Origin of the sequence: uncultured Idiomarina sp. (assembly GCF_964010655.1) — a bacterium.
GTDB classification, from domain to species: Bacteria; Pseudomonadota; Gammaproteobacteria; order Enterobacterales; family Alteromonadaceae; genus Idiomarina; species Idiomarina baltica.
Window position 1 is genome coordinate 1 of record NZ_CAXGLS010000007.1, and the last position, 57,671, is coordinate 57,671.

Sequence of the window (57,671 nt, forward strand, 5' to 3'; positions counted from 1 at the left end):
ATAAATTAGGCTATCTGCAAATTGGTGACTAGGCGTGGTTTGTGCGACGCTTACATTTCACCTTTGCTCTGATAATTTCATTTGAAATTACATAAAGGAGCGACTCATGCGTCTACATAAAATTATTTATTGTTTGTTTTTACTAATCCCGACTTACGCGTTTGCGGCAGAAGAAGTAACTGTTATTTTTGAATCTGGGTTCGGTATCGACGGAGAAGTTTGGAACCCAGTCATCGAGCAGCTACCGGACAATATCAAAATCATCAATCCAACTCGCCTCAGCCTGACGTCTGCAAACACTCAGCCGACAACTATTCAGCAAGACGTTAGTTCATTAATCAAAAAGATTCACCGTGAGAGTGAACAGCGTCAAGTTATTGTGGTAGGGCACTCCTATGGAGGTTTAATTGTGACCGAAGCTATGCGCGAGGCTAGCTCGCAGGTACTTGGCGTGGTGCTTATTGAACCAACAGTTAAAGTTCAACGCGTGCGTTATCGAAAACTGGATTCTGAGCGCGTCGCGCGCGATGACAAGGTGATGGCAAAATACATGCCCTCACATCTATTGCCGCACTATAAGGTGCTCATGCAAGAACTCGATAGCACTGATGAAAACTTGATACCGTTACCTGCTGATCTGCGTGTGACACTTTATACCTCGACGCAGATTCATCCTGAGCCAATGTTTATTGAGGAGACTAAAGCTGGCAAAGAATTATGGATGCAAATGCATAACGAGCTATTTAGTTTAATTCGGGCTGGTCAGCATATTCGTTCGTATCCGAAATCTCATAACCTATTTTGTATGCTATTGGCTTTTCAGCGTGGCTAGCGACCAGAATTAAGTGCGCTTTTCCTGTTAATTTTGTACTTATTTTACTGGCTGTTGTCCTTCCATCGAACTCAGGGATTTGAACATTAACCTTTAAAACTTCCTCTATCGTTCCCGATCGGATATCTAACTTCATACATACTTACCTATTGAGGGACATAGATGATCATTACTTATGACTTGATTGTAACATTACCTTTTTTAAGAATAAGATCTATTCATTCAGATAAAGAGTAATGAAGGTCAGTTGTACGCACATTTCTGCCGCTTAGATGCTAGCGTATGGACGGCTGCTCTTGGCACAAATCAGACCAAACCACACTTATCAATAATTCGAAAAACCCAAGCACTTGCGACAACAGCGACGCCCGTGGGATATTAACCAAACGCTTAAATGTAATTCCAACGACATACAGGAATACCATGACCCAAAACACGGAGTTAGATCTCGACTTAGGAAAGCGGCATATCGTTATTCAACGCCGGTATGAAGCATTAGGCGCGCTAAACGACTTGCTCATCGCAGTCTGGTTTTTAATCGGTAGCTTCTTCTTTTTAAACGAGTCGTTAGTGGATAGTGGGACGTGGTTGTTTATCGTAGGCAGCGCTCAGTTGATCATTAAGCCGTTCATCAAACTAACCAGTTTAATTCATTCCGGCAGGGTGTTTAATAAGCAGCAACAGGGGCGTTAAGCCCCAACTTCTAATCTGCTGTTCCCCTCAGATATATGCCTTTGTGTTAGGCATAATTGACACAATAATTTCAGCATTCTGTCATTTATCCGCACCTGAATTGTCATTAAAGCCACCTATCTTTTTTGCGACTTTTCAAACGGATGATTGGATATGAAATACACTTTTACACGCAACGTGATTACGCGCGCATTGGTTTTGGCGTTACCCGTTTTGGCTTCGTTGCCGGCGCTGAGTTATGCCCAAGACGAACAACAAGACAATGCCCAAGATAAACTAGAACGGATTGAAGTGACTGCGCAAAAACGCACGCAATCGATAGTGGATGTGCCTGCGAGCATTTCAGCGTTTGATGGCAAGCGTTTAGAAGAGCTTGGATTGAGCGAGTTGGATATGATTTCGGATCTGACGCCGGGCCTGGTGATTCAGGAGCAAAGTCCTAATAATCCGGGCTTTGTGATCCGTGGGATTACGTCCGATAGCGGCTCGTCACAAATTTCTCCGCGTGTTTCGATTTACTACAACGGTGTCGATGTGTCGCGTTCACGTGGCTCTTATTTTGAGCTGTTTGATATTGAGCGTGTAGAAGTGGTTAAAGGGCCTCAGGCGACTCTATTTGGTACTGCAGCAGCAGTGGGTGCTATTAGCGTGATTACTCGCAAGCCAGATGATTTTGATAATGCCGAGTTGGCATTGGGAGCGGGCAACTTGTCGCAGCGTCGTGCGGACGGTTTTATTAACTTGGCGGGCGATGATCTGAAAGGGCGCTTAGCATTCAGTTATCGTGAGCGAGATGGCTACATTGATAACATCGCGCCTGAGCAAGATGATATGAATGGTATTGAACGTACGGGTGCGCGTCTTTCGTTGCGCTATACACCGAACGATGCGGTTACTGCCGACTTTATCTATAGCTACGAAAAGAATGATGACACGGGGACTGCGTTTAAAAACGGCATATACGCACCAACCGGTGGTGATACCAGCCCTTATAGCTTTGTTGAAATGACCGGCTCACCCTACTCGGAAGAAGTACTTGGTGCGCCTAAGTTGGGTCTTGATCGCACCATTGATGACTTCAACTTAACGGTTGACTGGCGTCTAAATGATACCACCACTTTGACATCGGTCACCGGTTATCGTGAATTTGATTCGTTAGAGATTTTTGATGCGGATGGCACCCAGGCGTGGTTCTTGGAGTTTGCTGAAGATGCGCAAGGCGAGCAGTGGAGCCAAGAATTACGCTTTAGCCATACATTGGATAACGCGTTTATTCTTTGGGGCGCTAACTATTTCAGCGAAGAAGGCTCTCAACGTGTGCCATTTAGCACCGAGGAATCAATCTACTTTAACTGTGTGGGTGCGTTAGGTACTGGATTGCCGTGTATTAACGAAGACGGCAGCGTCAATTTGCTTACGCCTGTATTAACGGGTGGAGCACTCAATGAAATTGCGTACCAAGGCAGCTACACCAATATGGGTGATAATCGTTCTTGGTCGGCTTTCTTTGATATAACTTATGATATCAGCGACGAACTCACTGTTTCCGGTGGTCTGCGATATATTGACGAGTCACGCGAAAGCGGCTTTGCGGCCATCATGCCTAATAGCCAATTACTGACTTTATTGGGACAGCCTACGCAACCCATGCTACCGACGGTTTCTACAGGAGGCGCGGTACTGAGTGACTCCGGTGATGACAGTGCATTGCTCCCGCGATTCAATGTGTTGTACGCGATCAATGAGGATACCAATTGGTTCGCGACCCTATCTAAAGGCCAACGTTCGTTTGTCGTGGATGTAAGTTCAACACTTAACGAGCAGGGTGAGGTGGTTGCCGCTTCATCCGAGATCCCCGCTGAGACGATTTGGAACTACGAGACGGGTATCAAAGGTAATTGGGCCGATGCAGTTAACTACAGCGCCTCGATCTTTTATCAGGACTACTCAGATTTTCAGGTGACGTTGCAAGATGATGCCGGTAACTTTTATACCGATAATGCAGGTGATGCGACTAACTGGGGTGTTGAAACTGAATTTACCGCGTACCTCTCTAATCAGTTAGAGATCTTTGGTCATGTTGCCTATTTGGACGCTCAGATTGACGATGATGCGAATAACGGACAGTTGGCGGGCAACCGATTTAGATTACAACCTGAGTGGACATCCAGCTTAGGTCTGATGAGCGATATGATGGTCAGCGATGGTTTGATGTTGCGTAGCTCTTTAGTTGCGACTTACCGCTCTGAGATTTTCTTTGAGCCCGCGAACGCGCCGATTGCTGGTATTCCAATTAAGGAAGACGCCGTCACGTTGTTAAATGGCAGCGTCGGTTTGTATGACGAGCAGGCGGGCTGGAGCTTAGTGTTGAAGGGTAGTAATTTACTCGATAAGGACTACCTTGTTGATGCTGGCAACACGGGCGGAAGCTTTGGTAACCCGACGTTTATTGCCGGACCCAGCCGCTTAGTTTACCTCGAGTTTCGTCAGCGTTTCGAATGGTAAGCATGACAAACAAAAAAGCCGGTGCGTGTATGGAGGCGCGTACCGGCTTTTTTTGAGCTGTGTGACTAACCGCGGAATTGTGCTCGGTGTGTCCCACTCAGCTGATAATCTTTTGATTTGATGGTATCAACGAATCGCCACTCGTTATCAATGGCATCTTTACTGATCTGGGTGACCATGTAACCACGTTCGTGCAAGTTGGTGTATTGCAGATCTTTGATAACAGTCGGTAATGCCTGCGCTAGTTTTTTTGCGGTGGCATCATCAAGGCCGAGATAGGTTTCCATTCCGGGCGATGACACTGAACTGGTACCAAACTCCACACCGACCTGCTCACCCGTATGCGTGGTGAGATGGTTGTGCCAGGCATTATGCGTATCGCCGGCTAAGACGACGATCTTTTTGCCCATTTGTTTTACCTGCTGAAACAAAACTTCACGCTCCATTGCATAGCCATCCCATGCATCGAGGTTATATGGCGTGACGGTATCAATGTAGCGTTGCTGTTGCTCAGTGAGTAGGTGGCCGTTGGCACGCGCTTGCTTGAGCTGGGCGGCATTGAGTAGTTTATTGGCGATGGTGGAGCGATCTTTAGAGCCAATAATGGCAGCGGGGAAGTTCATGCGTGCCATCAACAGTTGCTGCCCGAGGATCTGCCAGTGCGCATTTGATTGAGCCAACTGATTGACCAACCATTGCAGTTGTTTTTTACCTAAGATACTGCGGTCGCTTTGCATGGCCGCCTGAAAACCTTGGCTATCAAATTTGCCGGTGCTTACGTCGGTAAAGTCGGCGTACGCTAATTGTTTGTCACGACCAATAATGCGGGTGTCTAGCATGATCAGGTTGGCGAGATCACCTAGCTCAAACGAACGGTAAATTTGTAGGCTAGCATCACCTTGTGGCGGGCGAATCGGCATCCACTCATAGTAGGCTTGAATAGCTGCGGCACGGCGTTGGTAAAAATCACCTTCAGTGTCGGGTTGATGATTTTGTGCACCGTCTTTGTATGTATCGTTGGCGATCTCGTGATCATCCCACACCACAATAAAGGATTTGGTGGCATGCAACGCCTTTAATCCTTCGTCTGTTCGGTACAGCGCGTAACGTCGGCGATAATCATCAAGCGAGACGATCTCTTTGTTGTTGTTATCCGGGAAGGTGCGACCAATGCGTTCGGCATCGTCGTAGCCATAACCTCCGGCGCCGTATTCATAGATGTAGTCGCCTAAATGCAATACAAAATCGATAGTGTCATCTTGGCTTGCGTGATGGTAGGGGTTAAAGAAACCTGCCGGATAGTTCGAACAAGAAAATACCCCTAAACGAATAGCGTCAATGCCTTGTTGAGGTAACGTGGCACCTTCGCCGATGGGTGAGTATTGGTCATGCCCAACAAAGCGATAATAAAGCGACATGCCAGCGGGTAACTGTTGCACATCCACTTTAACGGTATAGTCGCGGCGAGCAGAGGTTTTTACGGTACCACTGCGAATAATGTCGCTAAAACTCGGATCACGCGCCACTTCCCAACCTAGGGTAATAACGGGCTTAGCGTTATTTTTAGGTACTGCACGGGTCCATAGCATCAGCGCGTTTGTAGTCGGGTCACCACTCGCCACACCGTGAGTGAAGTCAACGGTGTCCGCGTTATCGGCACGCACCAGCGATGAACAGCCACCTAAAGCGGTGGATACGGTTACGGCGGCTCCTGCCGAGGCGACTACTTTCAAAAAATGTCGACGGTTGATATCAAGCATTGCAAACGCTCCCTTTTTTCTGCGTGATAGCAGATTAGCGAGCCAGTGTGACAATGCGGTGACAGATTAACGACGCGTAACTATTATTAAAAGGACGCCGCACAAGCGAATACTACGGATACTCACTTAGGCGTTATGCTCGCTTTTTGCTGTGTTTTGCTTTATCACTGACAAACCCTGCCACAAGGATAAGCAGAACACCGGCTGCGATCACATACCAGCCCCATTGCAGCTCAATGGTATTAAGGATCGTATCAATTGAGCCCTCGAACTCGTAGTTAACCGATTCGGTTTTAATGCTTGCTTTCATATCGCGTACTTGCAGGTACATATCGATAAAACTGTAGCCTGCAAACACTAAGCTCATAGCACCTGCTGCTACAAGTCCCTTGCTGTTGCGGGCGAAGGCAAAGTACATGGCAAACACCGAGGCTGAGAGGACGATAATGCGATCAAACCGACCGTTTTGAAAATACGTAATATCGTCGATAGTTGGCATGCTGAATACAGGTAAAAACATACCCACAAACAAAAGTGCCGCACCGAGCATACCCATTATTCGTTTGTCCACGACTCAAATCCTTGTGTTAACTCTTGACTATAAAGCGGAAAAGTTTAAAAAGACTAACACAAAGAGGCGCTTTGATCTCGCAAACATCAATGCGTGCGCCGCAGCGCACGCTTTACGTATCATGCGGCGCGTGCTTGATGGGTCATTTTAACGAGTTGCTGGCGCACTTGTTGGCCATTAGTCGCAATCGCTTCAAACGGTATGAAAAAGGAGCGCTCATCGTAGCTGAGGTGAAAGCCGTCTGGGTAAACACTGCGCATAGTGACACTGCCCGCTTCGAACGTTGTGTCTTTCTCATGAGCGTGTTGGTTTAACTGTTGTTGCAAGATAAGTGCACAGGCATCGGCATGATCCTCATTCATGTGTGTGATCATGCCAAGTGCCGCTTTATGATCCCACTCGGGCGCGGATACTAACCACTCGTTCGGCTCCAGCCAAAATATCTCACCAAAGCCGCCAATAAAGCGAATATGCTCTACGTTGAGCTGCCAAAATTTAAAATCATGTGCTTTTTTGTAGCCTTCGGCACTTGGAAAGCGTTGGTAGTAGCGTTCGGCCAAGTCATTGTTGTCAATCACTTGGGCATGACCACTGAGCGTGAGTCGCCCTTGGGTATTTTGATCACCTTTATCGGTGCTGTCGTAAAGTGTGACGCTCAAACGATTGTCTTGACTAAGGTTGCGCGCATGTTGGGCAATGTCAGAGACATAAAACACGATATGCCCCTCATCGGTCAGCATCACCGGCGATACTGAACCAAACGGCATGCCACCGAGTTTCTTTGATAAAGTCGACAACACAGCGGTGCTATTGCGTTGTGCAAGCGCACGTGCTTGCTGCGCGGCTTGTTGACGTTCGTTCATTTTTAACCTCTTAAAGTTCGTTGTTATAGGTGTCTGGGTTCGGTAAAAATCATGGGTTTGCGAATACTCGGGTGCTCACTGATGTAGACCGGACTGCGATAAGTTTGTTCAAGTATTTCGGTACGAAACACCGCCTCGGGTTTGGCAAAATGCTTAAGTTCGCCGTCGGCGAGCAGCAAAATATTGTCCGCATAGAGCGAAGCTAAGTTCAGATCGTGCATCACTGCGACAACTAAATTACCTTGCTGAGTAAAACGACGCAGTTCTGCGAGCACAGAATGTTGGTGATACACATCAAGCGCAGAAGTCGGTTCATCGAGCAGCAGCATTTGCTCGCCGGGCACCGTGACATCGAGCTGACACAAGCAACGCGCGATATGTGCTCGTTGCTGTTCACCGCCAGACAAGGTATCCATGGTGCGCTCGGCAAACTTTGCGGCATCCAGTCGTTCGAGCCAGTTCAGTGCGCGTTGGTGTGCTGCATAATCAGGCTCATGAGACCAAAATCGCCCCATACCGACCAGCTCCGCTACTGTGAGGCCAAACGGCGCACTGAGTTTTTGCTCCATCACCGCGCGAACGGGTGCGAGTTGGGCCGGTATCCAGCTTGTGAGTTCGCGGCCGTTGAGCTGAATACTGCCGTGGTAATCGAGTTCGCCTGCCAACGTATTGAGTAGAGTGGATTTACCTGCGCCATTTTCACCAATCACAGCAACAAATTCGCCGGCTTCAAGGGATAGGTCGAACGCGCCCAATAGCCGTTTATGACTATAGTTAACATGAGTGATTTTAATATCCAGCATGAAGCCTCCGTTTTTGTTGGATGAGCAGATAGATGAAGAAAGGAGCGCCCACTGCGGCGGTGATTATCCCGATGGGTAATTCAGCTGGCGCAACGATGGTTTTAGCGATCCAGTCGGTGAGTACCAAAACTGCGGCACCAAACAACATGGATACAGGCATCAGCCAACGAATATTAGCGCCCACCAGTATGCGAGCGATGTGGGGTATAATTAAACCGACAAAGCCGATCATACCGGTCAATGCGACTGCGCCGCCCACACCTAATGCCACCCAAATAATCAATTGCCGCTTAAGTGACACGGTGTTTACTCCTAAGTAACGTGCTTGGCGCTCACCTAACAGCAGGGTATTAATGGGCTTGCGCAACATAAATAGTGCGATTGAGCTGACACCCATGAGCACCACGCCTAAGGGCAACTGCTGCCAACTGGCACCCGCGAGTGAACCCATTTGCCAAAAACTCATTAGTCGCAGGGCATCGTCATCGGCGTAATAACTCAGTAAGCCGAGTAATGAGCCGGCTAGCGCGTTAATTGCCACACCGGCAAGTAACAACGTGGCGACGTCGACGCCTGTTTTACCGCCAGCTAAGCGATAGACAACAAAGGTGGTGACTAGGGCGCCCATAAAGGCGGCCAAAGAGACCCAAACACTGCCTTGTAAACCGATTTGTTCACCCAATGCGATCACTGCGAGGGCAAATACTGCGGCGCCGCCAGAGATGCCGATGAGGCCCGGATCAGCCAGTGGATTGCGACACAAGGTTTGCATGGCTGTGCCGCTTTGCGCCAATACCGCGCCCACCAAGAGCCCCAAAACCAAACGCGGTAAACGTAATTGTGTGACGACAGTTTGTTCGAGTTCACTCATGGGCGTACCGAAGCCGGGCAACCACATCAGCGGTAGCCGCCAATCACTCAGCACCGGGCCGCTCGATAACAGCAGCCAGCTACTTGCCAGGATCCCGAGGGTGCCGGCAATTAGCCAACGGCGTCGCTCAAAGGTCATCGACATACGCTAAAAGCGCCTCATGTGCTTCGGCAATGCGGGTGGTCATTCCCAGTGCGAGTAACGAGTCCATCACCAATAGCTGGCAGGATTGCCCCGCGTTTAATAACTGTAAGGTTGCGTTTTGGCAGAATTGCTCACGTCCTCCTGCCGCATCGACCACGTGCGAGGGGGCGACGATAAAGTCAGGTTGGTTTATCAATAGATGCTCGCGCGACACGGTTTTGAAGCCTTTGTGGTCTACCACATTGGTAATGTCCGACTGGCTGAATAGTAAATCGGGGACGCTGTCGTGACCCGCCGCGACAACACCGCGTTCGGATACTTGCAAGACAAAAAGACCACTGAGTGGTTGCGCACGCGAAACGGGATGAAACTTGTCTTCAATGCTGTTAATTACGGGCTCAGCGCGATCCGGTGTACCAAGTTGGTCGGCGACTTGTTCAATCAGAGCATACAGTTCAGATAGCGTTGTGGGCTTACCGAATTCTGTAACAGGTACACCGGCCGTTTCGATTTGTGCTAATGCGCGTTTACTGCCAGCGCCTTCGAGTACCCATACTTGCTTCGGATTAAAGCTGAGCACGCCCTCGGCGGACAGGTTGCGGTAATAGCCAACTTTAGGGAGCGCATGCACGGCACTAGGCGAGGTGCTTGAGGTATCCACGCCAATCACTTTGTCGCCACCCCCGACGGCAAATACGATGTCGGTTAACGTGCCACCTGCGGTAATTATACCGCTTTCGGGTGAGGTTTGCGCGTAAGTGAGCAAGGGCAGGGCTGCTGCCAACATAAGCAACGAGTGTTTCAATATTCTGTAAAGCCGCGTCATAGGAGCCTCTTATCGTTCTGATTTGCGATTGCGTAAAATAAAATAGTAAGTTTTAGTTGCAAATGCAAATAGTTTTCGTTTAGATCTAATGCGTTTTCACGATGCCTGTTTTGTCATTCAAAGAAATTGGAGAAGCTTGTGAACGTTTGGATTAAGAAAACCGATGCTTTTAAACCTTCGCTATTGGCCGCTGCCATCGCGGCAACTATGACCAGCGGTGTGTATGCCGCAGAGGTGAATTTACCTGCAGCCGACCAGAGCGTTGATGAGATTTTAGTGGTCACAGGTTCGCGTACCGAAGAAAAACTCGAAGACGTCGCGGGCGCAGTGAGCGTTATTTCGGCAGACGATATTGATATGCAAGTGAGTAATGGTCTCGCGGATGTGTTCCGCTATGACCCGAGTATTCAGTCGACGGGAACCCAAGGGCAGGCACAAACCTTATCGATTCGAGGAATCGGTGGTAATCGGGTGGTGTACATTAAAGACGGTCGTCGACTTAACGATGCCTACGCAGGCGGAGGCGGTTATTTGGTGGGGCGAGGTTACTTAGATGTGGCCCAGGTACAGCAAATTGAAGTAGCGAAAGCGGCCGCATCACCACTTTACGGTTCGGATGGCTTAGGTGGCGTGATTGTAATATCAACGCCCGATCCGAGTGATGTGTTAAACGGCAATGACAAAGCAGCGCGCTTGAGTTTTGGCTTTGATGGTCTGACCGATGAGACAAAGCTCGGCTTTAGTGGAGCGCGGCAGTTTGATGGCTCGAGTGCGATGATTCAGGTATCCGCGCGACAAGGTCAGGAGACACAGAACTATGAGAAATCTTTGCCTGGTTATGATTATGACAGTCAGAGTGTGTTAGCTAAATGGGCGCTTGATGTCGGTGATGATGAACTGAAGTTTACGTTGGACCACTTTCAGCAAAACACTCAACAGTTTATTGCGGAAACTAATCAAACCGACGACGACAATCGTCAAACGGCGCTTTCGGTGGACTATCAGCGTAATCAGCCCAACGCATTTGCCGACTCGCAGCATTGGCAGTTGTATTTGACGGATTATGAGCAAGGCAGCGACCAGGTCAGCGCGGGAGCAAGCCAAGCGGGCGCGTATACCGATTACAATGACTATGGTTTTGAACAACGGATCATGGGTGCGCGTTGGCAAGCACAAAAGCAACTTGATGCCGCCTCAACACGTCATGATCTCGTGTATGGCTTTGATGCTGATTATTACGACACCGAGCGACCGCGATTCAAGACACGTATCGCGAGCGATGGCACAGTAATGCAAGATAATGAGCCGCAGAAAGCCTTCCCCGGCGCCGAAACATGGCTAACAGGTGTGTTTTTGCAGGATAACATCACGTTTAAAGAGACCGCCTTTAAACTGATTGTTGGTGCGCGAGTTGACCACTATGAGATGAGCCCAAATGAGAACACGCTGTACGATATGTCTGAGCTTGCAGATATCAACGAGACGGCATTTTCACCTAAAGTAGCGGGTGTGTATACCTTTGAGTCGGGCATTCGCGGCTATCTGCAATACGCCGAGGGTTTTAAGATCCCCCCGCATGACCAAGCCTATCAGAGCCATGGTATTGAGCCGTTTTATGCTATCTTGCCTAACCCCGACTTACAGCCAGAAAGCAGTCGCGCCGTAGAAGCGGGATTAAAGTTCAGTAATGACACCACGCGATGGAACCTAGCCGCGTTTTACAGTCGCTTTGATGATTTTATCGAGACTGCGGTTGTAGGCACGAGCCCCACTTATATTCCAGGCGTTGATCGGGTTGAATATCAGTATGTGAATCAAGATGAGGTGACGATAAAGGGAGCTGAAGCGAGTGTGACGCATTGGCTCACTGACTTCATGCGTGTCGATACATCCGCTGCCTACGTGACGGGTGAGAACGATGCAACGGGTGAGGCTTTAACCTCGTTATCGCCGCTTTCGGGAAATTTGTCGCTCGGTTACTTTGCTGATAACTGGCATATCCGAGGTATTGTTAATGCGGTGGCTGCCATGGATGATGTACCGAGTGCGTCGGTCGAGTCGGGACCTTATATCGAGACGGCAGGCTATACCACTATGGATGTTTTGGCGGGTGTGCGCTTGGGCGATTGGCAGGTGAACTTGGCGGCACTCAATGTAACCGATAAGTATTATGTGCCTTATCAACGTGTCGCAGGACTGTCGGCAGATGCGCCGACCGAGCAATACAGCCAGCCCGGTCGGTCATTTGCGATACAGGCATCGTATCGTTTTTAGTCGTTAAACCAATGCCGCGTGCGGTTAGCAAACCACACCAATGAGAGCATGACAGGTACTTCGACTAATACGCCCACAACGGTGGCGAGTGCCGCACCTGAGTGCAGGCCGAACAATGAGATGGCAACCGCCACTGCGAGTTCGAAAAAGTTTGAAGTGCCTATCATGCAGGCGGGCGCAGCCACGTTATGCGGCAACTTCATTTTCTTCGCTAAGAAATACGCCACTGCGAAAATACCGTAGGTTTGAATCAGTAGCGGAATCGCTATGAGTACAATCGCCTGCGGTTTTTCGATAATGGTTTCGGATTGAAAACCAAACAGTAGGACAACCGTCGCGAGTAGACCCACGATCGACCACGGCTTCATGGCTGCAAGAAAGTTGTTCAGGCGTGTGTGGTCGTTGGCTTTATCCAGCTTCTGGCGTGTTAATGCACCAACAATGAGTGGTATCAACACATACAGTACGACGCTCAGCAACAAGGTATCCCAGGGCACTGTGATATCTGTTACGCCCAAAAGTAAGCCGGCGATAGGAGCAAATGCAAATATCATGATGACGTCGTTGATAGAAACCTGCACCAAGGTGTAGTTCGCGTCACCCTTTGTCAGTTGACTCCAAATGAACACCATCGCGGTACAGGGTGCAACACCCAGTAGGATCATACCGGCGATATACTCGGATGCGGTTTGCGGGTCGACCCAATCGGCAAACAACCCTTTAAAGAACAGCCACCCCAGTAATGCCATGGTAAACGGCTTGATCAGCCAGTTGATGACCAAGGTTAACACCAAGCCTTTTGGTTTTTTACCGACATCTTTAATGGATGAGAAGTCGACCTGTACCATGATCGGGTAAATCATGAGCCAGATGAGCACTGCGATAACTAAGTTGACGTGGGCATACTCAAGCTCTGATACAACGGTAAAAACCCCTGGGACTGCAATACCCAGGGCAATACCTGCGATGATGGCAAGTGCCACCCAAACAGACAAATAACGTTCAAATAAACCCATGATTATTCCTTCCTTTTAATTAATCAACTCATTTAAAGCTTGTTTTAACTGGCTTTGAGATAAAGCTTGTTCAGCTATCCCTTGCAAATGACTGACGCGGTGTTTGATTTCTTTGATACAGTCGCGGAAAGCGGCGGCAATCTCTTCTTCGGTGCCTTCAAGCTTTGAAGGGTCGGCAAGTCCCCAATGCATTTTAATTGATTGTCCGAACCAAACCGGGCAAGCCTCGCCTGCCGCCGAGTCACAGACGGTAATGACGACGTCGGGTTTGAAGTCTTCGAATTCATCCCAAGACTGGCTTTGCAGCCCTTCGGTCGATATACCGGCTTCGTTCAAATAACGCAGTGAGAGAGGGTGTACCTCGCCTGCAGGTTGGCTCCCAGCGCTTTTTGCCTGAATATGATCGCTGGCAAAGTGGTTGGTGATCGCTTCTGATAAAATGCTACGACAGCGATTATGGGTACAGATGTAGAGTATTTTCACAAGAAACCTTTTTAGTTAGCAGCTAGCGCCTTGGGCTTTCCCCTGTTTAAGCTTTTCGAGGGCCGCGGAAAAGTAATCTAAATTATTGCGTGCAGCCTGCGTAATGATGTCTTTTGCCCACGTGGGTAGGTGAGGGTGCAGTTGGTAATACACCCACTTACCACGGCGTTCACCCAGCACGATATTGCACTTACGCAGTTCAGCGAGATGACGCGAGACTTTTGGCTGATCAAGCTCCAGCGCGTCCATCAGATCGCAGACGCAAGCTTCCTCAAGCGTGCTTACAATCAGCACGGACTTTAAACGGGTATCATCCGATAGACATTTAAAAAACTGTAATGGGTTCATCGTGTCCATTCCTATTTAATATATATGGTAAATCATATATATGAAAAAACACATGTCAAATGATTTAGGATTGCGGTGGACAGAGGGTATGACAACAATTAATGTAAATAAAAATAACAATCTAAGGTGATTAATGAGATATTTTATTCAAGCGACCCTGGTGTCGATTATGGTGTTTTTGTGCGCTCCAGCCGCGAGTCAAACGTTTAAAGAAGGTGTTCATTACGATGTTATTGACGGTGTCGACCAGGCAAATGACGATGGTCTAGTCGAATTCTATTCTTTGTACTGCTCGTACTGTTATCGTTACGAACCCATTGCAAGCGCCATGAAAACAGCTTTTGCCGATCAGTTTAGCAAGGTCCATGTCGCATCAGTTGCACCGAGTCCCGAGGCGGGTAGTACAATGACTCGCGCGTATATTCTTGCGCAAAAAATGGATATTGCAGAGAAAATAAACCGTGTGATGTTCGATTACAATTTTAAAAAGGGTCACTTATTACGAGAGCCAGAGGATATTCGTAACGTATTTATTGTAAACGGTATCGACGGTCAGACTTTTGATAAGGGTATCGCGAGCTTCGCGGTAACAGCGCGGTTTAATCAGTGGCAACGTCTGATAGATAAGCTGGGCGTGAGAGCAACACCGACTTTTGTCGTAAATGGAAAGTACCGAATTAACCCGACCAGCTTACGTGATAGTGATGACCTCACTGCAAGCCTGATAAACTTGGCAGGTTATTTATTAGAGAAGGAATAAATCAAGCGTCGCGCCAAAGGCGCGACCTACTAAAACAGGTTGAGGGGGAGTTTGAGGTAGCGTTGGCCGTTGTTTTCTGGTTGTGGGAGGTGGCCGGCGCGCATGTTGATTTGCACTGATGGCAAAATTAAACGCGGCATATTGAGTGTCGCGTCGCGTTCGGTGCGCATTTTTACAAACTCGTCCTCGGTTGTGCCGCCGCCTACATGTACGTTGTTTTGTTTTTCTTCCGCAACCGTTGTTTCAAATGCGTACTCATCGCGATCGGGCGCTTTATAATCGTGACACATAAATAGCCGTGTTTGGTCGGGAAGTGCAAAGACCTTTTGAATCGAGCGATACAAGGTGCGGGCGTCACCCCCTGGGAAGTCACACCGCGCTGTACCATAGTCGGGCATAAATAGCGTGTCACCGACAAACGCTGCATCACCAATTACGTAGGTTAAACAAGCCGGTGTGTGACCTGGTGTGTGTAATACCTGTGCTTGTAGCTCGCCTATGCTGAACGTGTCGCCATCGGCAAACAGGTGATCAAATTGGCTGCCATCGCGCTGAAACTCAGTGCCCTCATTAAATGCTTTTCCGAAGGTCTCCTGTACGGTTTTAATATGCTCGCCAATGCCCAGTTGGGCACCAGTATGCTCTTTTAAAAAGGGCGCGGCAGATAAGTGATCAGCGTGGACATGGGTTTCTAATATCCAATCAACGGTGAGGTGATTATCCTTGATGAACTTTAAGATACGTTCAGCAGACTCGGTGCTTGTACGACCTGCGGCATAATCAAAATCCAGCACCGAATCGACTATTGCACAGTGCGATGAATTGGGATCTTGTACCACATAACTATAGGTATTTGTCGGCTCATCAAAAAAGTGAGTCACAACGGGCTTGAGCGCTGACATGGTGTTACCTCTTAATAAAAAATTGCTTAAATATACTCACTAATAATAAGTATATAACCATATCGTAGTTTAGGTTTCAATCTGTGAAAAGCCAGCAGACATTTTATGTTAATTTTTAATAACAATCTGATATGATTTATGATAAAAATAGCTAATCTGGTCAATTTACGAGGATATAAAAATGAAAAAGTTGGCATTTGGGCTCTCGGGAGCAATTTGTTTACTCGGGTTAATTGGATGTGAAAGTATGGGGCGGGACTTACCTGAAGAGCCTGAATATGCTTTGGACTTAACCAAAGAAAAGGATGGTCAGGCTTATACCGATTATTGGGTCGTTAAGGAGCAAGAAAAAACACTAAAGTTGTCTGATCAATACTCACGCTCACTTGCACGCAACAACCAAAATGGATGTGCCTCAATTATCTATACAATAAATAGCGAGGGACGCGTCGCAAGCCATAAAGTTGAATATGCATACCCGAACGAAACGGCTGCCAAAGCACTTATCGTGAGCTTAGATTACCTTCGCTTTAAACCGACTGAACAAAATGTCGAACGTACCCCTGTTACGACCCGAATTTTTTCGGTATTTAAAGTGGGTAAAAATGAAGGTTCGGAAGAATTTAAAGCCGCTTGTGACGTCGATGCCAATACGATTGATAAGTTTGCGAAACAAAAAGAAGCCAGTTAAGGCTTCTTTTTAAGGATATCCACAATACGGTTTATGTATATTTCCGAGAGGTTCCATTCGTATCCGTCAAAATCGGTTGTGTTTACGAACTGAACAACGACCGTATCGATGTCTGGGTGATACTCGGCTAAGCTCTGATAGCCGGGTATCAAGCCTCCGTGTTCGAACTTGTAAACCGATGAATAAATCGCTTGTTCGCCGGGTGCAAATGCAGAGCCGTCGTTAAGTGCTCGAATGAATCGCCCAACATCGGTAATACTGGCAATCATCGAACCATAGTCATTTTCTTTTATATTAGGTTGTACACCGACGTAGTAACCACCCATGAGATCCTTGATATTAATTGCGTCGAGCGAGAAGTAAGTATTCTGAAGTGCTAATGGTTGTAAAATGCGATCGGTAATGTACTGTTGATACGAATAACCCACAGTATGGTTAATAATTTGGGTAAGTAGTAAATAGTTTGTATTGCAATATGCATAATCGGAATCGGGTGCAAAATCAGCGGGCTCATCCATAATAAGTGCTAGTTTTTCCGACGCTGTTGCGGGTGGATTTGACCAGTAGTTGGGCGTATCTGTGAAGTTAGGAAGTCCACTCCGATGTTGTAAAAGCATTCGCAACGTAATTTCATTAGCGTTTGGAAGGTGTTGACTGACTTTAGGTAACAGCTGGCTAAGCGAGTCATTTAGGGATAGCTGACCGTCGTTGATTAGCTTTGTTGTTGCTAGCGCTACATAAAGCTTACTGATACTCGCGATCTTAAATAACGCATTAGGTTCGGCAGGCAACTGCTTGGCTCTATCGTGCCACCCCGCGGTGAATATCGTTGCCGGTTGTTGTCCTTGCTGAACGTAAACAATCATTCCGTCAAAATGGTCTTGCGTCGCTTCATCTATTTGTTGCTGAATAGTGTTGGGGAGTGGCGCAAGCCAAGTGCTAACAAGTGGCCAAGGTACGAAAAACAGAGATATCACGGTTCCGATGAGTAAGGCTATGCGGAGTGACCAAAGTGCTTTTTTATTCATGTGCTTATCGCCGTATATAATCGTTTAAGAAAGCCGTTTGAGTGTATGACTTTACTCAGTATTGATTATTGTCGCTACAGAATAAATGTATCGACTTGTTTCGATTCGAAAAACCTTAGTTCGTTTTACAATGAATCATTAATAACACAGGAGCTTGCACATGAGTCGAGTGTTTATGCAGAAGAACGCGATGCCTTTGATTGCAATTATTGGTACCGTTGCCGTCATCGTTTATGGTCAGCTAATTCTCAGTTGGGGAATGTCATCCAACGAGATGAGAGAAGTCTATTTAGGGTTGGCACTGACTGAGTTACTTATATACATAGGCTGGTCGATAGTAACTGCGTACGCGGCGGTGTTTTACAGTCTAAAAAGTAATATAGAAGCTCGCTGGAAAAAAGTCGGTCTATTATGTTTATGTGCAATTGCGCCATGGCTTGTCGGATATTTGATGAATCTAGCTTGAAGGCTAAGGCCAAAAAAAGGGGCATGGGAGCCCCTTAGAAAGCAATCTATAGACCGAATTCTTGCTTGGCAATTTGTTCGATCTGACCATACTGAATAAAACCAGGTATCCACTGTTCACCAATCATGATGGTAGGAGTACCACGAAACCCTAGCGCTTGAAACGTCTGTAAGTTCTTCTTAATCGTTTCTTTGCTGGCTTGCGGGTGTTCCAACCACGCTTGTGTTTCCGTGCGTTCGGCGATTGCTCGAAGTGAATCAGCGTTATGCATTCCTGATTTGCTCATTAGCAGTGTATGCACATCATAGTAACTATCGGAAGCATTCGACCAAACACTCAGCCCAAACTCAGTTGCATTGGTGTTGATACCATCAACAGAGCGCTGACGTAGCGGCACAATGATATTAATGACATTGACCGATGGGTATTCTTCAATTAAACGCTCTAAACTGGGCTCCAGCTTTTTGCAGTACGGACAGTTATAATCCGTAAAAATGACGATCGAATGCGCAGCATCAATATTGCCTAGAGTAGGGTGTATAGAGGTATCAAAAAGCCAGTCCTTATATTCTTGGTAGGTCGCTTTTTGCGCTTTTTGTTCCTCTAGAAAGTTTTCTAATCCCTGACGCATATTTCCAATAAGTTGCGGGTTATCTCGGAGCATGGTTTCGATTTGTGCCAGATCCGTTTCTTGTTTATCGGTGAGTGATTGCGCGCTGATCGCATTGCTCATTAAAGCGGCACCAATAAAGAGTGTCATTCGTTTAAACATCATTAATTCCTTATCTTAAAAGTTAATTCTAAAATTTGCTCAACCACAAGCGTGCTAGGATCCCCGGTGGCGATGTGAAGCCACTGGTGGCGCTAGTCACTTTATGGTTATTAATAATTAAAATGGTGGGTGTAGCGGTGATATTGAACTGGCGGGCGATCGCGCCTTGAGTGTCATTAACCGTTATAAACCCCAGTTCTTGTTGCTCCAAATAAGCAGAAATCTTAGTGTTATGCCCTGATCTTAATGCCACTGAAATGACGTTGTAGTCGTCACTTAACCAGTCTACAGTCGGCGAGACCGTTGGACACACGGGACACCAGGTCGCCCAGAAATAAAGTAGCACGGGCTCTTCTTCACTCATCTTAGCTATTGATAGCGGTTCGCCAGCCAGGCTTGTGAGTGTTAATTCGTCGGGCAACGTAGTGGGTACGTTATTGTTACGATACAAGTCGACGCCGAAGGCGATCGCGGCGGCGACAACAAGGTAACCCAGTAATTTAATAAATCTCAGACCCCATTTATTCATTTCTCGCGTCCTTGATGGCTTGCATTACGGCATCGCTGGTAAGGATGATGGGTAACTCAATCCCTTCGGGAGCGCCCGGTCCGTATACTCGGTTGTATGGCACGCCGTATTGTCCATAGGCGCGAAGATAGTCAGTGATATAATCATTTCGCACGGTCCAATCACCGCGCATACGAATCAGGTCAGGTGCTGCGAGCGCGCTGTACACCGGCTCTTGTTCAAGTACACCGAGCTTATTGGCTTTACAGGTAATACACCAGTCTGCTGTGACATCTACAAATACGACTTTTCCTTGGGTAACCGCCTGATGAATCGTCTTAAACGAGAGCGTTTGCCAAGGGCGTTCGCTGGTTTGCTCTGCTGAAGTTGATTCGCTGGATGCCTTTAACCAATACGGTGTTAACAATGTGAATAGCCAGACGCTTGTGGCGAGCAACAAGGCACCAAATATCGGCTTCACCCATTTCAGCCACGGCCCGGGTTTGGGTAACAACTTACGGGTTTGTGGAAATGCCGCGATGGACAACCAAGGCAGCGCCATACCAACACCGAGCCCGAAGAATATCAGCAGTAACAAATACATTGGCGCGCCTAGTGCGAACGCCACCGCGGTCCCTAAAAAGGGGGCAGTACACGGCGTTGCTAATACAGTGGCAAATACGCCTTGACTGAAATGACCTAGTAACGAACTACGCTGTGACTTTAGCGCCCATTGATTGAGCCACTGCGGGAGGCGGATCTGATAAAGCCCGAACAAATTTATAGCAAAAGCCAATGTAATGAACGCCAGTACTGCGATAAACCAGGGGTTTTGAAACTGCATTCCCCAACTGATCCGCACGCCACTCAGTTTTAACAGGCCGAGTAGAGCGCCAATAACGATAAAGGTGCTGATAACACCCATAGCTGTGGCGAGAAACTGATACCGAACCTGCCGCACTGATGCGTCGCTGTTAGCGATCAGAGATTGCACCTTGATTCCAAGGACTGGTAAGACGCAGGGCATTATATTGAGAATTAAACCACCCAGCAGAGCGGCGAATAGTGCCCCCCAAATAGTCATAGTATCGAGGGGGTCATTCGTTGTCGTGCTATTACTCCGTTCGAGTTGTGTTGTGTAAACCGCACTGAATGGATCGTCATTTACGGTGATGCTGACTTGTCGATTGACGAGTTCTGGTAGCTCGAGCCAATGAGATGCTTTAAACCTGGCGATTAAACGCTTCCCATCAACGCTCACCTTCTGTTGGACGAGTTTAAAAACCACTTCATCAAGTTGTTTATCTTCACTGTGCACAAACACCTGTGGCGAATCCCAGCGCGATGTGCGCGATAACACAAAACTCAGTTGTTGATCATCAGCGTTGTAGTCAGCGCGCGTCACCTCCGCGCTGCGGAGTGGCTGCGGTACTTGACTCATTGCTTGTGCAAACGCAAAGCTCTGTTCGCTGTCTGGCGTAAGTTGGTTAACATCAATATTCAGTTGCAGCGGAAAATCGGTTAGCACACAGATATTCGTGCAGCTCGATAACGTGAATACAGCATCCAACTGAGCACTTTCAGTTGTTTCAGATACAACGATTTCGAGGGGAAACGTGACTTGGTGTTTATAGCCGGCTGTGCGAATGGATTGTACGTAATACTCACTCGGTGTTGGCCAATGCCAGTTGATGCGTTCAATACCTTTTGACGAAGCCAAGTCGATACGCGGTGGAATACCGCCTTCACCAGGTGCTCGCCAGTACGTTTTCCATTCATCTTTAAGTTGCACCGTTAACAGTGCCGGTAATACGCGGGTTTCGGGATTGAATTCGCCTGTCACTGCAAGTTTGACCTTGACCGCGTCGTGATCGGGACTCGTTAACCAACCCGTGGAAGTTGAGCCTTGTGCCCAGCTGAACGGTGACATCAAAAGGCTTAAACATACGCTAAACCAGCGTAGGTAGCCTACAAATTTTGCTGTGTTCATTGATACTCCTAAAATAGCTAAAAAATACGTTTTCGAAGCAAACGTAAGAAGCTATTCCAGAAATAAGCAGAAGAGGGTGTGGCACCTTCGTTTGGGCTTTACGAATCGATTCGCATAGCTAGGTGCTGGCGTATCGCTTTTGGAAAAGAGTACAAAGCCAATAAACGCAACAAATAATGCCATTGCGCTGATATCTAATTGACTGACTTTTAGCAAGTGTGAGGCGTGATCACACTGTTTATGACTCGCTTGAGGCGTCTTATTACTCGTGTCGAACGATGCTGTGACTGAATTATGTTGGTCATTCAGCTGACAGGTATTAATTAGATTAAAACGGTTACCCCAACACAACACAAAGACCACCGCGAGTGCGACACACACCGCAATGAAAGAGGGCTTTTGTGTTTTAGAGAAGGGGGTCATGGCACCGCTGACTATTCAGTATTATTTACTGTATTGTGCCAGAACGTAAGCGATGTTCAATAGGCAGCGTGCTGCGCACACTGCCTTTTACGAACTCGTTAGTCCCAGTCAGGCGAGAAGTCGGGATCGATGAGGCGATCGTCTTTATCAATATCCGCGATTGCCTTCATGTCATCTTGGTCGAGCTTCAAGTTTTGCGCATCAAAATTCGACTTCAAATGTTCCACCTTGGTGGTTGACGGAATCGCGACATAGTCATTCGCCAACTGCCATGCAATAGCGACTTGTGCCGGCGAGACATTGTGTTTCTCAGCAATATCTTGCATCACTGAGTTATCCATCACAGCGCCTTTTGCCAACGGTAAATAAGCCGTTACTTTAACACCCATTTGCTTACAGGCATCGGTTATCGCATGGTTTTGAAAGAATGGATGGACCTCGATCTGATTGGTGAGGATTTTATCTTTCCCCACGTGCGCAACCGCACGATTTAACAAATCGATGGTGAAATTGGAGACACCTAGGTGCTTGATTAACCCATCTTGCTGGGCTTTCTGCAGCGCGTCTAGGGTTTCCTCAACAGGCACTTCGTCATTTGGTGAGGGCCAATGAATCAGCGCAAGATCGATGGTGTCGCGTTGTAGTTTATCGCGGCTCACTTGTAGCGAATCAAGCACGTCTTGATAGGCAAGCTTTTCGTACCACACTTTGGTCGTGACAAACACGTCCTTGTTGGTGTGTTGAGCGAGTGCTTTACCGACATCGGCTTCGTTATCGTAAAACTGCGCGGTATCGATGTGCTCGTAACCCATATCAATGGCAGCACTAACGAGGTCGGTGAGTTCCTGTCCTTCTAATCTAAAGGTACCCATACCAAACTGGGGAATCATAATCGCCTCCTTTGTTAAGCTATTCATATAGGTAGTACCCAATAAATCGAATAAAAGTCCAATCCATCGTTGGGTCTTTCGATATCCGCATTAGAATAATGGGAGTACTGTACTGTAATTCTTGCTTTACTATTAGCGCTATACTGCCAAGACAATCCTACGCGATCTTCAAACTGAAATTGTGTTGATAAACGGCGGTCGCTAATACGGGTTTTATCAAAATAACTACCGCCGATGCCGGCCTCTAAATAGAGTGGCGTGGCGCTTTCGGTCAATTGCCATTGGAACACAGGTGACACGGTCAATGCGGTGATGTTATCCGATGTGTCATTTGAGTCCTGCCAATGATTGAGACCCATCTCGAGACTTACTTGCGGGCTGCCTGCCCAATCTAAAAAGCTGAATTGCGTACTCTCAGTGCGGTAGCCAATTCGTGCACCACGCAATTGGTCGGTGGAATACGAAGCGGATACGTGCCATTCATCGGCTTTTACAGGTAATAAAAAGGTTGCGGCTGCCAATGCGACAGCCGCGGTTTTGATACTGCTCATACTACTTCCTCTCACATACAGGTAATGATACATACGTGACTGTATGTAAAAGGATCAGAAAAAATTAAGCTTTTCTTAATGTGAGATTCACACGTGTTTGTTGCGTGAGCGGGTGGGTGCCTTCGACGAGTTTATCAATTCCATGATAATTGAGTCGGCTAGGTCCGCCCCAAACTAATACATCACCGTGATTAAGGGGAATACGCTGCTTTGAGCCTGTGCGCGTTTGACCCGCCCAAATAAAACGCGCGGGCAAGCCAAATGAAAAGGACACCACCGGTTGGCTAAGATCTGACTCATCGCGATCCTGATGCAGTCCCATTTTAGCACTGGGTTTGTATACATTTATTAAGCAGGTATTAGGCAAAAATCCGGGGTAGCCTGCTTGTTCAGCGACCTGAGTTGCTTCATGAAGTAAAATCGACGGCATTTCAGGCCAAGGTTTATCTGACTTGGGGTCGGTTGCTTGATAGCGGTAGCCTTTGCTATCCGAAACCCACCCGAAATCACCGCAGTTACTACTCAACACTGACATCGTCTTATTGCCAGGCGTCATAAAATGACGAAGCGGCGCTTGACGCACACACTCACGTATCGCCACCAGTATATCCGCAGCCTGTTCTGAGGCATGATTCGGAAAGAGCCATGCCCCAGGCGCAAACTCAATGGGTTCAGACGCGTCCAACAGAGGCATTAAAGCGTCCCATACAGTATCAGACCTGCAATTAACCAAACGCCGGCAATAATACAAAGACCGTTCATCAGAGAGTCGCGCCATGAGTTACTGCTACCATGGTCGTGATCATGATGATGGTGGTGTTCGTGATGGTTATGTTGCTTTTTCTGCCGCTGAGTCAAATAGATTAAACCCGCGCTCACAGCTAAAAAGATCAGGTTAAGAATGAACCCGTAGTCGACCGAGAAGAACGCACGTTCGGTAATTTTTTGTTGCTGCGAATGATCGGGCAGGGCGTCAAAAGCAAACAAGCCATAATGCAACGTTAAGGCGGTTAATACCAAACAGACGAATAACATCAGGGCAATGTATAACGCCATTTTCCAACCGTAGTACTTAGCGTTGATACGCAACACTGGCAATACGATTAAGTCGGAGAATATAAACGCCATGACGCCCGCAAAGGCGACTCCCTCACCGTATAGCACTGCGGCGAGCGGAATGTTACCCATTGAACCAATAAAGGTGAAGAACGCGGCTAAAGGACCCACAATGGTCTGTTGTAGCACTTCCAAAAACGATGCGTCAGCGACATTGGCGCCAGAACCTTGGAATAACCAGTTAAAAAACTCACTGGGTACAAAGGCGGAAATGATACCCGCAGCAGTGAAGCCAAGAAGCACGTCTTGCCACACCATCTGCCATTCCATTTGGTATTTTTTTGCGACTTGTTGCCATGTTTCGCGTGTCAGCAAGGCGCTCCATGGCTTCGTTGAGTTGTCCTCATCTTCAGCGTTTTCGTTTTTGCGAGCCGATTTAATCAAACCCGTAGGTGATGTCAGCTTAATATATAGCCAAGCAAAAGCGATAAGTAACACGCCACCAATATATTCACCTGCGACAAACTGCCAACTCAAGAAGATCGCAATCACGAACCCAAGTTCGATAACGAGGTTGGTGGATGCAAGTAAAAATGCCATGGAGGCGGGGAAGGAGGCGCCTTTATTAAACAAAGCGCGCGTTGTTGAAAGCGCTGCGAAACTGCAAGAGCTCGAAATAAACCCAAAAAAAGTGCCGAGTGTCATCGATTTAGCTGAGTCGTCACCCATCAGGCTTTTCATATGTCCACGACTGATCATGACCTGAATAAGACTACTTATTAGATATCCGAGCGCGAACGCCCACAAGGCCATCCAAAAGAAGCCAACACTGGTGTGTGCTGCATTTGCCCACTCTTGTAAAAAATTCATGGCTAATCCTTGTTTGTGATTTTCCTCTGCATTATGAGTCTGTGTTCACGCAGCCCGAGGTAATGCTCAGCCTTTCTAACAACTTCGAAACCAAGTTTTTGGTATACGCTGATTGCGGCTGCGTTGCTTGGGGCGACGCTTAGAAGGACACATGTCACCCCCTGCTCATCTAAACTACGCAAACTATCGCTTAACAGTTTTGTGCCCACGCCACGGCCTTGGCAACCTGGCTTTACTGCGGCGGACATCAACCATAATGTATTGGCCTTTTCGGCCGGCGCGTACATGGCATACGCAAGGATGTCATTGTTATCACGACAAATAAACTGAGAGTTCGGCCATTGATGTGCGGCCTGATAGAACAATAGTTCAGGATAGGCGAGGTTATCGTAGAGCTGTTGTTCGATAGATACCACCTTTGCAATCGCGTGACGATCTAAATTAAAGCGCTCAGTCTTTAGGCTGGAATTGGGCATATTGGCGACTCCTAGGATGCATCGATATCTTTGACTTGTAACTTAAGCCAGTTAAGTAGCGCGACGAGCGCAACGGAATAGCGACGCTTTTTACGATACTGCGCATACACAGCTACACTCCGTGACGACTCAGTTTTGCCCAAAGTGTGCCAGTCTGATAATGATGGATGCTGTGTCAGTTGTTCATCGACAATAGCCACTCCTTGATATGTGTGTGCCAAGTCGAGCGCCATAGTCGTATCGGCACATTGATTAATAGTCAGCGGGTGAGTGCGGTTTGTGTGCTGTTCTATCACTCGTTGATGCATGGGGTGTGCCTTATCGACAAACCACGTTGCCTGAGTCGAGTCACAATTTGCATCGGGGCTGATCGCGACATAACTCGGTTTATAGAGTGTGGTTTGCTGTATTTGCGTATCCCGTAAAAGACTTTGGCTGATAAGCAGATCAATGTTTTCGTGTTGAATTTGACTCGCCCAGTCAGCTTGCTGTGCATCATTGACTTGCTCATCGCTACGAACAAAGCTGAGTTGGATATGTGGGTAAATCGAGTGAAAGTCAGCAAGGCGATCTTGTAGCCAGTAACGTAGACGCTCAGAACTAATAGCCAGTGTAAGCCGGGTAATGTTATGATCCGCGGTGGAGCGGGCACGTTGTATGGTGTGATCTAACTCGCGAAAAATACTTTCGAGTGCGGGGGCAAGCTCTAATCCCGCCGGCGTTAGTGCATGAACACGGTTGTCGCGTTGAAATAAGCGCATGCCTAACTGATTTTCGAGTGTCTGAATCTGTCGTGTGACAGCCGCTTGGGTGACGCCCAACTGCTGAGCGGCTTGTTTGAAGGTGCCTGCACGCGCCGCGACGTCAAACACGCGCAGAGCATTCAGCGATAAGTTTGATTTAGTGCTCATAGTTGACCAGTTTTATTTAATTTGAATTAACTAAAAGTTAACCTTAATTGCATGGAGGCGCAAGTCGTGTCTTATTGGGCTGAGTTTATTACTATTGCCACCTATCATCTGCTCGCCGTTGCAAGTCCTGGTCCAGACTTCGCGGTGGTGACGCGTTATAGCTTATCTTACGGTCGCAAAATCGGCGCGTTTGTGAGCTTGGGCGTAGCCGCAGGTATTATTTTGCATGTGACTTATTCACTGGTGGGTGTAGCCATTATTATTAAACAAACGCAGTGGTTATATGCAGCTATTTTGACAGCGGGTGCGCTCTATTTAGCCTACATGGGCGTGGGCGCATTGCAGTCAAAACCGAAACCTGCGCCCGACACCCATGAGCACGACCCGCAACGTCCGTCTGAAAGGCGCGCGTTTATGACGGGCTTTATTACTAATGGGTTGAATGTCAAAGCAACGTTGTTCTTTCTGACATTGTTTACTGTAGTGATTAGCCCTGACACACCATTTGCTTGGCAGTTAAGCTATGCCATTTATTTAATTCTCGCCACGGGCGTATGGTTTTTGTTTCTGTCCCGAGTGCTGTCGTCGGAGCGCGTATTTAAACGCGTGTGGCGTTACATGCACTGGGTTGATCGACTCATGGGTGTGTTATTGATTGCCCTCGCTGTGCATTTATTCATTGATGTACTCAGCGAACTGAAAATTATTGTTTAAGCCGATGAGCACTGGGTGCGTAACCCAATGAATAGCGTTATAATTGAACCGATTTTTATGAGATGTAAGCGAGAGCTATGCTGTTATTTGTAGATGATTTGACCGTGATTGATTGTTCTTACCTATGTGCCGAGCGCGGCATCGTGGGCGAAAGCTGGATTGTAGATATTGAGCTCGATGGCTCACTTAATGAACAGTCGATGGTGCTTGATTTTGGTCGCGTGAAGAAGCAGATCAAAGCGATTATTGATCGGTCAGTTGATCATAAGCTACTGGTACCGAGTAGCCACGCATACACACGTGTCACACACTCTGATGACGACGAGTCTCACTGGGTTGACTTTATGCGTCCCGAAGGGCGCTCGATTCATCTATTTTGTCCTGCTGAAGCCTTTGCTTATATCGATGCGGAAAAAGTGGATGCACTGACCGTGACCGACTACTTACGCGCAGTAATAAAACGCGAATTGCCCGGTAACGTACAAGGATTGCGCTTGTCGCTGCGCCCCGAAGCAATCGATGGCTTCTATTATCATTATACGCATGGGCTCAAGAAGCATGACGGTAACTGCCAGCGTATCGCTCACGGTCACCGTTCAAAAATTCAAATTGCGTTGGATAATATTCGTCAACCAGTGCTCGAGAAACAATGGTCTGAGCGATGGGCTGATATTTACATTGGTTCAGAAGAAGACAAAGCAGAGATTAAACGGTTACAGCGGTCAGAATCGGCTAAGCAGCTGAGTGAAGCGACTCATGTGGGTTACAGTTATGTTGCTGATCAAGGCTTGTTTGAATTGATCGTACCTAAGAGTGAGAACGATTTTATTGATTCGGACTCTACGGTGGAGTGTATTGCAGAGTTTATTGCTGCAAAAATCAAACAAGACCATCCTGAGCAACGTGTACGGGTTAGAGCGTTCGAGGGAGTAGGCAAAGGAGCAATTGCTTATGCTTAACCGTTTCAAAGTGATTATCCCACTATTATCGATAGTGAGTATTGCGTTTGGCAGCGCAGCTAAAGCGGCTCAGGAAGAGATACCCGTGACATGGTACGGCGAGTTGACTCAGGGGGCGTTGCTGATCGGTCAAGTTGAGCCCAACTCAGAGGTAGTTTATCAAGGTGAGCGCCTTGATATCAGTGATGATGGTTACTTTGTTATTGGTTTTGGTCGCGATGCTGCGTTAAATCAAACCCTTGAAGTGGTTGAAGGCTCAGAAAAAACACCGATTAATCTGACTTTAAGCAAACGCGAATACAAGATTGATCGAGTTGAAGGTGTGCCGCAAAAAACAGTCACCCCGGATCCCGAGCAGGTTAAACGCGCCAAGGCTGAAGCAGCTAAAGTATGGCGTGCTCGCCAAACTGACTCGAAACGAATGGACTTTATGACCCCGGTACGTAAGCCTGCGGAAGGGCGTATCAGTGGTGTTTATGGTTCACAGCGATTCTATAATGGTGAACCTCGCCGCCCTCATTATGGCGAAGATATTGCCGCACCGACTGGAACCCCCGTCTACGCGCCTTGGAGTGGTGTGGTGACGCTAGCAGAACCTGATTTGTTCTATTCAGGTGGCACACTCATTATCGATCATGGGTACCGTGTGAATACCACGTACCTGCACCTAAGCAAGCTCTCGGTTGAGGTCGGTGATACCATTCAGCAGGGTGAAAAGATTGGTGAAGTAGGCGCATCGGGCCGCGCCACGGGCCCACACCTTGATTGGCGCGTAAACTGGGGCAATGAGCGCCTCGATCCTGCACTATTACCCCAGCTATATCCTCTCGTAAATAACTAAAGGTTGGTTTTCAACCAATCATTAAGATACTCAGGCTGCGTGATAGAAAGCACGTAGCTTGTTTTCTTAGGTGCTTGCCAAGTCAGCTTTAATGTTCGCAATTCGTCACGTCTAAAGGCGTGCACAGTAACGCTATCGCCCGGCTTGAATGCATCTAATATTTCGTTGATGTTATCGCTGGTAACTTGGAGATGGTCGATGGCTATTAAGCGGTCATTGGCTGATAACCCTGCTTCATAAGCGCTTTCATCGTGGTATACCTGCGTTAACTCCAATCCTTGAGGATGGTTTTTGTAACGCGCTCCTAAGGTCACTTTAGCGGACTTTTCGGGTAATTTGCCGTTACTTTGTAAGTCGTTGGCGGGCACATGTCGTGACACCTTTACGCCAAAATTCTCTAACAGCTCTGACACGGGCAGTTGCTCACGAGAATATAAAGCGTCGTGAAGGAACTCATTCACGTCAAGGGCTGTATAGTGGCTCAAGTATTCGAAAAAAGTGTGATCTTCAGTACCTTCGCCGGTTTTACCGTACCGATGCCAAAAGTCATGCATTATTTGCTGTAAATCGAGTTGATGATCGCTTTGTAGACGAATGGTTAAGTCCAAACACAAGGCGATAAGAGCCCCTTTAGCATAGTAACTAACAATGCTATTGGGCGCGTTTTCATTCTGTTGGTAGAACTTGGTCCAAGCTAAAAAGCTCGATTCAGTCACGGATTGTTGATGCTGTCCGACACCGCGTTCAACACGCGCCAAGGTGTTGCCCAGCAAACGTAAATAACGATCAGCAGAAATAATGCCGGCACGATGAAGTAGGTAATCATCAAAATATGAGGTCATGCCCTCGTAGAACCACAGTTGTTCTGTGTAGGTTTCTTGCTCCAGCGGGTAGGGAATAAAAGCTTTAGGCTTCAGCGTTTTAATATTCCAGCTATGGAAATACTCGTGGCAGCATAAGCTTAAAAACGTCTCATAGTTATCGTCTACCTTAGTCTGCCCAGGTTTAATGAGGTCCTTGCGGCTGCACACCAGCGCAGTCGAGTTGTTGTGCTCAAGTCCGCCAAATCCATCGCCTACGACCATGGTTAAGAATGTGTAGTGCTTAAAGGGTGCGGGTTCGCCAAACATTTTTAGCTGATATTCACAAATACGCGCTAGGTCAGCGGTGATGCGCGAAGTATCGGCTTTGTGTCGGCCGCTCAGTACTAACGAGTGTTTTATTCCATGGGCAATAAACTCTTCAATGGTCAGTTCACCGAGCAAGAAAGGATAGTCGATTAATTTATCGTAGTTTTCCGCTTCAAATTCACCCCAACCGTGCGCATTTCCGGATACGCGCGGCATACCGGTTGCAATACGCCAGTGTGCGATGGCATCGCTTGGCTCGAGGCTCAAGCGACAAGGGTTTTGCTCTTGCCCGGCGACGGCAAGACAGAGTGATGTGTTGTTGAAAAAGCCTTGTAGTTCGTCAAGATAAGCGCTTCGCACGGAGAGGTCGAACGCGTATACTTGGTACTTTACCTGAATAGCATGCTCCGAGGATTCAAGGCGCCAGCGGTTTTTGCTGATTTGATCGAGCTTAAGGGAACGTCCATCGCTTTCTGCATAGATACCGACGATATGTTTGCTAAAGTCGCGTATGAGATAACTTCCCGGTATCCAATTAGGTAGCCAAAGTTCTTGACCATTGGGATCGGGCTTTTCAATATGCAGCGAGACCTCAAATAAATGACCTTTGGGGTCAATTGGGGTAATCTGATAATGGATCAAACGGATACTCCTTTGCTTGACAGTCAATGACTTATAGCGAACATATTAGCATACTTGATTTTATTAGTAGGGGATTGCATGGCAGCAAAAATCAAGCAGTTGACGGTAGGGCAGAAAGTTGAAATACAAATTTCTGGTCTCAATGTACCGGCACGTTTTCAAACCGAGTTTATCGGTGCTGTTTTAGGACGTTGGTTCATTGTCAATATGCCTGATTCTAGGCGTTATGGAGAGTTACGGGAGCATCTTTACGAGGGCGTTCCGATTATTGTTCGCTTTGTTCTTGAGAACGAAAACGGCGAAATTTGTGCGTTTAGAAGTGATATTGACTTTGTCGTCGCCCACCCAACCAAAATGTTGTTTTTAGACTGGCCTAAGCAGGTTGAAAGTCGCGTTATTCGTCAGGGTCGACGCTTTGACGCTTACTTACCTTGCAAGGTATCGCGTTTGTCTGAAGATAATTCGGTGGATGCGTCCGTTGAAGCTATTATTCTCGATGTTTCTGAAACCGGGTGTAAATTACAGTACGTCAACGCCGAAGCGGCTGCCGACGATACCGCCAGTCCGATTAAATGGGAGACAGGACAGCGGGTTAACATTACGGTTAATCAGAAGTCTGGCAACACTGTTGAATTGGGAAGTATTGTACGTCAAGTAAAGGCTGCAGAAACTGAAACGACGCTAGGTGTTCAGTTTAATAGTCAGCAAAAAGAGGCTATTAACAGCTTGTTTTCCGGCAGCTTAGTGGATATTGATGCGCTCTCGCGGTCGCAGTCCTAACTTATAGCTCGCTCAACGAGAAGGTTTCAAGGTTGTTAAAATCATTGCTCAGCAAATCATGGTTTCCAAGTTCGGACCGCGGCTTTTGGCTACTGCAATTCGGCGGATGGGCAGGGTATGCATTAGTCAATTATATCGGTTCCTTAATGCATGAAATGCGCGATATATATGGTGTTGTACTTGTCTTAGGGGCTTACTCTGGTTTCTTGCTTACGCTTCCGTTACGGTATTTTTACCAACGCGTTTGGGAATGGCATCCACTGTTATTAATGTTTGTTGTTATTCTTGCAAGTTACATTACCGCGTGTCTCTGGGCCGTGGTCGATAACGCGACATATTGGGAGATTTATAAGTTTGGTTTTACACCAGACAGTCATCTTGCCTATTTTAAAAATAATATAGCCAAGTTCTACATCGTATTGAGCTGGAGTGGCTTATATTTTGGTATTAAATATTACCGTATGTTGCAAAACGAAAAACAGAAGGCGCTGATGGCTTCCTCAATGGCGCACCAAGCGCAGTTGAAAATGTTGCGTTATCAACTCAACCCCCACTTTTTGTTCAACAGTCTTAATGCAATTTCTACGCTGATCTTGGTCCAAGATACAGCTATCGCCAATAAGATGGTTAACCGCTTGAGTCATTTCTTGCGTTTCTCGCTCGACAACGATCCCATTAAGAAGATCACCTTAAAAAAGGAAGTCGAGGCGTTGATGTTGTACCTCGATATCGAAAAAGTGCGCTTTGATGAGCGCTTAGAGATCCTGATAGATGTGAGTGATGAGGCTAAACGGGCATTGGTGCCGAGTTTACTTTTTCAGCCGTTAATTGAAAATGCTATTAAGTATGCAATTGCTAAAACTGAGGAACAAGGCGTATTATCACTAAAGGCTTACGTTGAGCGCAATCGCTTAATTGTGCAATTGTGTGACAATGGACCTCATGCTCCTGAACAGCCTGAATTGCTGATGAAGAATGCAGGCGTGGGTCTTAAAAACACACGCGAGCGATTAGCCGCGCTCTACGGTGATGAATTTACGTTCAGTATGACAAAAAATGAACCACAAGGCTTATGTGTTGAGATCGTATTGCCTTTTGAAACGTTGGAGAGTGTATGAGTCGTAGTTTTACTGCTTACATCGTGGACGATGAGTCTTTAGCACGTAAAGGACTGGCGATCCGATTAGAATCATTTGACGAAATCACGTTGGTAGGGCATCAGGGGAACAGTCGCGAAGCGGTTGCTGAGATCAGTGCGTTGAAGCCCGACATTGTATTTTTGGATATTCAGATGCCCGGTTTGAACGGGTTTGATGTGCTAAAGTCTTTGCAACAATGTATGCCGACGTTACCCGCGATTGTGTTTGTTACGGCGTTCGACCAATACGCGATACGTGCTTTCGAAGTGCGTGCTCTGGATTACTTGCTTAAACCTGTTGATGAAGAACGTTTAGTAGAGACTATCGAGCGAGTGAAGCAAGAATTAGAACCCAATGAGTTCGATGCGACGCAGCAGAAATTAGTCAACTTGGTCGCCGAGGTTACTGGCGAAGACTGTGATGTTATTCTGGAGCGTTTAGCAAGCGGTGACGACGTTCCGATGAGTCGTTACCCGGAACACATTGCGATTAAAGACAGTGGCGAGATCACGCGAGTACCCGTGAATGCTATTGAGTGGGTTGATGCGGCGGGTGATTACATGTGTATTCATGCGAGCGGGGAAACGTTTATTCTTCGTCGAACCATGAAAGAGCTTGAAAAAGAATTAAATCCTCATTTATTTCAGCGCATCCATCGTTCTGCCATCGTTAATGTGAACCAAGTCGAAAAATTGTGCACGCGTCAGAATGGTGAATATCATATTTCGCTTAAGAATGGTCAAAAACTAAAAGTCAGCCGTAGTTACAAAGATAGGATCAAACAACTTATCTTAAACTAATGCGTCGAATTTATACGGCAGTACTTTGTTTATCTGCGTTGCTAATAGGCTGTACCGCACAGTTTGGTTATCGTTATTTAGACACTTTTATCGAGTGGCAACTCGATGATTATGTTGAATTAACTGATGACCAACAAACGCGCGCATCGAGGATTATCGATGAGTTGCACCAGTGGCACGCTACCCAACAAATTCCTCAGTATCGAATGCGTTTACAAAGTTTGCGGCAGGCGCTTGCTGAAGACACAGTCGATAAGGAACTCATCGCACAACTTGAAAGCGATGCGTGGTATTTTTGGCAGCAGATTAAGGACCAAATAGCGGCGCATACTGCGTTTCTGAATGAGCTCTCAGTTGATCAAAAGCAGCAGTTAATTACCTCGATGCAAGAAAAGCTTGATGAGCAGCGCGAGGAAGAAGCGGAAGAGGGCGATGACTTATTTGCTTCTTATGATCGCGTTAAGCGTCGTCAAGAGGCTTTGGAAGAGCGGCTAGGCTCACTCACCGATGAACAGCGCCAGTTGGTCAAATCCTGGGTATCTGAGTCTGACGCTGTTCCTAATGAGTATGATTGGTTAGCTTACCGCCAGCGTTGGCTCGATAGTTTCAAACAGGCACTATTAGCATCGCCTATGCAGGCTAAGGTGATAAAGTCGCTGATTACGGACCCTGAACAAATGTTATCAGAGGCCCAGCAGGATAATCGCCGCGCAAAAAGCACGATTCGCCATCGTTATCTTGCCAAGCTCAGTGGAAATCTAACGCAAGAGCAACGCGAGAACCTCATCGAGCAGCTTGATGAATATATCGAGTTATGTCGTGACATTGAGGCGCACTTCGGCGCGTGACGCCGAAGTGCGGTCAGCTTACTGAACCTCGATAACTTTACAGGTATTGCTTGAGCCAACGGTTTCCATGACATCGCCGTGTGTAAGCACAACGAGATCACCTTTTGCAACATGCCCCAAACCCTTTATTACCGCAATCGCGTCTAATATCGGATTTTTTGATTCGGTTGAGTCAAATTGAATAGGGTATACGCCTCTGTACAATGCACACTTATGACGACTACCCGAGTGACGAGATAGCGAGAAAATAGGCAAATGAGAGGTAATACGAGACATCAATTTAGCCGTAAATCCGGATTCCGTGAGTGCGATAATTGCTTTTACACCCGTTAGGTGGGTGGCTGCATACATTGCGGACATGGCCGCCGCCTCGGAAATACTTGAAAAATGTTCTTCTAAATCGTGATGTTTAAGTTGGGCACTTGGATGCGTTTCTGCACCCAGACAGATTTCAGCCATTGCTTTTACGGTTGCAACTGGATGTTTGCCTGCCGCCGTTTCAGCAGATAGCATCACGGCATCTGTGCCATCTAGCACTGCGTTGGCAACATCCATCACCTCTGCGCGGGTTGGCATCGGATTTTCTATCATGGACTCCATCATTTGGGTTGCCGTAATAACGACTTTATTGAGTTGGCGTGCCCGACTAATTATCAGTTTTTGTTTACCGACGAGTTGTGCGTCGCCAATTTCGACACCTAAGTCACCCCGTGCAACCATCACAGCGTCGGATGCTCTTATAATCTCATCCAACGCGTGCTCCGATGCGACGGCTTCTGCACGTTCAATTTTGGCACAAAGTACGCCATTCCCGCCTGCCGCACGTAATAGCTGACGCGCCTCGTTAATATCGTCACCGCTACGAGGAAAAGAGACTGCCAAATAATCCACACCGATTTGTGCGGCTGTTTTTATGTCTTCTAAGTCCTTTTCTGTCAGTGCTTTTGCAGAGAGTCCGCCACCGAGTCGATTAATACCTTTATTATTCGATAACTGACCGCCAACAACGATCAGCGTATGTACAGCAGACCCATCGATACGTTCAACTTGCAAACGAATTCGGCCATCATCCAGTAGGAGGATGTCACCCGGCTCAACGTCATGTGGTAGTTCTTTATAATCAAGTCCGACAATGTGCTCATCACCCGATTGGCTATCGTACTGGGCATCGAGGGTAAACTTTTCACCCTGCGAAAGTGTGACTTTGTCGTTTTTGAAGCGTGCTACCCGTATCTTTGGGCCTTGCAGATCACCTAAGATAGCGACATGTGCTTTTAATTCAGCGGATAGCTTACGAACCATTTCAGCACGTTTGATATGGTCGTCCGCCGAACCATGAGAGAAGTTTAGACGTACTACATTAGCACCTGCTTGTATAAGTGATTTAAGAACACTAGGGTCATCAGTAGCAGGACCTAGGGTGGTAACGATCTTTGTACGGCGCAACATGTAAAACTCCGAGCAGCTGAAAGTGATTAGATGTTAAGTCTAACACAGTGTTTGTTAACAAGGTAAGACAGAACAGAGACATAGGTGAGTCATGAGTAATCAACAAAGCGATACTAATTGGAACGACCTGAGTGATGAACAATGGCGTGAGCGATTAACACCTGAGCAATATCAGATCCTGCGTCAACAGGGTACCGAGGCACCATTTAGCGGCGACTTTATTCAGGTAAATGAACACGGTGAATATCACTGTGCTGGCTGCGGGCAATTATTGTTTACTGGACAACAACAGTTTGAAGGTCATTGTGGCTGGCCAAGTTTTGATGAAGCTATCGATGGAGCTATCGAATACCGTGAGGATAGTAGTCACGGCATGCAACGTATTGAAATTGTCTGTAGCCGCTGTAAAGGCCACTTGGGTCATGTTTTTAACGATGGCCCAACGGAAACAGGGCAACGCTATTGTGTTAATTCGTTGGCACTGACCAATCGGGGCGAAGATTAAAACGTCCCTCCGTGATTCGGTCTGTGAGTCTGTCAGCAATGTCACGAAGTTGCTTTTTGCGCTCATCGGGTTGCGTAAAAATATCATCGAGCTGCTCTACATCGAGTACCTTGGATTTGAAATTGACGGCAACGAGAGACCAGACATAGGCTTTATCAACCGCTCCTTGGTTTAGGTAATAGGTTGCTAAAGATTCGGGGATCTCGACATTGAAGCGTTGACCCGGTTGATACAGCCGTAATGCGCGATAAAGATAGGCAAGCATTTTATCGGTGTTTTCTTTCGCGTAATAGGTGGCTAAAGCAAATTGTAGTTCAGAGGTTTGCATGATGGGTGCCCCCTCAAGCGCTAATAAACGTTTGAGTGCCGCTTGGTTGTTGCGGTTCGCCCAGTGCCAGTAGAGTAATAAAGGGTGCTCACTTTGACGAGTCTCTTGCGCTCGCTTTTCGATATTGCGCAGACTATTAATATAAGCTTCGATACGATGTGATTGCTTTTCCTTGAGCTTTTTGTGTTCAATCGCCGAAGCGAGCTCAATGCACTGAGAGTAATTTTGTAAATCCTTCAGTAAATAATATTTACTTTCTGCAGATGGATTCATCTTATGACTGTAGCGCGTTAATATCAGCTGACGCCGTTCAGCATTGCACCAATTATCTTGATTTAAGTCTGAACACATAGTCGGGTCGGAGTTACAAGCTTCACGGACAGTTATTGGGCGATCGCCACACCCGACGACGAGCGACGCCAACACGACACTGCAGACTCCGATAATATATCCATATTTCATCGCTATTTTCCGTTAAGTAAACGAGTAACTAATAACTTGGCCAGCATAGGTTGGCTTATCTGTGCGCTTTTCAGTACAATATGCATCGAGATTTTTTGAGCATATCATACCATGAGGACTTAGCTAATGAATGCTAACCAGCAGGACCCGACACTCTCAAGTTGGCAGGAGCGCCAAGAGTACGCAGAACTCATGCAGCCATTGATCGGTAAATTGTACCGTAACTTTGGTGTTGAGATTCTTGTTTATGGTCGTTCACTTTTAAACGTCTCGACAATCAATATTATCAAAGCACATCGTTTGATTCGCCGTTATGAAGGTCAGAAAGTACGTTTACGTGAGAGCTTCCCATTCCTAGAGGCTATGGCAAAAATGCAGATGGCGCCGGCACGTGTCGATCTCGGTAAACTTGCTTACGGTTATCACCACGGTGGCAAAGCCGACGGCTTATCAATTGAAGACTATTTGCGTCGTGAATTGAGTGACGTTGTTGATGCAGACGATAGCATCGAACCACGCGATATCGTGTTATACGGTTTTGGACGTATTGGACGCTTATTGGCGCGCTTACTGATTGAGAAGAATGGTGCGAACAATAAAATGCGTTTACGTGCGATAGTTGTCCGTGGGGGTCGCGAGGGTGATCTTGAAAAGCGTGCGAGCTTGCTACGTCGCGATTCAATTCATGGCCAGTTCAATGGTTCTATTACTATTGATAAAGAAACAAATAGCATCAAAGCCAACGGCACCTCAATTAAAGTCATTTATTCCGATGGCCCTGATCAAGTCGATTACACGCAGTATGGCATTGATAATGCAATCGTAATTGACAATACCGGTATCTGGAAAGACGAAGCAGGTTTAGGTCTCCACCTTAAATCTAAAGGTGTCGCTAAGGTATTGTTAACTGCGCCTGCAAAAGGTGACATCAAAAATGTCGTGTTTGGCGTCAACGATAGCGACATTTTAGAAGATGACCGGATTCTCTCTGCAGCAAGCTGCACAACCAATGCAATTACGCCAGTACTTAAAGCGGTTCATGATGAGTATGGCATTGAAAATGGTCACGTAGAAACGGTTCACTCCTACACTAACGATCAAAATCTGATTGATAACTACCATAAAGCAGAGCGTCGCGGTCGTTCAGCGCCCCTCAACATGGTCATTACCTCAACCGGAGCGGCTAAGGCCGTTGCGAAGGCTTTTCCTGCATTAAAAGGCAAATTAACAGGTAATGCGATTCGTGTACCGACGCCTAATGTGTCCATGGCTATCATGAATTTGAATTTAGGCCAGTCAACTGATCGCGAAGCGTTGAACGAATACCTTCGTAAAACCGCTTTGCATTCTTCTCTTGAAAGCCAGATCGATTACACTGCCTCGACTGAAATTGTGTCGAGTGATTTGGTAGGTAGTCGCTATGCGGGTATTGTTGATTCACAAGCAACGATCGTTGAAGACAACCGCGCTGTGTTGTATGTGTGGTATGACAACGAATTCGGCTATAGCTGCCAAGTTGTGCGTGTTGCTGAGCAAATGGCAGGTCTTAAAGTGCCAAACTTGCCTCGCTAAATGCGAAAAATCGAAAAAAGCGCCCTCGGTGGCGCTTTTTTCGTATACTGGTATGCACTCGTTTTAATTACTATTAAGGAAACGCATGATACGTATTAATACAGCCTTTGATAGCGGTAACATCGACGTTATTGAAGCGCAGTCTTGTGAGAATATTCGTCTTGCAATTCGCAAGGACCATCAATCGGACTTCTATCAGTGGTTTCATTACAAGTTGTTTGCCGAGATTGGCGAGGAACATGTGATGGTCATTGAAAATGCAGGTCAATCAGCGTATCCCGATGGCTGGAAAGATTACCAAGCGTTGGCTTCGTATGATCGCGATACGTGGTTTCGCGTACCGACCGAGTATGATGGTAAGCAACTCACCATCCGCCATACGCCAGAGCAAGAATCAGTCTACTACGCCTACTTTGTCCCGTATTCGTATGAGCGTCATTTAGATTTGATTCAGCAGGCACAACAATCTGTGGATTGCTATCACGAGTTACTCGGTGAAACGCTTGATGGACGTGAGTTAAACTTGCTGATAATCGGCGAACCCAGCGACGATAAAAATACCATTTGGGTGACTGCACGTCAGCATCCCGGCGAGTCGATGGCTGAATGGCTAATGGAAGGATTTTTAGGGCGTTTGTTAGATGATGAGGATGGCGTCGCTCGGAAACTGTTAGATGAAAATGTGTTCTATGTCGTACCCAATATGAACCCAGACGGCAGTGTTCGAGGTCATTTGCGAACTAACGCGGTAGGTACTAACCTGAATCGAGAGTGGGCGGAACCTAGCCTAGAGAAAAGCCCAGAAGTCTTTTATGTACTTAAGCGGATGCAGGAAACCGGCGTCGACATGTTTTTAGATGTGCATGGTGACGAAGCGCTTCCCTATAATTTCGTAGCGGGTTGTGAGGGTATTCCCTCGTATGATGAGCGACATAAGCAGTTAGAAGAAACGTTTAAAAATGCTTTGTTAGCGGCAACGCCTGAATTCCAAGATGAATATGGCTACGAGAAAGATGAGCCAGGCAAAGCGAATATGACGGTTGCGTGTACCGCCGTTGGTGAGCGTTTTAAATGCTTATCGTACACTTTAGAAATGCCATTTAAGGATAATGCCGACTTACCTGATGAAGACTTTGGGTGGTCGTTGACACGTAGCCAACGTCTAGGCGAGGACTTGCTAACGGCTATATTGGCCGTGTCACCTATCTTGCGTAAGGCTTAACAAGCTCGGTGAAAATAACAATAAATAAAGGGGATACACCTTGGAAACGCTGAATAATATTTTGTTATGGATTGATGGGTTTTTGGGCTCGGCAGCCTATTTCCCATTTCTTTTGTTAGGTGTGGGCTTATTCTTCACACTTTATTTGGGCTTTCCTCAAGTGCGCTACTTTCGTCACGCGTGGCGCGTATTGAGCGGTAAGTTCGATAAAAAAGACTCACAAGGGGATACCAGCCACTTCCAAGCGCTTTCGACGGCGCTCTCTGGAACCGTGGGTACCGGTAATATTGGTGGTGTAGCATTGGCTATCTTCTTAGGTGGCCCCGCCGCTATTTTTTGGATGTGGATGACTGCGTTCATGGGGATGACCACTAAGTTTGTTGAGGTCACCTTATCGCATAAGTATCGTGTAAAAACTGAAGATGGCACCATGGCGGGCGGACCTATGTATTACATGGATCGCCGCTTAAACATGAAATGGTTAGCAGTGATTTTCGCTATCGCAACCATTATCAGCTCCTTCGGTACGGGTAACATGCCCCAAATCAATAACATCGCTCAGTCAATGGAACAAACGTTCGAGATAGACCCTGTTGTTACTGGTGCGGTGTTATCGATTCTACTCGCCATGGTTATTATCGGCGGTATTAAGCGTATTGCAGCGGTCACCTCCAAGATTGTACCTATTATGGGTATCTTGTATGTGCTTGGCTCGCTGAGTGTCATTGCATTTAACATTGATAATATCGGTGAGTCTTTTGTTTCTATTTTCCGCGATGCATTTACCGGCTCTGCGGCCGCTGGCGGTTTCTTAGGCGCAAGTTTTGCTTATGCCTTTAACCGCGGTGTTAACCGAGGTTTGTTCTCGAACGAGGCGGGTCAGGGTTCTGCACCGATTGCCCACGCATCAGCACGCGCGAAAGATCCGGTTTCCGAAGGTTTGGTTTCAATTCTTGAGCCTTTCCTAGATACCATCTTAATCTGTACGCTGACGGGTCTCGTGATTCTATCCTCAGGCGTTTGGACCCAGAAATTTGAGAATAACTTCGCACGAAGTGACCTCGACTTCATTGCTGGGCACTATGATGACACCATAACGGCTGACCGTGAGAAACTCTATGCGTATCTGAATCAGACGGATGAGAACCAGATCAAGCGGTATAGTGGTGTGGTGAGCGTTGAGAATGGTGTTGCTCAGACTAATGATGAGTTTACTATCTTACATGCGCGTTCGGTGGCTGAAGATGTACGCTTTATTGTGGCCGGCGAGGATGCTTATACCGGGACGGTGAAAGTTAAAGATGGTAATTTGATCAAAGACGATATCGAAGTAGTCGGTAAGTCGTTGGTTCACTCGGCGGCGCTAACGTCACTCGCTTTTGCAAACGGTTACTTGGGTGACTTTGGGCAGTACATTATTCCTGTGACGCTATTGCTGTTTGCCTTTTCGACGGCGATTGCTTGGTCCTACTATGGTGATCGCGCTGTGGTCTATCTATTTGGTCAGAAGGGTGTCATGCCATACCGTATTTTATACGTAGCAGGCTTTTTCTGGGCATCGTTTGCCGATACGACATTGATTTGGACAGCATCAGCGGTCGCCATCGTGTTAATGACCTTACCAAACCTGATCGGTATGTTGTTATTACACAAAGAGATGAAGAGTACTGTTAAGTCGTACTGGCAGGACTTTAATAAAGAACAAAAACGTAAATAGCCATAACGTTTATTCTAAAAAAGCGAGGCAAGCGCCTCGCTTTTTTTATTTAAACCTCATTTATTGGGGCTGTCCCTTGAATTTAGTGATAAAAGCCTTATATTGCTTGGTATATATCGGTAAAGGTGTTTGATATGGCATTAGTTAATTGCCCTTCGTGTGGTAAGCGCGTGTCTTCTAAGGCAAAAGATTGCCCTCATTGCCAATTTGTTTTTGCGGGCAATTCAAAAGAAGACATCGAGCGTGAAGCGATTCGATTGAGGCAGGAAAAGTCAGATAAATTGGTTTCTCAATCGATGTTGGCCTTGTTGCTCTCCATTGCTGCCTTTGTCTATCTATTTTTCCAACAACCTCTCGCCAATAGTTGGCAGCGTAGCGCTGCATTGTTGTTTATTGGCATTGGTTTGGTTTGGTTTGTCATTAACCGTGTACGCCTCATCATGCTTAAAAGAAAGCGGTAAAGCTAATAATGCAATTTGAAGATCTCATCAACAGTATGAGCCAAGATACGTATGAACGCTTGGTCAGTGCCGTCGAAACAGGACGTTGGCCTGACGGTGCAAAATTATCGGAAGAACAACTGGAAAACTCGCTCCAACTAGTAATGGCTTATCAAGCACGGTTTCTTGATAGCGACCAACATTACTCAGTAGGTAAAGATGGACGTATAGTCACTAAATCTAAAAGTGAGCTTAAGCGGCAGTTCTCGGAGCAGAGCGGAGCCGATACCATTGCGCGTTTTAACCTAAATGAAGATGAGAGATAAGAGGTACCATGCAAGTAGTATCAGTACGTGATGATATCGTGACTCAATGCGAAGCCATCACAAGTGGAGAATCCGATTTAATTGCTAATTTAGCGAATATTTCAGCACTCATTTTTGACCAGTTTGAAGACATTAATTGGGCTGGGTTTTACCTCACTCGAGGTGAGCGCGAGCTCGTATTAGGGCCGTTTCAAGGCAAGGTTGCTTGTGTACGGATTCCCTTCGGTCAGGGTGTATGTGGTGTAGCAGCCGACTCACAAGCCTTGCAACACGTGCACGATGTGCATGAGTTCAGCGGTCATATCGCCTGTGATGCCGCTTCAAACGCAGAGGTTGTAGCCCCTATTATTGTCGATGGAAAAACTGTCGGCGTACTCGATATAGATAGTCCTACCGTAGGACGATTCAGCGCAGAAGACGCAGAGATGTTCGCGAGAATTGCGGCAATCTGTGCTACTTTTAATTGGAATCAAGCCTAACCCTATGTTTGCAGATTTTGATATCCAACTTTATTTGGTCAACTACGAAGACACAATTTTCTTTGAAGGCGAGGAAGAAGCCGCGGCTGACCAAATCAATGAAATGCTGCATCTAATTAATGATCAGCGTATAGAAACCGATACCGTAGAGCAGCTGGAAGAGGCTGTGCGCCTTACGTTATATGAGTGGATCGAGGAGCCTCGGCTGCTTGAACTTGAATTCGATGATATGGACATGTTTGTTCGTACTGTTTTAGAAAACGTCCGTGAACAGGAAGAAGATTGGAATGAGTGAGTCTGAAAAACTGACGAAAAGTAAAGACGTCATTGCGTATTTGGCTGAACAGTTTCCGAACTGTTTTAGCCTTCAGGGTGATGCAAAGCCATTAAAGATCGGGATTTTTGAAGATCTTGCGAAGCGTCTAGAAGACGACGAAAAGGTAAGCAAAACTCGCTTGCGTACTGCATTACGTCATTACACGAACAGTTGGCGTTATCTTCGCAGTGTGAAAACAGGAACAGAGCGTGTCAATCTGGACGGTGAAGCTGTTGAAAAGGTACTTGACGAGCATCAACAACATGCTGCGGAGGCACTTAAGGAATCAAAGGAACGTGCCGCTGAGCGAGCGAAGCAGCGTAAAGCAACAGATACAAAATCTGAAGAAGCACGTACTAAACCGAAGCGGAGAGCACCCAGTGCGAACAAGGCTGCTAGAAAGCCAAAGCCAGCGCGAAAACCAACCCCTAAATTGAAAGATGTGGAACTTAATAGTCTTTCTGTGGGTCAACAGGTTCAAGTTAAAGCAGGTAACAGACCGATGCCAGGCACGGTGGTTGAGATCGATAAAAGCGATGTTCAAGTCCAGCTTGCCAATGGTCTGAGTATGAAAGTAAAAGCCGAAAACGTATTCGTAAAACAATAAGCGTCTGTCAGGAGTCGTCAATATGAAGTCAGGATTATTCAAGTTAAACGCGTTAGCTCTGTTAGTTGTAGCCCCGAGCGCGCTGGCGATTCCACCGACGCACGATATTTCTGAATTACCCCAATTAACGCAAGATAGTCAGCACGACACAGTCAGTGAGCGTGTGTTAGCGTATTTTACACGTTATCACTTCTCTCAGCCTGAGCTAGATGACTCGTTATCAGAGCAGATTCACGACCGTTACTTAGAAATGCTCGATTTCAATAAAATGTTTTTGTTGAAGTCTGACGTTGACGCGTCAGAAGAGTATGCTCGGTTGTTTGATGACATGCTTGAGAGCGGTGAGCTCGAAATTGCCTATGAGCTTTACCAAACAAGTTTAGAACGTCGTTTTCAACGTTATGTATATGCGCTTTCTTTGCTTGATAAAGATAAGCCCATGAGCTTCGATGAAAAGGGCGAAAAATATTACTACGATCGTGAAGATGCCGACTGGGCGAAAGATGAAGAGGCATTGAACGAGCTTTGGCAAAAGCGCGTCAAATATGATGCTCTGAACTTGAAATTGGCGGGCAAAGAGTGGCCAGATATCGTTGAGACCCTTGGTAAACGCTACAATAGTGCGTTGAACCGACTCACTAACTCAAAGAATGAAGATGCCTTTCAAACGCTGATGAATGCGTTTGCTCGTTCCATCGAACCTCATACGAGCTACTTATCACCCGCTAACTCTGAACGATTTCAGCAAAACATGAATCTTGAGTTGGAAGGTATTGGCGCCGTCTTACAATCAGAATACGACTACACTGTGATTCGTAGTTTGGTTCCAGGAGGACCTGCTGACAAGACGGGTGAGCTCTCTCCAGAGGACAAAATCGTTGCCGTTGGGCAAGGTGTTGGTGAGGACGCTGAGGATTTTGTGGATATCATTGGCATGCGTCTCGATGACGTTGTCGATATGATCAAAGGGCCGAAAGGTTCTTCTGTTCGCCTACAAGTCTTAGAGGCTTCACAAGGCGTTGGCGGCACACCGAAAGTGGTTGAAATAGTCCGCGACAAGGTCAAGTTAGAGGATCGAGCTGCAAAAGCGCACGTAGAGGTACCGGAAGAGGGACCTAATAAAGGGCGTAAAATGGGTGTCATTGAGATACCTGGCTTTTACAACAACTTGACTGCAGATGTCAAAAAGCTGCTTGAGGATCTTAAGTCTAAAGAGGTCGAAGGCATCGTTATTGACCTTCGAAGTAACGGTGGTGGCGCACTTAATGAAGCGATTGGATTAACGGGCTTATTTATTGACCAAGGCCCCGTCGTTCAGGTCAGTGATGGGCGCGGCCATGTTGAAATCAGTAAAGATCGAGATGGTGTTACCTATTACGAAGGTCCGCTGGTGGTGTTAGTTGACCGCTATAGTGCGTCCGCATCGGAAATCTTTGCTGCGGCAATGCAAGACTATAAGCGTGCGCTGATTGTGGGCGAGAATACGTTCGGTAAAGGGACTGTCCAACAGCATCGCGGGCTTAACCGTCGTTTTGATTTCTTCAGTGAGCCGTTAGGCAGCGTGCAATATACAATCGCGAAATTTTATCGGATTGATGGTGGTAGTACGCAGTTAAAAGGTGTGGCGCCTGATGTCACCTTGCCTTCATACGTGGAAGCGTCGGAGTGGGGCGAGAGTCGTGAAGACAACGCGCTACCGTGGGATCAAATCAAGCCAGCGCAATATGACACCTTCAGTTATCTTGATAGCGCTGAAATCCAGTCGTTAAACAAGAACGCTCATGAGCGTTTAGAGAAAGATCCTGAGTTTTCGTACATATTCAAAGATATCGATGAGCTACGTAAAAACATGGAAAAAACGTGGGTTAGCTTGAATATTGAAGAGCGTGAGAGTGAGCAAGCTGCGGACAAGAAAGAGCGCCTAGCCCGAGTCAATGATCGTCTCAAACGGATGGGAATGAAGCCAGTTGAATCGATTGATGATGTTGACGACGAGGTGCTTGAAGTGGATCCGTATCTTGATGAGACCATTTCTGTTGCATTTGAATTTATTGATGATGTGAAGCTCGCTCAAAACGACTAAGTCAATAGTCATAGATATGCTCAAAAAACCGCCGCTTTATGGCGGTTTTTTTACGTATGCTTGGCAACCCACGCAGTTTGTGGTCAACTACCGCGTTATACTAAAAAAATGATCTAGAACAACAATGAAAAACTCAGCATCAATATCAAGTCGTTGGTCAAGTCGATTGTCATTTATTTTGGCATCGTCGGCGGCCGCCGTAGGCCTTGGCAATATCTGGAAGTTTCCCTACGTGATGGGAGAAAACGGAGGCGGTGCTTTCGTTTTAGTATATCTGCTTTGTATCGCATTCATTGGCATCCCTATCATGATGGCCGAAGTGGTCATTGGTCGACGAGGTCGTCACTCACCGGGATACGCGGCAGAGCAAGTCGCAGTCGAGTCTAAACGCAGCCGGCATTGGCAATTGGCAGGTTGGTTAGGCATGTTGACGGGCTTTCTCGTCTTGAGCTTTTATGCCGTTATTGCAGGGTGGGCGCTCGATTACGTGTTTAAAGCGGCGGGCGGCGCATTCAATGGTGCCTCAGCCGAGCAAGTCGGGGGGCTATTCTCTGGCATGTTGTCATCGGCGAGCGAGTTGATGCTGTGGCACACACTCATATTGATTGGCGTAGTGGTTGTCGTGGGCAAGGGGGTCAATAAAGGACTCGAACGCTCGGTTCGTTTTTTATTGCCGGCTATGTTTGTATTGCTGATCGCTTTGGCGGTCTATGCTGGAAATATTGGGGCGTTTGGCGAAGCCGTAGAGTTCATGTTTAAACCTGACTTTTCAAAGCTTTCGATTAACGGCGTGATGATTGCGCTGGGTCACTCTTTCTTCACGCTCGGTTTAGCATCCGGCGTTGTCATTATGTATGGCGCTTACTTGCCCAAGGAAACTTCGGTCGTACAAACAAGCGTTTGGATAGCGGTGATTGACACACTGGTTGCTTTAATTGCAGGTCTCGCCATTTTCCCGTTGGTATTTGGCTTTAATCTTACACCGAGTGAAGGACCTGGATTAATCTTTACCACCTTGCCACTGGCTTTTGGTGAAATGCCAGGGGGACAATGGGTAGGCACTCTATTTTTCACCATGTTAGTGATCGCCGCATTTACTTCGGCGATAGCAATGATTGAAGCGTCGGTGGCTTTTGTCTCAGAAAAATTCAATCTATCGCGTTGGCCCTCAACGATCATTTCCGCCAGTGTATTATGGTTGCTGGGGCAGCTCACGATCCATTCGTTCTCCGGGAGCTCGTGGGCGCAACTGAGTACACAGTGGCTGGGTAAGCCATTGAATTCAATTTTTGATGTGATTGACTTACTCACATCGAGTCTATTATTACCGTTAGGTGGCTTACTGCTCGCCGTTTTAGCGGGCTGGGTAATGACGCGTGATAACGCTAAAGACGAGCTTGATGCTGGCAACCACATTTTTGATATTTGGCATTTGTGCCTCAAATACGTTGCACCGATCGCTATTATTATAATTTTTCTTCAACTTATCGGCATTATCGAGATTTAGGATAACGCATTCATGACACAACAAATAAAACAGCCCACACTTTTTCAGGCACTGATTCCGCTGGTCGCTTTGGTGATTATGTTGGCCTCATCAGTGTATTTCTTTGGCGAAGACTCATCCTATGGACCTAACCAAATAGCGCTTTGGATAGCTGCAGGTATTGCCTGTATTATCGGCTTTAAGAATGGCTTCAGCTGGGAGCAAATTGAAAAAGGTATTCAAGAAGGTATCTCTGTTGCTTTAGGCGCCATGTTGATTATTCTTGCGGTAGGCTCCTTGATTGGTACTTGGTTGCTCTCAGGTACCGTACCGACGCTGATTTACTACGGTTTAGAGTTGTTAAACCCGGGGCTGTTTTATGCTGCTAGCTGTATTATTTGCGGTATCATTGCATTGTCGATTGGTAGCTCTTGGACGACGGCTGCAACCATTGGTGTTGCGTTAATGGGAGTCGCATCGGGCATGGGTCTTGACCCTGCTATCGCCGCTGGTGCTATCGTTTCGGGCTCATATTTCGGTGACAAAATGTCGCCGCTATCAGACACCACGAACTTGGCACCTGCAGTCAGTGGAACCGAACTGTTCGCACATATCCGTTACATGGGCTATACCGCAGGCCCCGCGTTTATTATTTCAGTGACAATTTTCCTATTCTTGGGGCTGAATGCCGACTCATCGGTATCTCTTGAAAAGCTGAATCAAATGCAAAGCCTGCTCGACAATACCTTTAATGTAGGTTGGGCAATGTTAGTACCCTTAGGTGTTCTGCTATTTTTAGCAGCAACCCGTAAACCTGCGTTACCGACTGTGTTTTTTGGTGCGTTGCTAGGTGGCGTTTGGGCACTCATTTTTCAACCTGATATGGTGCAGCAGATGGCGGGTGGTAATGACACCTTATTATCGCACCTGAAAGTAATTTGGCTCGCAATGTCTGATGGTACGACGGTCAGTACCGGAAGCACAAACCTTGATTCGCTGCTGAGTGGCGGCGGTATGTCGAGCATGCTTAATACCCTATGGTTGATTTTAAGTGCAATGACGTTCGGCGCCGTCATGGAAAAGCTCGGGCTGTTAAAGCGCTTTATCCAGGGCATGCTAAAGTCAGCGAAGTCAGTAGGCAGTTTGATCACTGGTACGTTATTTACCTGTTTTGGTGCCAACGTATTAACTGCCGACCAATACATGGCCATCGTATTGCCTGGCCGTATGTTTAAAGAAGAATATCAACGTCGAGGGCTGGATCCTCGAGTACTTTCTCGTACATTGGAAGACAGTGGTACTTTGACTTCCGCATTGATTCCATGGAACACCTGTGGCGCATACATGTTTAGTGTTCTGGCTGTAAGTCCGCTAGACTATGGTATATATGCATTCTTTAACTATTTGACACCATTAATTGCGATTGTACTGGCTTATACTGGATGGACGATTTTACGCCGTGAGCCAGAAATGACTGAAAATACTCAAACGTCGTAAAGAGGGTTTATGTCACAAAAAACCGCGAAGTATCGGAAAGATTACCAAGCACCTAAGTTCACCATCGATACGGTGAACTTAGTTGTTGAATTGGACGAGACAAACACACGCATCACTAATACCATGAAAATAAAGCGCCAAGGCGAGCACAGTGATGCGTTGGTACTCGATGGAGAGCACATCGAACTGGAAAAGGTTGTTTTAAACGACCAAGCTCTCAGCACTTCAGATTATACAGTCACTGACTCAACGCTGACCATTGAGGTTGAGCAAAATGAGTTCACACTGACAGTGGTCAATACATTGAACCCATCGACCAATAAAGCGCTGGAAGGGCTTTATCTGGCTGAAGGTACTTTTTGTACCCAATGCGAGGCAGAGGGTTTCCGCCGTATAACTTACTACTTAGATCGCCCCGATGTATTGGCGACTTTTACTACCAAAGTTATCGCACCGAGTGCAGACTATCCGCATATTTTGGCGAATGGCAACAGCGTTGAGCACGGTGAGGAAGAGGGCAAGCCGTTTGTCACTTGGCATGACCCATACCCTAAACCGAGCTATTTATTTGCGTTGGTGTGTGGTGATTTTGATTTACTTGAGGACACCTTCGTGACGCGCGAAGGACGCGAAGTCGCACTGCAGTTATTTGTCGATAAAGGTAACTTAGATCGCAGTGAGCACGCGATGGTGTCGTTAAAAAATGCAATGCGTTGGGACGAGGAACGCTTTGGTCTGGTTTACGATCTCGATATCTACATGATTGTCGCGGTCGATTTCTTCAATATGGGCGCTATGGAGAACAAAGGACTTAATGTCTTTAATTCTAAATATGTGCTTGCTAATCCCAAAACCGGCACCGACCAAGATTTTTTAAATATCGAATCGGTGATCGGTCATGAATACTTTCACAACTGGACGGGAAACCGAATTACTTGCCGCGATTGGTTCCAGCTTTCGCTGAAAGAAGGCCTGACGGTATTCCGTGATCAAGAATTTAGCTCAGATTTAGGTTCACGTGCGGTTAATCGTATTCAAAACGTCAAGGTGATTCGTAGTCACCAGTTTACTGAGGACGCAGGGCCAATGGCTCACCCCATTCGACCTGACAAAGTTGTGGAGATGAATAACTTTTATACGGTGACCGTGTATAACAAAGGCGCTGAAGTCATTCGTATGATGCATACATTACTGGGCGAAACTGGCTTTCAGCGTGGCATGAAGTTTTATGTCGAACGCCATGACGGTGCCGCAGTGACCTGTGAAGATTTTGTCAAAGCGATGGAAGATGCCAACGATCGGGATTTTACACTATTCCGTCGCTGGTATGAGCAAGCTGGGACACCGAGTGTGGAAGTCGAAACCGCGTTTGATACTGACAAGCAACAACTCATTATCAACACCCGTCAGACGGTTCCAGCTACACCAGGTCAGGCGGAAAAACGACCCATGCATATTCCAATGCGTATATCTGCCTATGCACCTAACGGTAACCGTATAGTGCTCGCTGAAAACCTGCTCGAACTGACTGAAGAACGTCAAAGCTTTTACGTCAATGGCGAATTTGCAGCTCAATTGGCGTCGAATGAAGAACCGATTGTCTCGGTCTTCGATGATTTTTCTGCACCCGTTAAAGTGCAACGTGATTTACCTGAAGCAGCGATGTTGACCTTAATGGCGCATGCAGACGATCCGGTGAGTCGCTGGGACGCTGCACAGCAGCTATTTACAAGTCGCGTGGTGGATGCGGTCAAGTCGCAATCAACAGTCGAAGTGGATAAGGCGCTTGTCGATGCGTGTGAACGTTTGATCACGTCGGATACTGATCCTGCGTTAATCGCATTGACGCTGACGTTGCCAAATGCGGCTACCGTTGGCGAGTATTTTGAAACCATTGAGATTGATACCATTGTTCACAACTTGCGACAGTTAAAACGTCATTTAGCTGAACAGTTGCACGGCACGATGAGTGCACGTTATGCCGCTATTTATGATGAATTGCAGCAGCGTGACTACCGCTTGTCAGGTGAGGATATAGCGCTACGGCAATTGCAAAATGTACTATTGAGTTACCTCACCGTAGCGGGCGATAATTACGTGAATCTGAGTCAAACGCAGTTTGATAACGCAACGAATATGACGGATCGACTGGCGGCACTGCAGGCATCGGTTTGGGGCAACGCATCAAATGCTATCACGCTTGTGGAAGCTTTTGATCAGCAATGGCGCGGTGATAAACTGGTGATGGATAAGTGGTTCCAGACGCAGGCATTAGCCGATACGGACGGTACCATTGCCAATGTTAAAACCTTAATGAAACACCCCGATTTCAGTCTAGATAATCCGAACCGAATTTATTCATTGTTGGCGGCGTTTACACAAAATAGCGCAAGATTTCATCAGTTTGATGGAGCCGGTTATGCGTTAATTGGTGATGTCATTTGTCAGTTAAATGATAAAAATCCGCAGGTAGCGTCGCGTTTAATATCAAGCTTTATGTCTTGGAGACGGTACGATGCCGAGCGACAGGCATTGATGAAGCAACAACTGGAAAAAATCCAAGCGTTGCCGAACTTAGCAAGTGATTTACAAGAAAAAATAGAAAATAGTTTAGCTGCATAACTATTTTCACGAAATAGCGAGTTGGGAGTCATCCTGTGATTGAATATCGTTTTTCAATTTCTATGTCGTATCAGGAATTTATCGATATTTACTACGGTGGTGGCGCCCAACATTTAGTTGTACTGTCTGATACTAACGTACGAATTGCTATTCCGGCCGGTCGTATGGTTCCTTTTGTGGACCCAACTGGCGTATCCGGTCGGTTCATTATACAGCTCGATAACAATAATAAATTCGTTTCCCTCAAGCGTATTTAGCTCCTAATTTGGATAGTTATTGAGTTATTTTTCATAAGCTTTACTGCTCGCTGGTCTAAACACTCATTTATTGCACGAATATGCGTTGAAAGCCTGCCTTAAATGTCCGACAATAACATCAATCATAGGTAGATTATCAGGCCGTGGGCCGCTTTGTGGCTTGCCTACGACGTTTCATCAAAAAAATAATCTCAAGGACTCTGCAATTATGTCGTTGGTTGATGGTCAATCCCCAGTACTTTTAGAAAAAGTAGTCGAACTTATTCAAAAGAAAGTTGCTTCAAGCCAAGCACCGCTTGTGCAAGATTTCGCGAAACGTCTTTATCGTAATATTTCCTCAGATGATTTGAGTCACCGTAATGACAGTGATATGTACGGTGCTGTGCTGGGTTTATGGCACAGCTTTAATGAATATAAACCCGGCGATAAAGCACTGATTAAAGTATATAACCCAGACGTGCCGAATGATGGCTGGGAATCACCGCACACGATTATTGAAATTATTCAGAGTGACATGCCGTTTATGGTGGACTCAGTCCGCATGGCTTTATCACGCTTGGGTATCACGAGCCACTTATTGTTGCACATGCCTATTAGCCATAAGCGTGATAAAGATAATCAGGTCACTGATTTATTACGCCCGGGTACTCGTGATGATAATTTTGTCGATACCGCATTCTTAATTGAGGTCGACCGCCAGAGCACCAAGGACGAATTAAAAGCGCTGAAGAAAGAATTGAGCTCTGTCATGGAAGAGATCAGCTTGGCGGTCTCCGATTGGCAGCCGATGGTGACCAAGCTCTCTGAAGTCGCAGAAGAAGTGACTGCCGATTATTATCCAGGCTCGAAGGAAGAAAAACAAAATATCCAAGCGTTTTTACGCTGGTTGGCGGATGATAACTTTACCATTACAGGCTATCGCTCTTATGACTTAAAGCCTGTTAAAGGCGATTACGAACTCAGCCAAACCGAAGATAGCAGTTTGGGCCTAATGCGTAATTCGGTCAGTGAAAAAGGTCGTTTAATTTCAAGCTTGCCAGAGGATGCGCGTGAAATTACACAGGACGATCGCATTCTGTTACTCACGAAAACCAATTCAAAATCACGTGTTCATCGCCCAGCGCATTGCGACTACATTGGTGTCAAACGCTTTAATAAAGAAGGCGAGGTCATTGGTGAGCATCGCTTTATTGGTCTTTACGCGTCGAACTTCTACAACAATAGCGCGCGTGATATTCCACTGGTTTCGCAGAAGCTCAAGCGCGTGATTGAAGCGTCTGGTTTTGCTCCACAATCGCATGCAGCAAAAGCATTAGTTAATATTTTAGAGACCTATCCGCGTGATGAAGTCGTGCAAGCAGAGGATGATGACCTACTGCAAGTTGGTTTGGGCGTTTTGCAGATGCAAGAACGGGATATGACTCGGATTTTCTTGCGTCGCGATATTTTTGGTCGCTTTATGACATGCATGGTGTATGTACCTAAAGAGCGTTACAACACTCTATTACGTGAACGCACTCAGCGCATTTTAAAACAAACCTTGCGTACTCAACACGACGTTGACTTTACCACTTATTTCTCCGAATCAAATCTCGCACGAACGCATTACACCGTGCGCCTAGAAGACGACCAGCAGGACGTAAATGTGAAGGAATTGGAACAGAATCTTATTGAGGCCGCTCGCACTTGGGAAGATAACTTTGAGCGTATTTTAAACTCAACCTTTGGTGAGGCGCGCTCAACACGTTTGAATAAACGTTATGGTCAAGCGTTCCCGCGTGCTTATAAAGAGGATGTGCTGCCTTCTGTTGCGATTTCAGATATCAACCAGCTTGAGTCCCTTGACGATGAACATAAGCTCGGCATGGTGCTTTATCGCGCTCAGGAAGAGAAAGACGACAGCAAATACTTGCGTCTCAAGCTTTTCCATAAAGATCAACCCATCCACTTATCAGACGTGCTGCCGATGCTCGAAAACTTTGGCCTGCGTGTGATTGGCGAGAGCCCTTATCCCGTTAAAGCGGCAGACGGCAATGTATTTTGGATTTTAGATTTTCATATGATCCATACCGGTGGGGCGCTCGATTTAGAAACCAGTCGCGAACTATTCCAAGATGCGTTTGCAAAAGTTTGGAAAGGTGAACTTGAAGATGATGGCTTTAACCGGCTCGTACTTGGTGCCGGTATGACGGGTCGCCAAGTCACTATTTTACGTATGTTTGCGAAGTACATGCGTCAGATTGGTACGACCTTCAGTCAAAGCTATATTGAAAGCACGTTTAGCAAGTACCCGCTACTCGCTAAACTCGTCATTAAGATGTTCTACACGCGTTTTGAGCCCGGCACTAAAGGTGTTGAGAAGAAACTGGACGCGTTACATACGCGCATCAATACCGAATTAGATAGCGTCGCTAACTTGGACGACGATCGTATTATCCGTCGCTATGTTGAATTAATTGACGCCGCTTTACGTACAAACTTCTTCCAGAAGAATGAAAAAGGCAATGATAAACCTTACATCTCAGTTAAGTTCTTACCTGAACTGGTACCTGAGATGCCGTTGCCGTTGCCTAAGTTCGAAATCTTTGTCTACTCGCCGCGGGTAGAGGGTGTCCATTTACGGGGTGGTAAAGTGGCTCGTGGTGGCCTGCGTTGGTCGGACCGTCGTGAAGACTTCCGTACTGAAATTTTAGGCCTGGTGAAAGCACAACAAGTTAAGAACACCGTTATTGTACCTGTGGGTGCAAAAGGTGGTTTCTACTGTAAACACCTGCCCGAAGACCGTGAAGGTATGATTGCAGAAGGACAGGCGTGTTATAAAACGTTTATTCGTGCGTTATTAGATATCACCGACAATATCGTCGAGGGTGAAATCGTACCACCTGTTGACGTTGTTCGTCAGGACGAAGACGACCCTTACTTGGTTGTCGCAGCTGATAAAGGCACAGCGACGTTCTCAGATATCGCTAACGGTATTTCTGCTGAATATAACTTTTGGCTGGGCGACGCCTTTGCTTCCGGCGGTTCAGTTGGCTACGACCATAAGAAAATGGGTATCACCGCTCGTGGTGCTTGGGAGTCGGTTAAACGCCACTTCCGTGAAATGGGCATTGATTGCCAAACCACTGACTTTACCTGTGTTGCGATTGGCGACATGGCGGGGGATGTGTTTGGTAACGGCATGTTGCTATCTAAACATACTCGCCTACAAGCTGCGTTCAACCACATGCATATTTTTATCGACCCAGAACCAGACGCAGCCAGCTCTTGGAAAGAGCGTGATCGCTTATTTAAATTGCCGCGCTCAAGCTGGGAAGATTACAACAAAGAGTTGATTTCTAAAGGTGGCGGTATCTTTAGTCGTAGTGCTAAAGCAATAGAGCTGTCGCCAGAAATGAAGAAGATGCTGGGCTCCCAGAAGAAATCAATGACACCTAACGAGCTCATTCGTGCGTGTCTAACCATGGACGTTGATCTTATTTGGAACGGCGGTATCGGTACTTACATCAAAGGTAAGGATGAAACCGATTCTGATGTGGGTGACCGAGCCAATGACGCACTGCGCGTTAATGGTGCAGAATTGAAAGCCAAAGTGATCGGCGAGGGCGGTAACTTAGGTTTAACTCAGTTGGGTCGTATTGAATTTGCTCAGCGCGGCGGTCGTATTAATACCGACTTCGTTGATAATGTTGGCGGCGTGGACTGTTCAGATAATGAAGTCAACATCAAAATCTTGCTGAATGGTTTAGTCAATAACGGTGACCTCACGAAGAAACAACGCGATAAGTTATTGTACGACATGACTGATGAAGTGGCAGAAATCGTTCTTGACGATTGTAATCGTCAAACACAATCGCTCTCGATTACTGCGCTTCGAGGTAGTGACCAAATCAAAGAATTGCAACGCTTTATTCACCAGTTAGAACGTGACGGTGCATTAAATCGTTCGCTGGAGTTCTTACCTTCAGACGACGAGCTGGCGGAACGCCAAGCCCAGAATAAAGGTTTGACACGTCCAGAACTATCGGTTTTAACAGCCTATGGCAAAATGGTGCTTAAGGAGCAGTTAATCACCGATGAAATCACTGAAGATCCGTTCCATGGCAAAGCATTGTTCCGTTCGTTCCCTAAACCGTTGCAAAAACAGTTTGCTGATTCGATGGCTTCACACCCGTTGAAGGGACAGATTATCGCGACTAAGTTAGCTAATACGATCGTCAATGATATGGGTCCTAACTTCGTGTTTCGTAAACAAGAAGCCACCGGAGCGACCATCGCTGAAGTTGCATCGTCATTTGTAGTGGCTCGCGAGTGTTTCCGCGTTGAGGAACTTTGGGATGCCATTGAAGCGTTGAACAATAAAGTGCCGGCTGAAACACAGAACGATATTCTGTTCCAGGTTCGCCGTATGGTGCGTCGAGCTACACGTTGGTTCTTGCGTCACCGCAACACTAAATTAAATGGTATTCAAGAGCACATTGACTTTTACATGCCCGCTTTTGATGACTTGCGTAAAAACTGTCTAAGTTATATGAACGAAGATGAAGCGGCTGTGATTCAAAAAACGATCGACCGCTATATTGAGCAAGGACTTCCGAAAGAGTTGGCTCAAGAAGTGGCGAGCTTGAGTACCGTATTTTCGGCAATGGACATTGCCGAAATTGCTGACGAAACCGAACAGTCGTATCAGACCGTTGGCAACATGTACTTCTATTTAGGTGCTCGTCTGAATCTACATTGGTTCCTCAATCAAATTAATAATCAACCGGTTGCTAACCACTGGCAAGCGCTGGCACGTGCCGCATTCCGAGAAGAACTGGATTGGCAGCAACGTGCGTTGACCTTAGTTGTATTGAAATCGGCCTCAGAGATAGGTGAGCCGTTGCAAATGTTGGATGATTGGATGGACCAAAACGAATCCTTGCTGCAACGTTGGCAGTCAATGTTATCGGACTTCCGCACCACGAAGAGCCACGAGTTTGCTAAGTTCTCAGTTGCATTGCGTGAACTCATGTTGTTGAGCCACAACTGTGCGCCTAAGGTTGCGGGCTAGTGTATAACCTGGTCAGAAAATGGCTGTTTAACCAAGATGCCGAGCGTTCTCACGACTGGACGCTCGGTATGCTTCGGCGGTTTGCTAATACGCCATTGTCACTCGCGTGGCGTCAACGTCTGCCGGCCAAGCCTGTGACCGTGATGGGGATCGAGTTTCCGAATCCTGTCGGTCTTGCAGCGGGTCTCGATAAAAATGCGCGTTGCATGACTGCATTTGGACAGATGGGCTTCGGTTTTATTGAAGTGGGTACGGTGACGCCGAAACCACAGCCAGGCAACGAAAAGCCAAGACTGTTTCGGTTGGTTGATGATGAGGCCATTATTAACCGCATGGGTTTTAATAATGACGGTGTCGAGGCGTTGGTTGAACAGGTCAAGCGACGTACTTATAAAGGTGTGCTGGGCATTAATATTGGTAAAAACAAAGTCACTGAAGAGCAAGATGCTTTACAAGACTACGTTGCCTGCCTAACTCAGGTTTATCGTTATGCCGATTACGTGACCATCAATATTTCTTCGCCAAATACACCGGGCTTACGCAATTTTCAGCACGGCGATGCTTTAAATGGTTTGCTAGCAGGCTTAAAAGCTGAGCAGAAAAAACTAGCAAAAGTGCATAGCAAGTATGTACCGCTTGTTGTTAAAGTCGCACCTGATCTGAGCCCAGAAGAAGTGCGTATGATGGCTGAGGCGTTTAACGAGCAGGGCATCGATGGTGTTATTGCAACGAATACAACGCTTTCGCGTGATGGTGTTTCGCATAGCAAACTAGCGGATGAAGCGGGTGGCTTGAGCGGCAAACCAGTGCGTGATCGCAGTACCTGTATTATTCGGCTGTTACGTTCAGCGTTGGACTCGTCAATTCCTATTATCGGAGTAGGCGGCATCGATTCTGCAGGCGCCGCGAAAGAAAAGCTTGAGGCGGGCGCATCGTTAGTGCAGGTTTACACCGGTTTTATTTACAAAGGACCTAGGCTTGTAAAGGACATTGTCAATAACTTGTAAAACTAGGTGACTTTGGGTAATCTATTTGCCAAATTTATAACAACATTCATAATAATAAAGGTGTGCAAGTTGGAAATTAATCAACACATGTGTTGGCTATACGACGA

At 46.7% G+C, this 57,671-nt stretch carries 54 protein-coding genes (1 of these 54 running past the window's edge); 31 read left to right on the forward strand and 23 right to left on the reverse strand.

Features of this window, described 5'->3' with window-relative positions:
- Window positions 1-106 precede the first annotated feature (106 nt).
- The 3 genes from ABNS04_RS03305 to ABNS04_RS03315 all read left to right on the forward strand — a co-directional run bounded on the left by ABNS04_RS03305 (window position 107) and on the right by ABNS04_RS03315 (window position 4,030).
- Complete coding sequence (locus tag ABNS04_RS03305; RefSeq protein WP_272977814.1) at window positions 107-832, forward strand: alpha/beta hydrolase; 726 nt, start codon at window positions 107-109, stop codon at window positions 830-832.
- A gap of 423 nt (window positions 833-1,255) precedes the next feature.
- Entirely contained in the window at window positions 1,256-1,525 is a 270-nt protein-coding gene (locus ABNS04_RS03310; RefSeq protein ID WP_006955872.1) for a YrhK family protein, read from the forward strand.
- A gap of 153 nt (window positions 1,526-1,678) precedes the next feature.
- Window positions 1,679-4,030 carry a TonB-dependent receptor gene (locus ABNS04_RS03315; RefSeq protein ID WP_272977813.1) on the forward strand — a complete coding sequence of 784 codons (2,352 nt, stop codon included), beginning with the start codon at window positions 1,679-1,681 and terminating at the stop codon, window positions 4,028-4,030.
- A 65-nt stretch (window positions 4,031-4,095) separates the two neighbouring features.
- Here ABNS04_RS03315 and ABNS04_RS03320 read toward each other — a convergent pair whose 3' ends face one another.
- The 6 genes from ABNS04_RS03320 to ABNS04_RS03345 all read right to left on the reverse strand — a co-directional run bounded on the left by ABNS04_RS03320 (window position 4,096) and on the right by ABNS04_RS03345 (window position 9,868).
- Window positions 4,096-5,790, reverse strand: a complete 1,695-nt coding sequence (locus ABNS04_RS03320) for an alkaline phosphatase D family protein (protein ID WP_272977812.1) — start codon at window positions 5,788-5,790, stop codon at window positions 4,096-4,098.
- A gap of 133 nt (window positions 5,791-5,923) precedes the next feature.
- The gene (locus tag ABNS04_RS03325; RefSeq protein WP_272977811.1) at window positions 5,924-6,361 is read right to left on the reverse strand and encodes a hypothetical protein; all 438 of its coding nucleotides are present in this window, start codon (window positions 6,359-6,361) and stop codon (window positions 5,924-5,926) included.
- A gap of 119 nt (window positions 6,362-6,480) precedes the next feature.
- The gene (locus tag ABNS04_RS03330) at window positions 6,481-7,224 is read right to left on the reverse strand and encodes a DUF2470 domain-containing protein (RefSeq protein ID WP_272977810.1); all 744 of its coding nucleotides are present in this window, start codon (window positions 7,222-7,224) and stop codon (window positions 6,481-6,483) included.
- Between the two features lie 23 nt (window positions 7,225-7,247).
- Window positions 7,248-8,027, reverse strand: coding sequence for a heme ABC transporter ATP-binding protein (locus ABNS04_RS03335; protein WP_006955867.1), 780 nt, complete (start codon window positions 8,025-8,027; stop codon window positions 7,248-7,250).
- Window positions 8,014-9,042: an iron ABC transporter permease gene (locus tag ABNS04_RS03340; protein ID WP_272977809.1), complete on the reverse strand. Its 1,029-nt coding sequence runs from the start codon at window positions 9,040-9,042 to the stop codon at window positions 8,014-8,016. Before ABNS04_RS03340 ends, ABNS04_RS03335 begins: the two co-directional genes overlap by 14 nt.
- On the reverse strand, window positions 9,026-9,868 hold the full coding sequence (locus ABNS04_RS03345; protein ID WP_348671185.1) for an ABC transporter substrate-binding protein: 843 nt from the start codon (window positions 9,866-9,868) through the stop codon (window positions 9,026-9,028). Before ABNS04_RS03345 ends, ABNS04_RS03340 begins: the two co-directional genes overlap by 17 nt.
- 138 nt (window positions 9,869-10,006) lie before the next feature.
- Here ABNS04_RS03345 and ABNS04_RS03350 point away from each other — a divergent pair, with 138 nt between their 5' ends.
- On the forward strand, window positions 10,007-12,142 hold the full coding sequence (locus ABNS04_RS03350) for a TonB-dependent hemoglobin/transferrin/lactoferrin family receptor (protein WP_348671186.1): 2,136 nt from the start codon (window positions 10,007-10,009) through the stop codon (window positions 12,140-12,142).
- On the opposite strand, the gene arsB is transcribed toward ABNS04_RS03350, so the two are convergent.
- The 3 genes from arsB to ABNS04_RS03365 are packed head-to-tail and all read right to left on the reverse strand — an operon-like array spanning window position 12,139 to window position 13,989.
- Window positions 12,139-13,158 (reverse strand): ACR3 family arsenite efflux transporter, encoded by a 1,020-nt coding sequence (gene arsB, locus ABNS04_RS03355; RefSeq protein ID WP_272978792.1) that lies wholly within the window; start codon window positions 13,156-13,158, stop codon window positions 12,139-12,141. The genes ABNS04_RS03350 and arsB overlap by 4 nt on opposite strands.
- Before the next feature lie 15 nt (window positions 13,159-13,173).
- The gene (locus ABNS04_RS03360) at window positions 13,174-13,641 is read right to left on the reverse strand and encodes an arsenate reductase ArsC (protein ID WP_272978793.1); all 468 of its coding nucleotides are present in this window, start codon (window positions 13,639-13,641) and stop codon (window positions 13,174-13,176) included.
- Window positions 13,642-13,656: 15 nt separating this feature from the next.
- Window positions 13,657-13,989, reverse strand: coding sequence for a metalloregulator ArsR/SmtB family transcription factor (locus ABNS04_RS03365; RefSeq protein ID WP_272978795.1), 333 nt, complete (start codon window positions 13,987-13,989; stop codon window positions 13,657-13,659).
- A 133-nt stretch (window positions 13,990-14,122) separates the two neighbouring features.
- Here ABNS04_RS03365 and ABNS04_RS03370 point away from each other — a divergent pair, with 133 nt between their 5' ends.
- Window positions 14,123-14,749: a thiol:disulfide interchange protein DsbA/DsbL gene (locus tag ABNS04_RS03370; RefSeq protein WP_272978796.1), complete on the forward strand. Its 627-nt coding sequence runs from the start codon at window positions 14,123-14,125 to the stop codon at window positions 14,747-14,749.
- Between the two features lie 29 nt (window positions 14,750-14,778).
- On the opposite strand, the gene ABNS04_RS03375 is transcribed toward ABNS04_RS03370, so the two are convergent.
- Entirely contained in the window at window positions 14,779-15,651 is an 873-nt protein-coding gene (locus ABNS04_RS03375) for an MBL fold metallo-hydrolase (RefSeq protein WP_272978798.1), read from the reverse strand.
- 181 nt (window positions 15,652-15,832) lie between these two features.
- On the opposite strand from ABNS04_RS03375, the gene ABNS04_RS03380 reads away from it, so the two are divergent.
- The gene (locus tag ABNS04_RS03380; RefSeq protein ID WP_272978800.1) at window positions 15,833-16,342 is read left to right on the forward strand and encodes a hypothetical protein; all 510 of its coding nucleotides are present in this window, start codon (window positions 15,833-15,835) and stop codon (window positions 16,340-16,342) included.
- Here ABNS04_RS03380 and ABNS04_RS03385 read toward each other — a convergent pair.
- Window positions 16,339-17,370: a serine hydrolase domain-containing protein gene (locus ABNS04_RS03385; protein WP_272978802.1), complete on the reverse strand. Its 1,032-nt coding sequence runs from the start codon at window positions 17,368-17,370 to the stop codon at window positions 16,339-16,341. The genes ABNS04_RS03380 and ABNS04_RS03385 overlap by 4 nt on opposite strands.
- Before the next feature lie 160 nt (window positions 17,371-17,530).
- Between ABNS04_RS03385 and ABNS04_RS03390 the strand changes: the two genes are divergently transcribed.
- The gene (locus ABNS04_RS03390) at window positions 17,531-17,836 is read left to right on the forward strand and encodes a hypothetical protein (RefSeq protein WP_272978804.1); all 306 of its coding nucleotides are present in this window, start codon (window positions 17,531-17,533) and stop codon (window positions 17,834-17,836) included.
- A 46-nt stretch (window positions 17,837-17,882) separates the two neighbouring features.
- Here the strand turns inward: ABNS04_RS03390 and ABNS04_RS03395 are convergent, their stop codons facing one another.
- The 9 genes from ABNS04_RS03395 to ABNS04_RS03435 all read right to left on the reverse strand — a co-directional run bounded on the left by ABNS04_RS03395 (window position 17,883) and on the right by ABNS04_RS03435 (window position 26,283).
- Window positions 17,883-18,608: a thioredoxin domain-containing protein gene (locus ABNS04_RS03395; RefSeq protein ID WP_287831482.1), complete on the reverse strand. Its 726-nt coding sequence runs from the start codon at window positions 18,606-18,608 to the stop codon at window positions 17,883-17,885.
- Between the two features lie 28 nt (window positions 18,609-18,636).
- Window positions 18,637-19,137: a protein disulfide oxidoreductase gene (locus ABNS04_RS03400; RefSeq protein ID WP_006955854.1), complete on the reverse strand. Its 501-nt coding sequence runs from the start codon at window positions 19,135-19,137 to the stop codon at window positions 18,637-18,639.
- Entirely contained in the window at window positions 19,130-21,106 is a 1,977-nt protein-coding gene (locus ABNS04_RS03405; protein ID WP_272978808.1) for a protein-disulfide reductase DsbD domain-containing protein, read from the reverse strand. The genes ABNS04_RS03400 and ABNS04_RS03405 overlap by 8 nt, the downstream gene beginning before the upstream one ends.
- Before the next feature lie 521 nt (window positions 21,107-21,627).
- Complete coding sequence (gene dkgB / locus ABNS04_RS03410; protein WP_272978810.1) at window positions 21,628-22,419, reverse strand: 2,5-didehydrogluconate reductase DkgB; 792 nt, start codon at window positions 22,417-22,419, stop codon at window positions 21,628-21,630.
- A 23-nt stretch (window positions 22,420-22,442) separates the two neighbouring features.
- Window positions 22,443-22,970: an acyloxyacyl hydrolase gene (locus ABNS04_RS03415; RefSeq protein ID WP_272978812.1), complete on the reverse strand. Its 528-nt coding sequence runs from the start codon at window positions 22,968-22,970 to the stop codon at window positions 22,443-22,445.
- 64 nt (window positions 22,971-23,034) lie between these two features.
- Complete coding sequence (gene alkB / locus ABNS04_RS03420; RefSeq protein WP_272978814.1) at window positions 23,035-23,664, reverse strand: DNA oxidative demethylase AlkB; 630 nt, start codon at window positions 23,662-23,664, stop codon at window positions 23,035-23,037.
- Window positions 23,664-24,896: a permease gene (locus tag ABNS04_RS03425; RefSeq protein WP_272978816.1), complete on the reverse strand. Its 1,233-nt coding sequence runs from the start codon at window positions 24,894-24,896 to the stop codon at window positions 23,664-23,666. The genes alkB and ABNS04_RS03425 overlap by 1 nt, the downstream gene beginning before the upstream one ends.
- A 2-nt stretch (window positions 24,897-24,898) precedes the next feature.
- On the reverse strand, window positions 24,899-25,372 hold the full coding sequence (locus ABNS04_RS03430; protein ID WP_272978817.1) for an N-acetyltransferase: 474 nt from the start codon (window positions 25,370-25,372) through the stop codon (window positions 24,899-24,901).
- Between the two features lie 11 nt (window positions 25,373-25,383).
- Window positions 25,384-26,283 carry a LysR family transcriptional regulator gene (locus tag ABNS04_RS03435; RefSeq protein WP_006955846.1) on the reverse strand — a complete coding sequence of 300 codons (900 nt, stop codon included), beginning with the start codon at window positions 26,281-26,283 and terminating at the stop codon, window positions 25,384-25,386.
- A 66-nt stretch (window positions 26,284-26,349) separates the two neighbouring features.
- Here ABNS04_RS03435 and ABNS04_RS03440 point away from each other — a divergent pair, with 66 nt between their 5' ends.
- The 3 genes from ABNS04_RS03440 to ABNS04_RS03450 all read left to right on the forward strand — a co-directional run bounded on the left by ABNS04_RS03440 (window position 26,350) and on the right by ABNS04_RS03450 (window position 28,797).
- Entirely contained in the window at window positions 26,350-26,997 is a 648-nt protein-coding gene (locus ABNS04_RS03440) for a LysE family translocator (RefSeq protein WP_050749996.1), read from the forward strand.
- 77 nt (window positions 26,998-27,074) lie between these two features.
- Window positions 27,075-27,956, forward strand: coding sequence for a 6-carboxytetrahydropterin synthase (locus ABNS04_RS03445; protein ID WP_006955844.1), 882 nt, complete (start codon window positions 27,075-27,077; stop codon window positions 27,954-27,956).
- Window positions 27,949-28,797, forward strand: a complete 849-nt coding sequence (locus tag ABNS04_RS03450; RefSeq protein WP_272978821.1) for a M23 family metallopeptidase — start codon at window positions 27,949-27,951, stop codon at window positions 28,795-28,797. The genes ABNS04_RS03445 and ABNS04_RS03450 overlap by 8 nt, the downstream gene beginning before the upstream one ends.
- On the opposite strand, the gene ABNS04_RS03455 is transcribed toward ABNS04_RS03450, so the two are convergent.
- Window positions 28,794-30,569: a PDZ domain-containing protein gene (locus ABNS04_RS03455; protein ID WP_272978823.1), complete on the reverse strand. Its 1,776-nt coding sequence runs from the start codon at window positions 30,567-30,569 to the stop codon at window positions 28,794-28,796. The two genes, ABNS04_RS03450 and ABNS04_RS03455, sit on opposite strands and share 4 nt — an antisense overlap.
- 78 nt (window positions 30,570-30,647) lie before the next feature.
- On the opposite strand from ABNS04_RS03455, the gene ABNS04_RS03460 reads away from it, so the two are divergent.
- From ABNS04_RS03460 to ABNS04_RS03475, 4 genes are read left to right on the forward strand one after another with little or no spacing between them, the layout of a single operon-like run.
- Window positions 30,648-31,349, forward strand: coding sequence for a flagellar brake protein (locus ABNS04_RS03460; RefSeq protein ID WP_006955841.1), 702 nt, complete (start codon window positions 30,648-30,650; stop codon window positions 31,347-31,349).
- 32 nt (window positions 31,350-31,381) lie between these two features.
- A complete protein-coding gene (locus ABNS04_RS03465) occupies window positions 31,382-32,467 on the forward strand; it encodes a histidine kinase (RefSeq protein WP_006955840.1) in 1,086 nt (361 codons plus the stop codon).
- On the forward strand, window positions 32,464-33,288 hold the full coding sequence (locus ABNS04_RS03470) for a LytTR family DNA-binding domain-containing protein (protein ID WP_006955839.1): 825 nt from the start codon (window positions 32,464-32,466) through the stop codon (window positions 33,286-33,288). The genes ABNS04_RS03465 and ABNS04_RS03470 overlap by 4 nt, the downstream gene beginning before the upstream one ends.
- On the forward strand, window positions 33,288-34,136 hold the full coding sequence (locus ABNS04_RS03475) for a DUF6279 family lipoprotein (RefSeq protein ID WP_006955837.1): 849 nt from the start codon (window positions 33,288-33,290) through the stop codon (window positions 34,134-34,136). The genes ABNS04_RS03470 and ABNS04_RS03475 overlap by 1 nt, the downstream gene beginning before the upstream one ends.
- Before the next feature lie 18 nt (window positions 34,137-34,154).
- On the opposite strand, the gene pyk is transcribed toward ABNS04_RS03475, so the two are convergent.
- Window positions 34,155-35,585, reverse strand: a complete 1,431-nt coding sequence (gene pyk, locus ABNS04_RS03480; RefSeq protein ID WP_006955835.1) for a pyruvate kinase — start codon at window positions 35,583-35,585, stop codon at window positions 34,155-34,157.
- Between the two features lie 91 nt (window positions 35,586-35,676).
- On the opposite strand from pyk, the gene msrB reads away from it, so the two are divergent.
- Complete coding sequence (gene msrB / locus ABNS04_RS03485; RefSeq protein WP_006955833.1) at window positions 35,677-36,090, forward strand: peptide-methionine (R)-S-oxide reductase MsrB; 414 nt, start codon at window positions 35,677-35,679, stop codon at window positions 36,088-36,090.
- Here msrB and ABNS04_RS03490 read toward each other — a convergent pair.
- Window positions 36,053-36,880 carry a DUF2989 domain-containing protein gene (locus ABNS04_RS03490; RefSeq protein WP_006955831.1) on the reverse strand — a complete coding sequence of 276 codons (828 nt, stop codon included), beginning with the start codon at window positions 36,878-36,880 and terminating at the stop codon, window positions 36,053-36,055. The genes msrB and ABNS04_RS03490 overlap by 38 nt on opposite strands.
- Before the next feature lie 126 nt (window positions 36,881-37,006).
- Between ABNS04_RS03490 and ABNS04_RS03495 the strand changes: the two genes are divergently transcribed.
- The 16 genes from ABNS04_RS03495 to ABNS04_RS03570 all read left to right on the forward strand — a co-directional run.
- The gene (locus tag ABNS04_RS03495; RefSeq protein WP_006955827.1) at window positions 37,007-38,452 is read left to right on the forward strand and encodes a glyceraldehyde-3-phosphate dehydrogenase; all 1,446 of its coding nucleotides are present in this window, start codon (window positions 37,007-37,009) and stop codon (window positions 38,450-38,452) included.
- An 88-nt stretch (window positions 38,453-38,540) separates the two neighbouring features.
- Window positions 38,541-39,674: a M14-type cytosolic carboxypeptidase gene (locus tag ABNS04_RS03500; RefSeq protein WP_040487989.1), complete on the forward strand. Its 1,134-nt coding sequence runs from the start codon at window positions 38,541-38,543 to the stop codon at window positions 39,672-39,674.
- A gap of 40 nt (window positions 39,675-39,714) precedes the next feature.
- Window positions 39,715-41,391, forward strand: a complete 1,677-nt coding sequence (locus tag ABNS04_RS03505; RefSeq protein ID WP_006955823.1) for an AGCS family amino acid carrier protein — start codon at window positions 39,715-39,717, stop codon at window positions 41,389-41,391.
- A 134-nt stretch (window positions 41,392-41,525) separates the two neighbouring features.
- Complete coding sequence (locus ABNS04_RS03510; RefSeq protein ID WP_006955821.1) at window positions 41,526-41,852, forward strand: zinc ribbon domain-containing protein; 327 nt, start codon at window positions 41,526-41,528, stop codon at window positions 41,850-41,852.
- A gap of 8 nt (window positions 41,853-41,860) precedes the next feature.
- Entirely contained in the window at window positions 41,861-42,157 is a 297-nt protein-coding gene (locus ABNS04_RS03515; protein WP_006955819.1) for a DUF1315 family protein, read from the forward strand.
- An 8-nt stretch (window positions 42,158-42,165) separates the two neighbouring features.
- Window positions 42,166-42,636, forward strand: a complete 471-nt coding sequence (locus ABNS04_RS03520; RefSeq protein ID WP_006955817.1) for a GAF domain-containing protein — start codon at window positions 42,166-42,168, stop codon at window positions 42,634-42,636.
- Window positions 42,637-42,640: 4 nt separating this feature from the next.
- Window positions 42,641-42,931 (forward strand): hypothetical protein, encoded by a 291-nt coding sequence (locus tag ABNS04_RS03525; RefSeq protein ID WP_006955815.1) that lies wholly within the window; start codon window positions 42,641-42,643, stop codon window positions 42,929-42,931.
- Window positions 42,924-43,559 (forward strand): RNA chaperone ProQ, encoded by a 636-nt coding sequence (proQ, locus tag ABNS04_RS03530; protein ID WP_272978828.1) that lies wholly within the window; start codon window positions 42,924-42,926, stop codon window positions 43,557-43,559. Before ABNS04_RS03525 ends, proQ begins: the two co-directional genes overlap by 8 nt.
- Window positions 43,560-43,581: 22 nt before the next feature.
- Window positions 43,582-45,642 (forward strand): carboxy terminal-processing peptidase, encoded by a 2,061-nt coding sequence (gene prc / locus ABNS04_RS03535; protein ID WP_272978829.1) that lies wholly within the window; start codon window positions 43,582-43,584, stop codon window positions 45,640-45,642.
- Window positions 45,643-45,766: 124 nt separating this feature from the next.
- Window positions 45,767-47,149 carry a sodium-dependent transporter gene (locus ABNS04_RS03540; RefSeq protein WP_272978830.1) on the forward strand — a complete coding sequence of 461 codons (1,383 nt, stop codon included), beginning with the start codon at window positions 45,767-45,769 and terminating at the stop codon, window positions 47,147-47,149.
- A gap of 12 nt (window positions 47,150-47,161) precedes the next feature.
- Window positions 47,162-48,625 carry a Na+/H+ antiporter NhaC gene (gene nhaC, locus ABNS04_RS03545; RefSeq protein WP_272978831.1) on the forward strand — a complete coding sequence of 488 codons (1,464 nt, stop codon included), beginning with the start codon at window positions 47,162-47,164 and terminating at the stop codon, window positions 48,623-48,625.
- Between the two features lie 9 nt (window positions 48,626-48,634).
- Window positions 48,635-51,247 (forward strand): aminopeptidase N, encoded by a 2,613-nt coding sequence (gene pepN / locus ABNS04_RS03550; RefSeq protein WP_272978832.1) that lies wholly within the window; start codon window positions 48,635-48,637, stop codon window positions 51,245-51,247.
- Window positions 51,248-51,282: 35 nt separating this feature from the next.
- The gene (locus ABNS04_RS03555) at window positions 51,283-51,504 is read left to right on the forward strand and encodes a DUF2835 family protein (protein ID WP_272978833.1); all 222 of its coding nucleotides are present in this window, start codon (window positions 51,283-51,285) and stop codon (window positions 51,502-51,504) included.
- 208 nt (window positions 51,505-51,712) lie between these two features.
- Complete coding sequence (locus ABNS04_RS03560; RefSeq protein ID WP_272978834.1) at window positions 51,713-56,557, forward strand: NAD-glutamate dehydrogenase; 4,845 nt, start codon at window positions 51,713-51,715, stop codon at window positions 56,555-56,557.
- Window positions 56,557-57,564, forward strand: a complete 1,008-nt coding sequence (pyrD, locus tag ABNS04_RS03565) for a quinone-dependent dihydroorotate dehydrogenase (RefSeq protein WP_348671187.1) — start codon at window positions 56,557-56,559, stop codon at window positions 57,562-57,564. The genes ABNS04_RS03560 and pyrD overlap by 1 nt, the downstream gene beginning before the upstream one ends.
- A gap of 69 nt (window positions 57,565-57,633) precedes the next feature.
- Window positions 57,634-57,671: the 5' portion of a cell division protein ZapC domain-containing protein gene (locus ABNS04_RS03570; protein ID WP_006955796.1), read on the forward strand. It continues 511 nt past the right edge of the window; 38 of the gene's 549 nt are visible here — the first part of the coding sequence; its start codon is at window positions 57,634-57,636; the stop codon falls past the right edge of the window.

Coding starts and splice junctions, on each gene's coding strand:
- ABNS04_RS03305 (WP_272977814.1), top strand. CDS start 107: ATGCGTCTACATAAAATTATTTATTGTTTGTTTTTACTAATCCCGACT.
- ABNS04_RS03310 (WP_006955872.1), top strand. CDS start 1,256: ATGACCCAAAACACGGAGTTAGATCTCGACTTAGGAAAGCGGCATATC.
- ABNS04_RS03315 (WP_272977813.1), top strand. CDS start 1,679: ATGAAATACACTTTTACACGCAACGTGATTACGCGCGCATTGGTTTTG.
- ABNS04_RS03320 (WP_272977812.1), bottom strand. CDS start 5,790: ATGCTTGATATCAACCGTCGACATTTTTTGAAAGTAGTCGCCTCGGCA.
- ABNS04_RS03330 (WP_272977810.1), bottom strand. CDS start 7,224: ATGAACGAACGTCAACAAGCCGCGCAGCAAGCACGTGCGCTTGCACAA.
- ABNS04_RS03335 (WP_006955867.1), bottom strand. CDS start 8,027: ATGCTGGATATTAAAATCACTCATGTTAACTATAGTCATAAACGGCTA.
- ABNS04_RS03340 (WP_272977809.1), bottom strand. CDS start 9,042: ATGTCGATGACCTTTGAGCGACGCCGTTGGCTAATTGCCGGCACCCTC.
- ABNS04_RS03345 (WP_348671185.1), bottom strand. CDS start 9,868: ATGACGCGGCTTTACAGAATATTGAAACACTCGTTGCTTATGTTGGCA.
- arsB (WP_272978792.1), bottom strand. CDS start 13,158: ATGGGTTTATTTGAACGTTATTTGTCTGTTTGGGTGGCACTTGCCATC.
- ABNS04_RS03365 (WP_272978795.1), bottom strand. CDS start 13,989: ATGAACCCATTACAGTTTTTTAAATGTCTATCGGATGATACCCGTTTA.
- ABNS04_RS03370 (WP_272978796.1), top strand. CDS start 14,123: ATGAGATATTTTATTCAAGCGACCCTGGTGTCGATTATGGTGTTTTTG.
- ABNS04_RS03375 (WP_272978798.1), bottom strand. CDS start 15,651: ATGTCAGCGCTCAAGCCCGTTGTGACTCACTTTTTTGATGAGCCGACA.
- ABNS04_RS03380 (WP_272978800.1), top strand. CDS start 15,833: ATGAAAAAGTTGGCATTTGGGCTCTCGGGAGCAATTTGTTTACTCGGG.
- ABNS04_RS03385 (WP_272978802.1), bottom strand. CDS start 17,370: ATGAATAAAAAAGCACTTTGGTCACTCCGCATAGCCTTACTCATCGGA.
- ABNS04_RS03390 (WP_272978804.1), top strand. CDS start 17,531: ATGAGTCGAGTGTTTATGCAGAAGAACGCGATGCCTTTGATTGCAATT.
- ABNS04_RS03395 (WP_287831482.1), bottom strand. CDS start 18,608: ATGTTTAAACGAATGACACTCTTTATTGGTGCCGCTTTAATGAGCAAT.
- ABNS04_RS03400 (WP_006955854.1), bottom strand. CDS start 19,137: ATGAATAAATGGGGTCTGAGATTTATTAAATTACTGGGTTACCTTGTT.
- ABNS04_RS03405 (WP_272978808.1), bottom strand. CDS start 21,106: ATGAACACAGCAAAATTTGTAGGCTACCTACGCTGGTTTAGCGTATGT.
- dkgB (WP_272978810.1), bottom strand. CDS start 22,419: ATGATTCCCCAGTTTGGTATGGGTACCTTTAGATTAGAAGGACAGGAA.
- ABNS04_RS03415 (WP_272978812.1), bottom strand. CDS start 22,970: ATGAGCAGTATCAAAACCGCGGCTGTCGCATTGGCAGCCGCAACCTTT.
- alkB (WP_272978814.1), bottom strand. CDS start 23,664: ATGCCTCTGTTGGACGCGTCTGAACCCATTGAGTTTGCGCCTGGGGCA.
- ABNS04_RS03425 (WP_272978816.1), bottom strand. CDS start 24,896: ATGAATTTTTTACAAGAGTGGGCAAATGCAGCACACACCAGTGTTGGC.
- ABNS04_RS03430 (WP_272978817.1), bottom strand. CDS start 25,372: ATGCCCAATTCCAGCCTAAAGACTGAGCGCTTTAATTTAGATCGTCAC.
- ABNS04_RS03435 (WP_006955846.1), bottom strand. CDS start 26,283: ATGAGCACTAAATCAAACTTATCGCTGAATGCTCTGCGCGTGTTTGAC.
- ABNS04_RS03445 (WP_006955844.1), top strand. CDS start 27,075: ATGCTGTTATTTGTAGATGATTTGACCGTGATTGATTGTTCTTACCTA.
- ABNS04_RS03450 (WP_272978821.1), top strand. CDS start 27,949: ATGCTTAACCGTTTCAAAGTGATTATCCCACTATTATCGATAGTGAGT.
- ABNS04_RS03460 (WP_006955841.1), top strand. CDS start 30,648: ATGGCAGCAAAAATCAAGCAGTTGACGGTAGGGCAGAAAGTTGAAATA.
- ABNS04_RS03470 (WP_006955839.1), top strand. CDS start 32,464: ATGAGTCGTAGTTTTACTGCTTACATCGTGGACGATGAGTCTTTAGCA.
- ABNS04_RS03475 (WP_006955837.1), top strand. CDS start 33,288: ATGCGTCGAATTTATACGGCAGTACTTTGTTTATCTGCGTTGCTAATA.
- pyk (WP_006955835.1), bottom strand. CDS start 35,585: ATGTTGCGCCGTACAAAGATCGTTACCACCCTAGGTCCTGCTACTGAT.
- msrB (WP_006955833.1), top strand. CDS start 35,677: ATGAGTAATCAACAAAGCGATACTAATTGGAACGACCTGAGTGATGAA.
- ABNS04_RS03490 (WP_006955831.1), bottom strand. CDS start 36,880: ATGAAATATGGATATATTATCGGAGTCTGCAGTGTCGTGTTGGCGTCG.
- ABNS04_RS03495 (WP_006955827.1), top strand. CDS start 37,007: ATGAATGCTAACCAGCAGGACCCGACACTCTCAAGTTGGCAGGAGCGC.
- ABNS04_RS03510 (WP_006955821.1), top strand. CDS start 41,526: ATGGCATTAGTTAATTGCCCTTCGTGTGGTAAGCGCGTGTCTTCTAAG.
- ABNS04_RS03515 (WP_006955819.1), top strand. CDS start 41,861: ATGCAATTTGAAGATCTCATCAACAGTATGAGCCAAGATACGTATGAA.
- ABNS04_RS03520 (WP_006955817.1), top strand. CDS start 42,166: ATGCAAGTAGTATCAGTACGTGATGATATCGTGACTCAATGCGAAGCC.
- ABNS04_RS03525 (WP_006955815.1), top strand. CDS start 42,641: ATGTTTGCAGATTTTGATATCCAACTTTATTTGGTCAACTACGAAGAC.
- proQ (WP_272978828.1), top strand. CDS start 42,924: ATGAGTGAGTCTGAAAAACTGACGAAAAGTAAAGACGTCATTGCGTAT.
- prc (WP_272978829.1), top strand. CDS start 43,582: ATGAAGTCAGGATTATTCAAGTTAAACGCGTTAGCTCTGTTAGTTGTA.
- ABNS04_RS03540 (WP_272978830.1), top strand. CDS start 45,767: ATGAAAAACTCAGCATCAATATCAAGTCGTTGGTCAAGTCGATTGTCA.
- nhaC (WP_272978831.1), top strand. CDS start 47,162: ATGACACAACAAATAAAACAGCCCACACTTTTTCAGGCACTGATTCCG.
- pepN (WP_272978832.1), top strand. CDS start 48,635: ATGTCACAAAAAACCGCGAAGTATCGGAAAGATTACCAAGCACCTAAG.
- ABNS04_RS03560 (WP_272978834.1), top strand. CDS start 51,713: ATGTCGTTGGTTGATGGTCAATCCCCAGTACTTTTAGAAAAAGTAGTC.